This window comes from Bradyrhizobium sp. HKCCYLS3013 (assembly GCF_051167615.1).
Lineage (GTDB): Bacteria > Pseudomonadota > Alphaproteobacteria > Rhizobiales > Xanthobacteraceae > Bradyrhizobium.
In genome coordinates, this window is record NZ_JBNPTK010000025.1 from 1 (window position 1) to 56,367 (window position 56,367).

At 65.3% G+C, this 56,367-nt stretch carries 54 protein-coding genes (1 of these 54 only partly in view); 8 read left to right on the plus strand and 46 right to left on the minus strand.

The genetic code is table 11. From position 1 onward, the window contains the following. Positions 1-506: 506 nt before the first annotated feature. From ACQR1F_RS29920 to ACQR1F_RS29930, 3 genes are all read right to left on the minus strand, one after another. Positions 507-1,247, minus strand: a complete 741-nt coding sequence (locus tag ACQR1F_RS29920) for a metallophosphoesterase family protein (protein ID WP_434914388.1) — start codon at positions 1,245-1,247, stop codon at positions 507-509. A gap of 200 nt (positions 1,248-1,447) precedes the next feature. Beyond that, positions 1,448-2,107: a hypothetical protein gene (locus ACQR1F_RS29925; RefSeq protein ID WP_434889399.1), complete on the minus strand. Its 660-nt coding sequence runs from the start codon at positions 2,105-2,107 to the stop codon at positions 1,448-1,450. A 388-nt stretch (positions 2,108-2,495) separates the two neighbouring features. After that, positions 2,496-3,413: a LysR family transcriptional regulator gene (locus ACQR1F_RS29930; protein WP_434914389.1), complete on the minus strand. Its 918-nt coding sequence runs from the start codon at positions 3,411-3,413 to the stop codon at positions 2,496-2,498. Between the two features lie 96 nt (positions 3,414-3,509). Between ACQR1F_RS29930 and styA the strand changes: the two genes are divergently transcribed. Together styA and ACQR1F_RS29940 are read left to right on the plus strand one after the other, a co-directional pair. Further along, positions 3,510-4,757 carry a styrene monooxygenase subunit StyA gene (gene styA / locus ACQR1F_RS29935; protein WP_316236404.1) on the plus strand — a complete coding sequence of 416 codons (1,248 nt, stop codon included), beginning with the start codon at positions 3,510-3,512 and terminating at the stop codon, positions 4,755-4,757. Positions 4,758-4,773: 16 nt separating this feature from the next. Beyond that, positions 4,774-5,301, plus strand: a complete 528-nt coding sequence (locus ACQR1F_RS29940; protein ID WP_316236403.1) for a flavin reductase family protein — start codon at positions 4,774-4,776, stop codon at positions 5,299-5,301. Between the two features lie 325 nt (positions 5,302-5,626). Here ACQR1F_RS29940 and ACQR1F_RS29945 read toward each other — a convergent pair whose 3' ends face one another. Then, positions 5,627-6,649 (minus strand): aldo/keto reductase, encoded by a 1,023-nt coding sequence (locus ACQR1F_RS29945; protein ID WP_434914390.1) that lies wholly within the window; start codon positions 6,647-6,649, stop codon positions 5,627-5,629. Positions 6,650-6,825: 176 nt separating this feature from the next. Here ACQR1F_RS29945 and xth point away from each other — a divergent pair, with 176 nt between their 5' ends. Further along, positions 6,826-7,617 carry an exodeoxyribonuclease III gene (xth, locus tag ACQR1F_RS29950; protein WP_434839832.1) on the plus strand — a complete coding sequence of 264 codons (792 nt, stop codon included), beginning with the start codon at positions 6,826-6,828 and terminating at the stop codon, positions 7,615-7,617. A gap of 14 nt (positions 7,618-7,631) precedes the next feature. Continuing rightward, positions 7,632-8,501: a class A beta-lactamase gene (bla, locus tag ACQR1F_RS29955; RefSeq protein WP_434914391.1), complete on the plus strand. Its 870-nt coding sequence runs from the start codon at positions 7,632-7,634 to the stop codon at positions 8,499-8,501. Here the strand turns inward: bla and ACQR1F_RS29960 are convergent. From ACQR1F_RS29960 to pdhA, 26 genes are all read right to left on the minus strand, one after another. Next, complete coding sequence (locus tag ACQR1F_RS29960) at positions 8,456-9,301, minus strand: urease accessory protein UreD (protein ID WP_434914392.1); 846 nt, start codon at positions 9,299-9,301, stop codon at positions 8,456-8,458. The genes bla and ACQR1F_RS29960 overlap by 46 nt on opposite strands. Further along, a complete protein-coding gene (gene ureG / locus ACQR1F_RS29965; protein WP_434914393.1) occupies positions 9,298-9,942 on the minus strand; it encodes an urease accessory protein UreG in 645 nt (214 codons plus the stop codon). Before ureG ends, ACQR1F_RS29960 begins: the two co-directional genes overlap by 4 nt. Beyond that, on the minus strand, positions 9,939-11,645 hold the full coding sequence (gene ureC, locus ACQR1F_RS29970; protein ID WP_434914394.1) for an urease subunit alpha: 1,707 nt from the start codon (positions 11,643-11,645) through the stop codon (positions 9,939-9,941). Before ureC ends, ureG begins: the two co-directional genes overlap by 4 nt. Positions 11,646-11,648: 3 nt before the next feature. Beyond that, positions 11,649-12,347 (minus strand): urease subunit beta, encoded by a 699-nt coding sequence (ureB, locus tag ACQR1F_RS29975; RefSeq protein ID WP_434872870.1) that lies wholly within the window; start codon positions 12,345-12,347, stop codon positions 11,649-11,651. Positions 12,348-12,358: 11 nt separating this feature from the next. Then, on the minus strand, positions 12,359-13,036 hold the full coding sequence (locus ACQR1F_RS29980; RefSeq protein WP_434914395.1) for an urease accessory protein UreF: 678 nt from the start codon (positions 13,034-13,036) through the stop codon (positions 12,359-12,361). Then, positions 13,029-13,478, minus strand: a complete 450-nt coding sequence (gene ureE, locus ACQR1F_RS29985; RefSeq protein ID WP_434914396.1) for an urease accessory protein UreE — start codon at positions 13,476-13,478, stop codon at positions 13,029-13,031. Before ureE ends, ACQR1F_RS29980 begins: the two co-directional genes overlap by 8 nt. 265 nt (positions 13,479-13,743) lie before the next feature. After that, positions 13,744-14,046 carry a putative quinol monooxygenase gene (locus tag ACQR1F_RS29990; protein WP_434882978.1) on the minus strand — a complete coding sequence of 101 codons (303 nt, stop codon included), beginning with the start codon at positions 14,044-14,046 and terminating at the stop codon, positions 13,744-13,746. Continuing rightward, positions 14,046-15,560, minus strand: coding sequence for an amidase (locus ACQR1F_RS29995; RefSeq protein ID WP_434914397.1), 1,515 nt, complete (start codon positions 15,558-15,560; stop codon positions 14,046-14,048). Before ACQR1F_RS29995 ends, ACQR1F_RS29990 begins: the two co-directional genes overlap by 1 nt. Before the next feature lie 86 nt (positions 15,561-15,646). Next, positions 15,647-16,348 (minus strand): ABC transporter ATP-binding protein, encoded by a 702-nt coding sequence (locus ACQR1F_RS30000; RefSeq protein ID WP_316178519.1) that lies wholly within the window; start codon positions 16,346-16,348, stop codon positions 15,647-15,649. After that, positions 16,345-17,073, minus strand: coding sequence for an ATP-binding cassette domain-containing protein (locus tag ACQR1F_RS30005; RefSeq protein ID WP_315711676.1), 729 nt, complete (start codon positions 17,071-17,073; stop codon positions 16,345-16,347). Before ACQR1F_RS30005 ends, ACQR1F_RS30000 begins: the two co-directional genes overlap by 4 nt. Position 17,074: 1 nt before the next feature. After that, positions 17,075-18,130 carry a branched-chain amino acid ABC transporter permease gene (locus ACQR1F_RS30010; RefSeq protein ID WP_315799793.1) on the minus strand — a complete coding sequence of 352 codons (1,056 nt, stop codon included), beginning with the start codon at positions 18,128-18,130 and terminating at the stop codon, positions 17,075-17,077. Continuing rightward, positions 18,130-18,996, minus strand: coding sequence for a branched-chain amino acid ABC transporter permease (locus tag ACQR1F_RS30015; protein WP_315711674.1), 867 nt, complete (start codon positions 18,994-18,996; stop codon positions 18,130-18,132). Before ACQR1F_RS30015 ends, ACQR1F_RS30010 begins: the two co-directional genes overlap by 1 nt. A gap of 63 nt (positions 18,997-19,059) precedes the next feature. Next, the gene (locus ACQR1F_RS30020; protein ID WP_316236396.1) at positions 19,060-20,298 is read right to left on the minus strand and encodes an urea ABC transporter substrate-binding protein; all 1,239 of its coding nucleotides are present in this window, start codon (positions 20,296-20,298) and stop codon (positions 19,060-19,062) included. Between the two features lie 100 nt (positions 20,299-20,398). Next, positions 20,399-21,448, minus strand: coding sequence for a substrate-binding domain-containing protein (locus ACQR1F_RS30025; RefSeq protein ID WP_316236395.1), 1,050 nt, complete (start codon positions 21,446-21,448; stop codon positions 20,399-20,401). A 199-nt stretch (positions 21,449-21,647) separates the two neighbouring features. Beyond that, entirely contained in the window at positions 21,648-22,124 is a 477-nt protein-coding gene (locus ACQR1F_RS30030; protein ID WP_434872874.1) for a GNAT family N-acetyltransferase, read from the minus strand. Positions 22,125-22,171: 47 nt separating this feature from the next. After that, positions 22,172-22,888 carry a tetratricopeptide repeat protein gene (locus tag ACQR1F_RS30035; RefSeq protein WP_409977886.1) on the minus strand — a complete coding sequence of 239 codons (717 nt, stop codon included), beginning with the start codon at positions 22,886-22,888 and terminating at the stop codon, positions 22,172-22,174. A 103-nt stretch (positions 22,889-22,991) separates the two neighbouring features. Further along, complete coding sequence (gene ilvD / locus ACQR1F_RS30040; RefSeq protein ID WP_434914398.1) at positions 22,992-24,716, minus strand: dihydroxy-acid dehydratase; 1,725 nt, start codon at positions 24,714-24,716, stop codon at positions 22,992-22,994. Between the two features lie 236 nt (positions 24,717-24,952). Further along, positions 24,953-25,924 (minus strand): tripartite tricarboxylate transporter substrate binding protein BugD, encoded by a 972-nt coding sequence (locus tag ACQR1F_RS30045; RefSeq protein ID WP_316178512.1) that lies wholly within the window; start codon positions 25,922-25,924, stop codon positions 24,953-24,955. A 90-nt stretch (positions 25,925-26,014) separates the two neighbouring features. Beyond that, the gene (locus tag ACQR1F_RS30050) at positions 26,015-27,256 is read right to left on the minus strand and encodes a threonine synthase (RefSeq protein ID WP_316178511.1); all 1,242 of its coding nucleotides are present in this window, start codon (positions 27,254-27,256) and stop codon (positions 26,015-26,017) included. Positions 27,257-27,392: 136 nt separating this feature from the next. Continuing rightward, positions 27,393-28,814 carry a dihydrolipoyl dehydrogenase gene (gene lpdA / locus ACQR1F_RS30055; protein ID WP_316236391.1) on the minus strand — a complete coding sequence of 474 codons (1,422 nt, stop codon included), beginning with the start codon at positions 28,812-28,814 and terminating at the stop codon, positions 27,393-27,395. 32 nt (positions 28,815-28,846) lie between these two features. After that, positions 28,847-29,086, minus strand: coding sequence for a hypothetical protein (locus tag ACQR1F_RS30060; protein ID WP_315799785.1), 240 nt, complete (start codon positions 29,084-29,086; stop codon positions 28,847-28,849). 39 nt (positions 29,087-29,125) lie between these two features. After that, complete coding sequence (locus tag ACQR1F_RS30065) at positions 29,126-30,484, minus strand: pyruvate dehydrogenase complex dihydrolipoamide acetyltransferase (protein ID WP_315799784.1); 1,359 nt, start codon at positions 30,482-30,484, stop codon at positions 29,126-29,128. A gap of 2 nt (positions 30,485-30,486) precedes the next feature. Further along, positions 30,487-30,792 carry a DUF5076 domain-containing protein gene (locus ACQR1F_RS30070; RefSeq protein ID WP_015666657.1) on the minus strand — a complete coding sequence of 102 codons (306 nt, stop codon included), beginning with the start codon at positions 30,790-30,792 and terminating at the stop codon, positions 30,487-30,489. 81 nt (positions 30,793-30,873) lie between these two features. Continuing rightward, on the minus strand, positions 30,874-31,599 hold the full coding sequence (locus ACQR1F_RS30075) for a hypothetical protein (RefSeq protein WP_434914399.1): 726 nt from the start codon (positions 31,597-31,599) through the stop codon (positions 30,874-30,876). Between the two features lie 6 nt (positions 31,600-31,605). Beyond that, positions 31,606-33,003 (minus strand): pyruvate dehydrogenase complex E1 component subunit beta, encoded by a 1,398-nt coding sequence (locus tag ACQR1F_RS30080; RefSeq protein WP_434914400.1) that lies wholly within the window; start codon positions 33,001-33,003, stop codon positions 31,606-31,608. 33 nt (positions 33,004-33,036) lie between these two features. Next, positions 33,037-34,059: a pyruvate dehydrogenase (acetyl-transferring) E1 component subunit alpha gene (gene pdhA / locus ACQR1F_RS30085; RefSeq protein WP_434914401.1), complete on the minus strand. Its 1,023-nt coding sequence runs from the start codon at positions 34,057-34,059 to the stop codon at positions 33,037-33,039. Between the two features lie 479 nt (positions 34,060-34,538). On the opposite strand from pdhA, the gene ACQR1F_RS30090 reads away from it, so the two are divergent. Then, positions 34,539-36,218: a methyl-accepting chemotaxis protein gene (locus tag ACQR1F_RS30090; RefSeq protein ID WP_316178498.1), complete on the plus strand. Its 1,680-nt coding sequence runs from the start codon at positions 34,539-34,541 to the stop codon at positions 36,216-36,218. Between the two features lie 134 nt (positions 36,219-36,352). On the opposite strand, the gene ACQR1F_RS30095 is transcribed toward ACQR1F_RS30090, so the two are convergent. The 8 genes from ACQR1F_RS30095 to eno form a co-directional block, all read right to left on the minus strand. Continuing rightward, positions 36,353-36,670: an FtsB family cell division protein gene (locus ACQR1F_RS30095; RefSeq protein WP_315711657.1), complete on the minus strand. Its 318-nt coding sequence runs from the start codon at positions 36,668-36,670 to the stop codon at positions 36,353-36,355. 78 nt (positions 36,671-36,748) lie between these two features. Continuing rightward, positions 36,749-37,459: a GNAT family N-acetyltransferase gene (locus ACQR1F_RS30100; protein ID WP_434895054.1), complete on the minus strand. Its 711-nt coding sequence runs from the start codon at positions 37,457-37,459 to the stop codon at positions 36,749-36,751. A 26-nt stretch (positions 37,460-37,485) separates the two neighbouring features. Then, positions 37,486-38,277 (minus strand): aldolase, encoded by a 792-nt coding sequence (locus ACQR1F_RS30105; protein ID WP_316218755.1) that lies wholly within the window; start codon positions 38,275-38,277, stop codon positions 37,486-37,488. 134 nt (positions 38,278-38,411) lie between these two features. Further along, complete coding sequence (locus ACQR1F_RS30110; RefSeq protein WP_316178495.1) at positions 38,412-38,969, minus strand: NADPH-dependent FMN reductase; 558 nt, start codon at positions 38,967-38,969, stop codon at positions 38,412-38,414. A 144-nt stretch (positions 38,970-39,113) separates the two neighbouring features. Further along, entirely contained in the window at positions 39,114-40,283 is a 1,170-nt protein-coding gene (locus tag ACQR1F_RS30115; protein ID WP_434914402.1) for a serine hydrolase domain-containing protein, read from the minus strand. A 222-nt stretch (positions 40,284-40,505) separates the two neighbouring features. Continuing rightward, on the minus strand, positions 40,506-41,501 hold the full coding sequence (locus ACQR1F_RS30120; protein ID WP_434892033.1) for an MBL fold metallo-hydrolase: 996 nt from the start codon (positions 41,499-41,501) through the stop codon (positions 40,506-40,508). A 120-nt stretch (positions 41,502-41,621) separates the two neighbouring features. Continuing rightward, a complete protein-coding gene (locus ACQR1F_RS30125) occupies positions 41,622-42,761 on the minus strand; it encodes a zinc-binding dehydrogenase (RefSeq protein WP_434914403.1) in 1,140 nt (379 codons plus the stop codon). A gap of 32 nt (positions 42,762-42,793) precedes the next feature. Continuing rightward, positions 42,794-44,077: a phosphopyruvate hydratase gene (gene eno / locus ACQR1F_RS30130; protein ID WP_434914404.1), complete on the minus strand. Its 1,284-nt coding sequence runs from the start codon at positions 44,075-44,077 to the stop codon at positions 42,794-42,796. Positions 44,078-44,255: 178 nt separating this feature from the next. Here eno and queF point away from each other — a divergent pair, with 178 nt between their 5' ends. Beyond that, positions 44,256-44,732 (plus strand): preQ(1) synthase, encoded by a 477-nt coding sequence (gene queF / locus ACQR1F_RS30135; protein WP_434914405.1) that lies wholly within the window; start codon positions 44,256-44,258, stop codon positions 44,730-44,732. Between the two features lie 208 nt (positions 44,733-44,940). Here the strand turns inward: queF and ACQR1F_RS30140 are convergent, their stop codons facing one another. The 7 genes from ACQR1F_RS30140 to secG form a co-directional block, all read right to left on the minus strand. After that, entirely contained in the window at positions 44,941-46,647 is a 1,707-nt protein-coding gene (locus ACQR1F_RS30140) for a UvrD-helicase domain-containing protein (protein WP_434914414.1), read from the minus strand. After that, positions 46,644-48,515 carry an ATP-dependent nuclease gene (locus ACQR1F_RS30145; RefSeq protein ID WP_316218749.1) on the minus strand — a complete coding sequence of 624 codons (1,872 nt, stop codon included), beginning with the start codon at positions 48,513-48,515 and terminating at the stop codon, positions 46,644-46,646. Before ACQR1F_RS30145 ends, ACQR1F_RS30140 begins: the two co-directional genes overlap by 4 nt. 940 nt (positions 48,516-49,455) lie before the next feature. After that, entirely contained in the window at positions 49,456-50,667 is a 1,212-nt protein-coding gene (locus ACQR1F_RS30150; protein ID WP_434914406.1) for an MFS transporter, read from the minus strand. Continuing rightward, the gene (kdsA, locus tag ACQR1F_RS30155) at positions 50,667-51,530 is read right to left on the minus strand and encodes a 3-deoxy-8-phosphooctulonate synthase (protein WP_434914407.1); all 864 of its coding nucleotides are present in this window, start codon (positions 51,528-51,530) and stop codon (positions 50,667-50,669) included. The genes ACQR1F_RS30150 and kdsA overlap by 1 nt, the downstream gene beginning before the upstream one ends. Positions 51,531-51,647: 117 nt before the next feature. Continuing rightward, on the minus strand, positions 51,648-51,974 hold the full coding sequence (locus ACQR1F_RS30160) for an NIPSNAP family protein (protein ID WP_316183674.1): 327 nt from the start codon (positions 51,972-51,974) through the stop codon (positions 51,648-51,650). Between the two features lie 387 nt (positions 51,975-52,361). Then, entirely contained in the window at positions 52,362-53,993 is a 1,632-nt protein-coding gene (locus ACQR1F_RS30165) for a CTP synthase (RefSeq protein ID WP_315750932.1), read from the minus strand. Between the two features lie 167 nt (positions 53,994-54,160). Then, complete coding sequence (secG, locus tag ACQR1F_RS30170) at positions 54,161-54,544, minus strand: preprotein translocase subunit SecG (protein ID WP_315799765.1); 384 nt, start codon at positions 54,542-54,544, stop codon at positions 54,161-54,163. Positions 54,545-54,754: 210 nt separating this feature from the next. Between secG and ACQR1F_RS30175 the strand changes: the two genes are divergently transcribed. Together ACQR1F_RS30175 and ACQR1F_RS30180 are read left to right on the plus strand one after the other, a co-directional pair. Further along, entirely contained in the window at positions 54,755-55,321 is a 567-nt protein-coding gene (locus tag ACQR1F_RS30175) for a helix-turn-helix domain-containing protein (RefSeq protein WP_434914408.1), read from the plus strand. Positions 55,322-55,323: 2 nt separating this feature from the next. Continuing rightward, the gene (locus ACQR1F_RS30180) at positions 55,324-55,848 is read left to right on the plus strand and encodes a GNAT family N-acetyltransferase (RefSeq protein WP_315799763.1); all 525 of its coding nucleotides are present in this window, start codon (positions 55,324-55,326) and stop codon (positions 55,846-55,848) included. 37 nt (positions 55,849-55,885) lie between these two features. Here ACQR1F_RS30180 and tpiA read toward each other — a convergent pair whose 3' ends face one another. Further along, positions 55,886-56,367, minus strand: the 3' portion of a protein-coding gene (gene tpiA, locus ACQR1F_RS30185) for a triose-phosphate isomerase (protein ID WP_434914409.1). 274 nt of this gene lie beyond the right edge of the window; the window shows 482 of its 756 coding nt (coding positions 275-756); its start codon lies off the right edge, out of view; it ends in the stop codon at positions 55,886-55,888.

A 56,367-nucleotide genomic window follows, 5' to 3' on the forward strand; every position in this document is an offset into this window, starting at 1 on the left:
GCCAGCCTTGAGGCCGGCCGATCACCGGTCTACAAAAAAGACAGTTGCTCCCCGGGGACCGGCTGTCTTGCCCCCGTGACCGGCGGATCATCGTCCCACCGGCGTGGCCTCAGCGTCGGGAGGCCAGGACCATGCGATTTCGGCGTGCGCCAAGGCTGTTCGTCCGCACGGCATCCGCCATGCTGCAGCCCCAAGCGCCCATCGCATCCCACCCCGCGTGTCGTGACGATCGCGATACGCCCCTCGTGCCGGGGCGGGACGGCGGGATGAAAGCACGACTTCTGACAAAGCGAAACAAGAGAATTTTTCGCGGCGAGACTGGACAGGGCAAATCAGCTTGAAGGCGTTGGAGAAATGAATTTCTGCGCGCAGGCAGATTTAAAGCCGGTGTCGCCCGTTGCATCGCGCACAACAGCGATGAAGCGGCCTTGATTTGCCCGACGGGCATGGCCGATCGCATAGCGCCTCGCCAAGTACCTCGCCAAACACCGCGTCGTCGTACCCTGTCAGATCACCGCGCCCGAGGCGTAGGCGCCGGCCCAATGCGGAAAGCCGTTCTCGGCGGCGCGCGCCGCCGCGCGATCCCAGTCATAGGTCAGCGCCAGCAGCTCGGCCTGCCAATGCCCGCGGCGCTCCGTCAGCACGGCGTAGCGGGCGTGCGGCGAGCGATATTCGAGCTGGGCTGCGATCGGGATGTCGCCGAACACGGGACAGCCGACGCTGCCGGGATTGACCACCAGGGGTCCGCGCGGCACCTGCACCATCGCCTGCCGATGACTGTGGCCGCACAGCACGAGCGTGGCACCGCCGAGATTGACGAGGCGCGAGGCCAGCACGTCGCGTCGCGCCGGGACGTAGCGGCCGTCATCGAGCATCTCCTCGAGCAGAAGGGCGCAGTCGTCGTCGGGCGTGCCATGGACGGCGAGGATGCCCTGCTCCAGGGCGAGCCGTGGCGGAAGCGCATGCAACACCCGGCGCTGCTCGGCGGTCAGCGCCGCGCGAGCGAAGCGACCGGCGGGAGAGAGCTTCTCTTCCGGAAACTCCTCGATCCAGCGGTCATGATTGCCACGCACGGTCGGCAACTGCAGCGACTCCAGCAGGTCGAATGTCTCGCGCGGCCACAACGGGCTGGTCACGCAGTCGCCGAGATTGACAGTGGCATCGACCCCGCGTGTCTCGATGTCCGCGAGCACCGCCTCCAGCGCCGGCAGATTGCCATGCACATCGGAAATCACTGCCAGCCGCATCGTCGTCTCCTTCGTCACGCGGTTCGATCGGTCCGTTCAAGGCAAAGCCTTAGCATCTTCGCCATTGCGAGCGAAGCGAAGCAATCCAGGCCGCGCGTGGGACTCTGGATTGCTTCGCTCGCAATGACGGCGGAGAGGCCGGTGTCCGAAGCGACGCCAGCGGGCGGCGCGTGCCGACGATCCTCAACGAGGCGCGCGGATCACAACCTTGCAGGAACAACCGTCAACACCGGCGCGCGGCCTGCATAGCGCAGCAGCAGTCGGTGGGTCGGATAGAAGATCACGAGCGGCAGGCCGATCAGCAGCATCGCGAACCATGCCGGACCCGGCATGAAGCTCTGCGCCAGGGCATCGCTGAGGCCGAACACGTAGTTGATGTTGACCGGCAGGTCGCTGGTCGCGGGTGGCGGCGGCATCAGGAAGTAGCACACCGACAGCAGCGCCCAGGCGGCGACGGTCCAGACCGCGAAGGCGCGGCGATCATAGCCGAGCCGCCAGACCAGCCAGGCCAGCACGAACGGGAGCCAGAAATGGAAGAACGACAGGCTGCGGGTGAACAGCGGCAGCTTGGCGTCGAACATATAGGCCGTCATGCCCGTCAATGGCACGCCGGCAGCGGTGCCGAGGAAGTCGACGACCCACAACGCCTGCGGCAGGAGGATGCCGACCGCCGGCGCCGAGGCGAGCAGCGGGCTCTCCAGCCAGACCGCGGCCAGCGTGGTCAACAGCGCGACGTCGCAGAAATACAGGAAGTTGGTCGGGCCGTAGGCCATCAGATAGGTCGGCACCAGCACCGCGCAGAACGCGCTGTAGGCAAGCTTGAACCACAGCGGAATGCCCGGCTTCGCGGCCTCTTTCATCGATCCCCTGCCCCTGCAATATGACTGCTTGCGAAATCGCGCGGAGATTGCGGGCAGATGAGACGGCGCGTCAATCAGAGCGCCGGTGATGTTCATACTCAGCGTTAACAAGCGTTTGCGCTGACCGGATCTGCAGAGGAAATCGATGGCGCAGCAGCGTGCGCTGCCTGATACAGCGCCCTCTCCCCTTGCGGGAGAGGGCTGCACCGGCTTCTCGACGCACTCATTCGGGTCAGGGGTATCTCTCCGCGATCGCGGCTTGTGGAGACATCCCCTCACCCAACCGAGCTTGCCGCGCTGTCCTACAAGCCCTCTCCCGCAAGGGGAGAGGGCGCATTCACGGGCACCGCGCTCATTCTGACCTCACCTACAATGAGTTCTAACATCGCTATACTCTTGTGGCCATTGCCGCACCAATCGCGAACACGTCCGCGCGCTCGATGATCAGGTCGCGGAACAGCCGCGCGCGGTGCGACATCCATTGCGGGTCGGGATAGACGACGTGGAGCGGCAGCGACGGCACATCGTAGTCCGGCAGCAGGTGGACGAGCTTGCCGGAAGCGATGTGGCCCACCGCGCACCAGTCCGGCAGCACGGCGGCGCCGAGGCCCTCCAGTGCGGCCTGGGCCATGATGTCGGCGTCGTCGCAGGTCAGCGACGGCGTGATGCCGACGACATGTCGGCCGGTCTCGGACTCGAAGCTCCATTCGTTCTTCGGCGACAGCCGCGAATAGGTCACGCAGGGCAGCTGGCGCAGATCGTTGGGCAGGCGCGGCGGGCGGTGTCTCGCGAGCAGCGATGGCGCCGCGACCAGCAGCCGCTTGACCGTGCCGACGCGTCGCGCGACCAGCGAGCTGGAGCTGAGCACGCCGATGCGGACGGCGAGCTCGGTGCCGGTCTCGACGAGATCGACGAACTGCTCGGTGAAGCGGATGTCGAGCCGCACCTCGGGATAGCGGCGGCCGTATTCAGCAAAGATGTCGCGGAAGAAATAGCGGCCGAACGAGGTCGGCACCGTCATGCGCAGGGTGCCGGAGGGCGCGCCGACGCGCTTCGGCGATGGCACGCCGGCGCTCTCGAACAAGGTGACGATGTCCTTGGCGAGCTTGAGCACCCGGTCGGCCTCGGGCGTCGGCCGCAGCTTACGCGTGGTGCGTACGAACAGCCTGCAGCCGAACTGCTCCTCCAGGAGCGCGATGCGCTTGGTGATCGCCGGCTGTCCCAGGCCGAGATCGGCCGCAGCCTGGGTGAAGCTGCCGGCCTCCATGACGCGGATGAAGGTCTGCAGCGCGTCGATCCGGTCCATCCATTCCTCCCCGGAATGAGTTTTATTCTTGTCATTCCGTATACGGCATCCGGAGGACTGGTCTAGCCTCCAAAAAAATCAAACGGAGGGAGAGCCATGGAGAAGTCGATCGGCATCGTCGGCGCCGGCATCGGAGGGCTGCATCTGGCGCTGTATCTGCAGAAGCACGGCATCCAGGCGACCGTCCTGACGGATCGCGCGCCCGAGCAGTATGCTGCGACGCGGCTGATGAACACGGTGGCGCATCACGGCATCACGGTCGCGCGCGAGAACGAGCTCGGCGTGAACCACTGGGACGATCCCGGTGTCGTCTACCACCACCATGATCACTTCTTCAATTTTCCGGGCAGCCCCCTGCTCTTTCGCGGCGCATTCAAGCAGCCGAGCCGCGCGGTCGACTACCGGATCTACCTGCCGGCGCTGATGAAGGATTTCGAGGATCGCGGCGGCGCGATCGAATATGCCAGCATCCAGGACGACGACATTCCGGCGCTGGTGGCGCGCTTCGACCTGCTGGTGGTGTCCACCGGGAAGGGCGCGCTCGGGCGGATGTTCAGCCACCGGCCGGAGCTGTCGCCCTACAACCAGCCGCAGCGCCTGCTCTGCGTCGGGCTTTATGACGGTGTCGATCATGGCAGCCCCGATGGCGACGATCCGCGCGGCGTCACGCTGTCGGTCTCGCCGGGCCATGGCGAGATGATCGTGATCCCGACGCTGACTTTCGGCGGCATGAAGACGGCGCTGCTGATGGAGAACATTCCCGGCGGCGACATGGCCGAGCTGGTGTCGCTCAACTACGACGCCGATCCCTCAGCCTTCCGGCAGACGATGCTCGACAAGCTGGAGAAGCACCATCCGCACACCTACAACCGGATCGACACGCACCGCTTCGATCTGCAGCCGCTGGACCTCCTGCAGGGCGCCGTGGTGCCGACCGTGCGGCGCTCCTCGGTCAGCTTCGACGACGGCAAGATCGCGATCGCGCTCGGCGACGTGCACTCCGTGGTCGATCCGATGATGGGCCAGGGCGCCAACATGGCCTCCTATGCGGCGTTCGAGCTGGGCAAGGCGATCGTTGACGCCGTGGCGTTCGACGACCGCTTCGTCGAGACGGTCGATCGCGCCCGGGAGAACCGCGTGCTCGCCGCGGCGCGCTGGACCAATCTGATGCTGCAGCCGCCGTCGGAGGCGATGGGCCGGCTGATTGTCACCATGGCGCAGGATCGCGCGCTCTGCGACGAGTTCACCGACAATTTCAACTATCCGGAGCGGCAGTGGGACCGGCTGGCGAGCGACCGGCGCATTCATGCCTGGATCGATGACCGGGCAAGGCTCGCAGCGTGATGACGGAGAGAAGCCGATGAGCCATCATCCGGACCCGGCCAGCTTTCGCGCTGCCGCGTCGCGATTCTCGACAGGCGTGACTGTCGTGGCGAGCCGCGACGCCCAGGGCGCACCGGTCGGGATGACTGCGAACAGCTTCACCACGGTCTCGATGCAGCCGCCGACGGTGCTGGTCTCGCTGAAGCACGGCCGCACCTGGCAGGCGGTGAGCACCTCCGGCCGCTATGCAGTCAACGTGCTCGCGGCGGATGACGTCGCGGTCGGCCGGCATTTCGCCGGCGCACCGCTGGCGCAGGGCGCACCAAGCTTCGACGAACGCGATGGCTTCTTCCTATTGCCGCAGGCGATCGCGCAGTTCGGCTGCGAGGTCGTCAACGCGATCGAGATCGCCGACCATACGCTGTTCATCGGCGAGGTCCGCTGGTGCCGCCACCAGGAGGGCCTGCCCCTGGCCTTCTACGCCAGCCGGTTTCGCAATGGACTGGGCGCGGAGATACTGCCAAGCGACGGGCTGGCGTATCCGACGGAGGGGTGGACGATCTGATCGTTATGTGCGCGGTGGTCACGGCGCTGCGCGCCTTTGCCCACCCTCCACGTCGGCAAGAAATCTGATGCGGTTCGCCGGGACGACTTAGTGAGCCAAACATCGTCACATTGAAGACTGCGGGTCCGGCACAGTCGTGAGGCTCAACCGCCGATCGGTCCGGGGTCGATGCCCCCCGTTGTGGCGGCTCCAGAATGACCGGAGCGCGGCCACGTGACGATCGAAGCAAGATTCTACTGCCGTCCGGGCGACGTCGTCAAATGCATCGCCGCCGCAGGCACGAGGTCTGCGGCTGATGATCCACAGCAGTTCCGCCGGCCCGAGATCAGCGCCGCTCGTTCAGCATCGGGAAGCCGCGCTGATGCCAGACCGGATAGGCGGCGGGAATGTCGCTGGCCGCATCGAGCGTCGCCACCTGCTCCGTCGTCAGGCTCCAGCCGACCGCGCCGATGTTCTCCATGAGCTGGCTTTCGTTGCGGGCGCCGACGATGATGGTCGCGACCGTCGGGCGCTGCAGCAGCCAGTTCAGCGCCACCTGCGGAATGGTCTTGCCGGTCTCCTTGGCGACGCCGTCGAGCGCATCGACGACGCGATACAGCCGCTCCTCCTCGTAATGCGGTCCCGTGCCGGCGATGTCGTGGGCGCGGGTGCCGGGCTTGGCCGGCTGTCCGCGGCGGATCTTGCCGGTCAGCTTGCCCCATCCGAGCGGGCTCCAGATCACGGCGCCGACGCCCTGGTCGCGGCCCAGCGGCATCAGCTCCCACTCATAGTCGCGGTTGAGCAGCGAGTAGTAGGCCTGATGCGCGACATAGCGCGGATAGCCGTAGCGGTCGGAGGCGGCCAGCGACTTCATCAGGTGCCAGCCGGAGAAGTTGGAGCAGCCGATGTAGCGGATCTTGCCGGCGCGCACGAGCTGGTCGAGCGTGGACAGCGTCTCCTCCACCGGCGTGTTGTAGTCCTGGCCGTGCAGCTGGAACAGGTCGATGTGGTCGACGCCGAGCCGCGCGAGCGAGCCGTCGATCGCCTCGATCAGATGCTGGCGCGAGGAGCCATAGTCGTTCGGGCCACTGCCTTTCGGGAACGTCGCCTTGGTCGAGATCAGCAGGCGGTTGCGCTTGCCTTTGATGGCCTGGCCGAGAATGCTCTCGGCCAGGCCGTCCGAATAGACGTCGGCGCTGTCGAACATCGAGAGGCCATGATCGAGGCAGACGTCGATCAGCCGGGAGGCGCCGTCAGCGTCGGTCCCGCCCCAGGCCTTGAAGAAGTCGTTGCTGCCGCCAAAGGTCGCGGTGCCGAAGCTGAGCGCGGGCACGCGGAGGCCGGAATGGCCGAGACGTCGATGGTCCATCATGATCTCCCTGGGTGTTGGCCGCATGAATACGCGCAGCGCGCGCCCCCGACCATGCCGCACCGTGCATGGCATTGTTGCACCGCCTGTGATTCCGACGCCATTCGCCTTGACCGGAGTGGTCGCGGCTTGATCTAACCGGGGCCGTTTCTCTTTCCCCCCGGGAACCTCAGGCCATGCGTATCGCCACTTGGAACGTCAATTCGGTCCGGCAGCGGATCGATCACCTTCTGACCTGGCTCAAGGAATGCTCCCCGGACATCGTCTGCCTGCAGGAAATCAAGTGCACGGACGACGCATTCCCGCGGCTGGAGATCGAGGCGCTCGGCTACAACGTCGTGACCCACGGTCAGAAGACCTTCAACGGTGTCGCGCTGCTGTCGAAGCTGCCGTTCGATGAAACCAAATCGGGTCTGGATGGCGACGCCGAGGACGTGCATGCGCGCTTCCTGGAGGGCGTGGTCAGCCTCAAGAGCGGGGTGGTGCGCATCGCCTGCCTCTATCTGCCCAACGGCAACCCGCCGAACACGGAAAAATATCCCTACAAGCTCAAATGGATGTCGCGGCTTCGTGACTACGCGCGTGAACGGCTGAAGACCGAGGAGCCGCTGATCCTCGCAGGTGACTTCAACGTGATCCCCGCCGCCGACGACGTCTCCAACCCCGAGGCCTGGGTCGAGGACGCGCTATTCCGTCCCGAGACGCGGGAGAGCTTCCAGTCGCTGCTCGGCCTCGGGCTCACCGACGCGCTGCGCGCCGTCACCGACGCGCCGGGGCAGTACACGTTCTGGGACTATCAGGCCGGCGCCTGGCAGAAGAACATGGGGATCCGGATCGATCACCTGCTGCTGTCGCCGCAGGCCAGCGACCGGCTGGTCGAGGTCGGCGTCGACAGCTATGTCAGGGCCTGGGAGAAGCCGTCGGATCACGTGCCGGTGTGGGCCGATTTCGATCTCGAGACGGCGTAACTCGAGGACAGTCGATGACGATCTACACACGGCGGCAATTGTTTCCGCTCGCACTTGTGCCGCTGCTGGTGGCGAAGCCGGCGCTCGCCGCCGACCTTCAGGCGACGATCGCCGGCATCGAAGCCGACAGCGGCGGGCGGCTCGGCGTGGCCCTGCTGGACACCGCGAGCGGCGCGCTCGGCGGCCATCGGCTCGACGATCGATTCCCGATGTGCAGCACCTTCAAGGCGCTGCTGGCGGGCGCGATCCTCACCAAGGTCGATTCCGGCACCGAGCAGCTGGCACGCCGCATTCCGATCGCGCAAGGAGACATCCTGTCCTATGCGCCGGTCACCAAGGCCTATGTGGGGACGTCGGGCCTGTCGGTCGGCGAATTGTGCGAGGCGACCGTGACGCTCAGCGACAACACCGCGGCGAATCTGCTGCTGGCGACGCTCGGCGGCCCCGCCGGCTTGACCCGCGCCATCCGCGGCTTCGGCGACGCCATCACCCGGCTCGACCGCATCGAGCCCGCGCTCAATGAAAGCGTGCCCGGCGATCCGAGGGACACCACCACGCCCGCGGCGATGGCCCAGACCTTGGCGAAGCTGACCACCGGCACTGCGCTGTCGGCGGCGTCGCGCGATGTCCTGAATGGCTGGCTGATCGCCTGCAAGACCGGTGGCGCCAAGCTGCGCGCCGGCCTGCCCGGCGAATGGCGCATCGGCGACAAGACCGGCGCGGGCGAGCGCGGCAGCAGCAACGATGTCGCCGTGATCTGGCCGACAGGGCGCGCGCCGGTCCTCGTGAGCAGCTATCTTACCGAGACCAAGGCCAGCGACGACAAGCGCAACGCGGTTCACGCAGCGGTCGGCCGCGCCGTCGCCGCCGCGCTCGGGGCCTGAGCCGCCGCCTCGCGATAGATCGCGGCGATCGCGTCGAATCCGGTGCGCAGGTGGCGCATCTGGCGGCCCGCGAGGCGCACGCCGAGACCGGCGCGCTCCGGCAGCAGGCTTGCCGCGGCGTAGAGGCCGTCGATGCAGGACAGCGCATCGGCGAGACGCTGGCGGAGCGCGGCGAGATCGTTCGTCGGCGGCAGCATCAGAACGGCCGAGCCGAACGCGCGATGACCGTTGAAGACCGCGACATCAGGATCGCTCAGATGCATACGGTCGATGAGGAGCGGCTCCTCGCCCGTCCGGCGCACGACGAGCGCGGAGTCGAGCTCGCGGAACAAGCGTCCTTGCCCGTCCGGGTCATGCATCGTGAAGGCGTCGGTCACCAGCGCCGATGCATCGGCGGCGCAGTTCAGGTCGAGCACCTGGCACAGGGCCGCCCCGGGAAAGAGGATGCGCGGCTCCGGCCGATAGTCGAGCCTGGCGCCGGTCGCGACCCGGAGCAGAACCTGCTCCTTGGCACGTGCGCCCGGCTCGGCGCGATGTACTGAGGTGGCGCCCTGCGTGGCCACGCAAACGGCTGTACCCGCAGATAGCGTGAAGCGCTGCGTCAACCGGTCCTCGCCGTGCACGGCGCCACTGCCGGTCTGCAGGATCACGCTGAGGCAATCCGGCCGCGCGGCATCGGTGTGGAAGCTGCGCGTCAGCACGAACGGCCAGGCAAACAGCCGGCGATCGATCACGGTGCGGCCGCCGCGGCGGGCGAAGGAGAGATCGAGCCGCGGCGGCTCTGGGGCTGAAGCGCTCACGTGCGGAACAGCACCTCGCGCTCGAGCAGGTCGACGACCGCTTCAACGCCCTCACCGCGCCGGCAGTTGGTCAAGAGCACCGGCCGGCCGTCGCGCACAGCGGCGGCCTCGCGCTGCATGCGTGCGAGATCGACGCCGACATGAGGGGCGAGATCGACCTTGTTGATGACCAGGAGATCGGCGCGGATGACGCCAGGGCCGCGCTTGCGCGGGATGTCGTCGCCGCCGGCGACGTCGATCACGAACATCCAGAAATCGGTGAGGTCGCGCGAGAAGGTCGAGGCGAGATTGTCGCCGCCGCTCTCCAGCAGGATCAGCTCGACGCCGGGAAAGCGCCGCTCCAGTTCGTCGGCGGCCTCGATGTTGAGCGTCGGATCCTCGCGGATCACCGTGTGCGGACAGGCGCCGGCCTCCACCGCCGAGACCCGCTCGGGGTCGATCAGGCCGGAGCGCCGCACGCGCTCGGCATCTTCGGCGGTGACGAGATCGTTGGTGATGACGGCGATGTCGATGCCGCGCGCCTGCAGCGCCGGGATCAGCTGCTCGACCAACGCGGTCTTGCCGGAGCCGACGGGGCCGCCGATGCCAACGCGCGCGGCCGTCATCGGCGCATCGGCGCGGGTGAGAGCGAGACGGCTCATCGCAGCATGAACCTCCTCGCGAGCGGCACGGTTGTCGCGGGCGGGCACATCAAGAGCTTGCCGTCGGCGCGGACCTCGAAGGTCTGCGGATCGACCTCGACATGCGGCATCGCCGCGTTGCGGACCATGTCGGTCTTGCGCAGGCGGCGCACGTTCTTGATCTGCACCGTCTCGCGGCCGAGCCCGAGCCTGCCGCGGATGCCGGCGTCGACCGCGAGCTTCGACATGAAGTTGACGCCGAGCCGCTGTGGCGCCGCGCCCAGCGCGCCCCACATCCGCTTCTGGATCATCGGCTCCGACAGGCCGAGGCTGCCGTTGCCGTCGCCCATCGCGGCCCAGACCGGGAAGCCGTTCTTGATCACCATGTAGGGCTTCAAGCCGAACGAGGCGCGCGGCCACAGCACGAGATCGGCCATCTTGCCGACCTCGATGGAGCCGACGACATAATCGATGCCGACGGCAACAGCGGGGTTGATCGTCAGCTTGGCGATGTAGCGCTTGATGCGCTCATTGTCGGCGCGCGCGGTGGTCTCCTCCGGCAGGCGGCCAATGCGGTCCTTCATCACGCTGGCGAGCTGCCAGCATTTGGCGACGTTCTCGGCGAGCCGGCCCATGCCCTGCGTATCCGTGCCGAAGATCGAGATCGCGCCCATGTCGTGCAGGAAATCCTCCGCCGCCATCGACTGCGCGCGCACCCTGGACTCGCCGAACATGACGTCCTCGGGCGAATTGTAGTTGAGCTGATGACAGATCATCGTCATCGGCACGCCCTCCTCCATCCCATAGGAGGTGTAGGGATTGGTCGGGTTGGTCGAGGACGGGATGACGTTGGGCCAGGACACCACCTTGAGCAGGTCGGGCGCATGGCCGCCGCCGGCGCCCTCGACGTGGTACATGTGGATGGTGCGGCCATCGACCGCCGCCATCGTGTCCTCGCAGAAGCCGTATTCGTTGATCGAGTCGGTGTGCAGATGCACCGCGAAGTCGTGACGATCCGCCGCGATCAGGGTCTTGTCGATGACATCGGGCGACGCGCCAAAGTCCTCGTGGATCTTGACCGACATGCCGCCGGCCGCGACCGCCTCCTCGACCGCTGCGGGATTGGAGCCGCCGCGGCCGAACAGCGCGTAGTTCAGCGGCGAGAACTCGATCGACTTGAGGAAATGGCCGAAGTTCGGGCCCGAGCCTGAGCCGACGTCGAACACCGGCCCCGAGCCGTTGCCGACCATCGTGGTGGTGCCGCCGGCCAGCGCGTGATCCGACTGCTCCGGCGAGATCAGATGCGCGTGGCTCTCGATCGCGCCCGCGGTGACGATGAACGGGCCGCCGGCGATCGGCGCGGTGGTGTGACCGACCACCATGTCCGGATGCACGTCCGGCATGATGTCGGGATTGCCGGCCTTGCCGATGCCGACGATGCGGCCGTCGCGGATGCCGATGTCGGCCTTCACGATGCCGATCACGGCGTCGACGATGGTCGCGTTCTTGACGACGACGTCGAGGGCCTTGTGAGTGGACGTCCGGTGCGCCGCGACGGCCTCGCCGTCGCGGATGTTCTTGCCGGCACCGACCAGCAGCTCATGGCCGTAGGTCGTGTAGTCGTGCTCGATCTCGGCGAGCAGGCTGGTGTCGGCGAGCCGGACGAGATCGCCTTTCGTGGGACCGTAAAGCTCGGCATACGCTTGCCGTGTCAGTGTTGCCATGACCTAGGCTCCGAGATAGCCACGCGATTGCGCGAGCTTCAGCGCGGCGTCGCGCGCGCCGGGCGCATCAAGCGGACCATTGACCAGCCCGGCCTGGCCGCGCACGATCCGGTCGCCGGTGATCGGCACCAGCCGCACCGATTTGAAGATCCCCGGTTCGAAGCGCATGCCGAGCCCCGCGGGGCGATCGATCTTCATGCCCCAGGCGGCGGCGCGGTCGAAGCGCAGCGCGCGATTGACCTCGAAGAAGTGGGTGTGGCTGCGCACCTGGATGTCGCGGTCGCCGGTGTTGACGACGTCGATGGTGACCGCCGGCAGCTCCGTGAACATCGCGATGTCGTCGCCGCCGGCGATGATCTCGCCGGGTACGATCTCCTCGGCGGCTGCGCCTTCGGCCGGCTGGATCGGCTCGAACAGCGCCATCACCTTGGTCCCCTCGGCAAACATCAGCTCGACATAGAGCATCGGGATCATCTGCGCGACGCCGGGCTCGACGTCATCGGTGGTCAGCAACCGGCCGGCCATGTCGCGGATCTCGGCATAGGGCCGATTGCGCCGCGCCGCGGTCATCACCTCATCGGTGATGTAGGCGACCGCCTCGGGATGGCTCAGCTTGATGCCCAGCAAGCGATTGCGCCGCGCCATCTGCGCGGCGTTGAAGATCACGAGACGATCCAGCTCGGTCGGCGACAGGTTCATCATGGCGCGGCACCTCAGGTCGTGAACATGCGCACATGCCGCAACGGCCCGCGCGACACGGCGATTTCGATGAAGGGCGTGAAGCTCGACGGCATCGCGTCGTCGTCGGGTGTGCCGTTGAGCAGATCGCCGAGCCGTGCGCGGGCGCGCGCCAGGCTCTGCTGCGAGTCGATGTGGCCGATCAGGCCGAGCCGCACCGCGGCGCTGACGAGGCCAGTGATGAGGGTCCAGCCGGAGACGAGCTCGGCGGCATCGAGGCTCAGGCCGGCATCACGGCCGGCGATCGCCTGCACCACGGCGAGGTGTCCAAGTCTCGGATCGGCCGAGACGCGCGCGCGGTAGGACACGGACAAGGGGCCTGCAAGCTTGACCCAGACGCCGAGCAACGCCCTGCCCGCACGCCGCGAGCCCTCGCGCATCTCGGCCGACGGCGTCGTGGCCTCGGCGAGGCGATCCACGGCTACCATCGCCGCGGTATCGCCAGCGTGCCAGGCGCGCCGCAGCAGGATGCGATCCATCGTGGCCCAGCGCTGCGCAAGGTGATCGGCAATGACGCCGTCGAGATCGCTGCGGTCGGACAGCAGGCCATCGGCGGCGAGGCCTTCGATGCCCCAAGAGAAGGCAAAGCCGCCGGCGGGAAAGGCGCTGTCGCCGAGTTGCAGCAGGGCCAGCGTCTCGCCGCGGTCAAACATGCGCGCGCTCCACGACTTCGCCGGCGTCGAGCAGCGGCTTGATCCGCGCACGGTAGGTCTCGATCGGGGCGTCGAGCAGTACGACGAGGCTGTCGCCCTCGAAGCGGACGCGCCAGTGCAGATTGCCGGCATGCCAACCGAGCTTGAGCGCGCTGGCCTCGTCACGCGCCTTGAGGCGCAGCATATGCTGCTCGCCAAAACGTGCGATGATGGCGCGATCGGAGTCGAGATGCAGCAGCGCGCCGTCGACCAGCTCCTCGTCGCGATCCAGGCTGACGGCGCAGTCGGTGCCGCGATCGGTGGTCAGGCGGAAGCGCTTGCGGCCGGCATCCTCCGGCGGCACGAACAGCAACTCGATGCCACCGCGATGCTCCAGCGCGTGGATGCGGCCGGCATAAGCCTTGTCGCTCGCGCGTCCCAGGATGCCGTGCAGACGGAGCATCGGCGATGTTCCTCTTGTTGTTCTGCGCTCGTCGTTTGGGGCCTCATGGTTCGAGACGCCAGCCAAAGGACGGGCTTCTCACCATGAGGATCGAGATAGAGGGCGGGACTTGCATGCGGTGTGGCCGCAAGCCCCGTACGATTTTGCATGAGGCTCGCTTTGGCCGAAGACTTTCATCCGGCCAAACCCGAAGCCCTCGTCGAGAGGAGCCCGCCCTTGGCGGGCATCTCGAAGAACGGTTGGTGTGGTCATCTCTCGCCGCGCCCTACCGCATCGTCGCCGAGACCTCCTGCGAGGTCACGAGAATGACCTCGCCGTCGAGGATCGGCTTGGCGATGCCGAAGAAGGTCGCCACCGCGGCGGAGCCGTTGTGGCGGTCCATCGCGGCCTTGTCGGCGAAGCGCTCATAGGTGGTGAACAGACCGGGCTCGGTCTCGCTCTGCGAGATGAAGAACCCGATCGTCTCCAGTTCGTTGGCCGCGACATGGGCCGCGACGGCGACGAGGGCGTCGCGCATCGTGGCCTCTTGTCCCGCCTTGGCCCTGATGACCGCGGTGATGGTGATCATCAGAAGGTCTTCCAGTCGCCGTCGGCCTCGAACGCCGCCGCCGCCTGGTAGATCGTGGACTCGGCGTAGTCCTTGCCGATCAGCATCAGGCCGACCGGCAGGCCATCCGAGAGGCCGCACGGCACGGTCATCGCGGGATGACCGGTGACGTCGAACGGGCTCGTCGTCGCCGTCATCTCGAAGGCGCGCTGCACCACCTCGGCGAGCGGCGCGTCCTTGGCCGGGATCGGCGTGGCGACGCACGGCAGGGTCGGCATCAGCAAGAGGTCGTAGGAGCCGAACATCGCGTCATAGGCCGCCTTCGCCTGGATCGCGATGTTGCGCGACTTGGCGTAGTAGCGGCCGCGGTAGTGCTCGAGGCCCCACTGCCCGACCAGCATGGTCAGCTTCAACGTCACCGACAAATCGTCAGCGCGCGTGCGCCAGCCGGAATGCGCGTCGAGCAGGCCGACGTCGTAGAGGCCCTTCCAGTTGAAGCCCATGCCGTTGCCGAGCATCATCTGCACCAGGAAACCTTCCAGCGTGATCGGATTCCACGCCGCCAGCGCATGCATGTGCTCGGGGATCGAGACCTCCGACACCGACGCGCCCATCTTGGCGAAGCGCTCCGCGCCGGCCTTGACCTTGCTGACCACGCCCTCTTCCATGTTCGGCGCGCTGAAGCCTTCCTTGAGCACGCCGATCTTGAGGCCCTTGACGCCCTTGCCGAGCGCCTCGGTGTAGGCCGAGACCTTCGGCGCATATTGCCGCGGGTCGAGGCCGTCGGCGCCGGCCAGCACTTCGAGCAGCAGCGCGTTGTCGGCGACCGACTTGGTCATCGGCCCGGTGTGGTCGATCGTCGACTCGATCGGCATGACGCCGGTGTACGGAACGAGACCGTGCGTCGCCTTCATGCCGTAGATGCCGCAATAGGACGCGGGAATGCGGATCGAGCCGCCCTGGTCGCCGCCGATCGACATGTCGACCTCGCCGGCCGCCACCAGCGCAGCGCTGCCCGAGGACGAGCCGCCGGCCGAATAGCCCATCTTCCAGGGATTGTGCACCGGCGCCGGATCGGAGGTATGGCTGCCGCCGGACAGGCAGAAGTGCTCGCACACGGCCTTGCCGACGATGGTGCCGCCGGCATCGAGGATACGCGACACGATGGTGGCATCAGCCGCGGGAATGAAGCCTTCGAGCGTGGTCGATCCGTTCATCATGGGAACGCCGGCGAGCGCGACGTTGTCCTTCAGCACCACGGTGCGGCCGGCGAGCTTGCCGGAGCCTGCGCCCTTCACCTCGGTCTTGATCGCCCAGGCATTGTACTTGTTCTCTTTCGCCGGCGGCTTGGCGCCCGGCGTGCGCGGATATTTCACCGGCGGCAGCGGGTTCGGCAGCTCATCGATGATGTCGTACTGGTCGAACATGCCGCCCATCAGCGACAGATATTCGGCGGCCTCCTCGACCGTCATGTTCATGTGCAGGCTGGCGGCGAGATCGGCAACTTCCTCGGCATTCGGGCGTTTGATGGACATGAGTCATCCTTTCTTGTGAGGACAAGCTGGGCAGAGACAGCAAATTGTCAGTTCAATGGGCCGGCGCGCGCGCGCCGGTACGGGCTCTAGCTCGGGATCATCTGACCTTCCCGGGCCAGGAGAGTCTCACGGTCGAGTTCCTCGGTGATACGCCCCTTCTGGATGTGCAGGATGCGATCCGATAACGACGTGATGAATTCGAGGTTCTGCTCGACCACGATCAAAGACATCTTCCAGCGCGACTTCAACGCCAGCAGCGTCTCGATGATCTCCTCGATGATCGACGGCTGGATGCCTTCGGTCGGCTCATCCAGCAGGATCAGCTTGGGCTTTGTGCACAGGCAGCGCGCCAGTGCCAGCAATTGCTGCTCGCCGCCCGACAGCGCGCCGCCGCGACGGTCGAGCAGCCGCACCAGGCGCGGAAAATCCTGCAGCACGGCATCGATGACACTGCGGTCCTCCTTCGGCGCCGCAGCGAGCCCCATGCGCAGATTTTCCATGACCGACAGGTCCGGAAAGATCTCGCGGCCCTGCGGCACCAGGCCGATGCCGAGCCGAGAGCGCTCGTGCGGCTTCAGATGCGTGATGGCTCGGCCTGCGAACACCACCGAGCCGTCGGTGGTCGGCAGATGCCCCATCAAGGTGCGCAGCGCCGTGGTCTTGCCCATGCCGTTATGGCCGAGGATGCCGAGATATTCGCCGTCGGCCACCGTCAGGTCGACGCCGAACAGGATCGGAATCCGGCCATAGCCGGACTTGAGCCCCTTGACCTCGAGAAGCGCGCTCATGCCGCCACCTTCTTGCCGAGATAGACGTCGCGCACGCGCTGGTCGGCGAGCACCTTGTCGACGGTGTCCTCAACCAGCACGCGCCCCTGGTGGAATACGGTCACGCGCTTGGCAATCTGCTTGATGAACTCCATGTCGTGCTCGACGACGACGATGGCCCGGGTCTGGTTGATCTCGCGGATGATCGCGGCGGTGTGGAAGGTCTCCTCGTCGGTCATGCCGGCGGCGGGCTCGTCGAGCAGGATCAGCTCCGGCTCGGCGGCGAGCACCATGCCGATCTCGACCCATTGGCGCTGGCCGTGCGACAAGGTCGCGACGATACTGTCGGCGTAGTCGGTCAGCCGGATCATCTCCAGCACGGCATTGACCGCCGGCCCCTGCTGCCGCGGCGTTGCCTTGCGCCGTACCGCCATCCAGATGTTCTCACGCACCGAGAGGCCGTTGAACACGTTCGGGACCTGGGTCTTGATGCCGATGCCCATGCGCGCGATCTCGTGCGACAGCTTTCCCGCGATCGGCATGCCGCGGAACGCGATGCTGCCCGACGTCGGCACCAGTTGTCCGGTCAGCGTCTTGAAGAACGTGCTCTTGCCGGCGCCGTTTGGGCCGATCAGGCAGCGCAGCTCCATCTCCTGCAGGGTGAACGTGATGTCGTCATTGGCGACCACGCCGCCGAAGCGCATCGTCAGGTGCTCGGCCTTGAGCAGAGGAACGAGGTCGGCCATGTCACTCGGCTCCTGCAGGATGCGGCGCCGCCGCTGACGGGACCGGCGGACCATTGGTCTTCGGCTTCTTGTCCGGGATCAGCCGCATCACCAGATCACGCGCGGTCGGGAAGATGCCCTTCGGCAGGAGCAGCACGAACACCACGAGTACGCCGCCGAGAACGAGGTTGGAGTTCAGGAGCTGCTGCGAGCCGATATAGGCGACGATGTACTCGATCACGACGCAGCCGATGATCGGCCCGAGCAAGGTGCCGAGCCCGCCGACCGTGATCCAGATGATGATCTCGGCGGACAGCGACAGGCTGAAGATGGTCGGGCTGACGAAGGCGCCCCAGTTGACGTAGAGCGCGCCGGCAAGACCGGCGATGGCGCCGCCGAGGATGAAGGTCAGGCACTTCACCAGCCGCGGATCGTAGCCGAGCAGCGACGCCCGCACCTCGTTCTCGCGCACCGCGACGATGATGCGCCCGGCCGGCAGCGCCAGCAGCAGCCGCAGCAGCAGGAACACGCCGAGCAGCACGTAGGCGGTGGTCCACCACGACTGCTCGGGCGACAGCACGGTCGACGGATCGAACGGCATGTTGAAGGTCGGCACCGCCGGCATGCCGTTGAAGCCGCCGAGCAGCGCCTTGCCGATCTTGTAGGCGTCGCCCGAGGTCGAATTGACCGAGTTGAACAGGATCAAGGTGACGGTGAGCGTGATGACGCCGAGATAGACGTCGGAGATGCGGCCGAAGAAGATGAAGTAGCCGAGGATCGCCGCGAACAGCGCAGGCACGGCGATCGCCAGCAGGATCGCCGGCGTCGAGTCCTGGAAGTTGACGGCAGCGATCGCGTAGGCATAGCCGCCGAGGCCGAAGAAGGCGGTTTGGCCGAACGACAGGATGCCGCCATAGCCCCAGATGAAGGCGAGGCTCAGCGCCAGAACCGACATCGCGGCGAACAACGTCAGTTGCATCAGGCCGAACAACTCGATCACGCTCGGCATGATCGCGATCACGCCAATGGCGACGACGGTCCCCGCGGCCTGGAGAGCGAGGCGAAGGCGCTTGTCCATCACAGGTTCCCCTTGAAGAAGCGCCCGGAGATGCCCTGCGGCAGCAGACGGATGAGCACGATCGCGGTGGTGAAGACGATCACCTCGCCATAGACGGGCGTGGTGAAATAGGCACCGATCTGGTTGACCGAGCCGAACAGGCTCGCCGCCGAGAGCGTGCCCGACAGGATCGCCGCGCCGCCGCCAACCACCGTCATGAAGGCCTTGGCGACATAGGCGCCGCCCATCACCGGCGTGATGCCGGACACCGGCGCCAGCAGGCCGCCGGCGAGACCCGTCACGGCGGCCCCGAGCGCGAACGTGCTCATGTAGACGCGGGCCGGGTTGACGCCGAGCGTCGCCGCCATCGCCGGGTTCTGCATCGTGGCGCGGGCGACCAGGCCGAACCGGGTGTAGCGCATCACGCCGTAGATGATGGCCATCATGACGGCCGCCATCAGTGCAAGGAACAGCGTGTAGTAGCTCGACTGGTACGAGCCGATCGAGAAGCCGCCGAGCGGCGTCGGCACGCCCTGCTGGGTGTTGCCGTAGATCGTGGTGATGATGCCGATGATCAGGAGGCTGAGGCCCCAGGTCGCGAGCATGGAATCGACCAGGCGGCCGTAGAGAAACCGGATCAGGCAGCGCTCGATCACGAGGCCGACGATGCCGACGAACAGGGGCGCGATGATCAGCATCGCGATCCAGATGTTCACCCCGGCATTGGCCGAGATCACGGTGGCGTAGGCGCCGAGCATGATGAACTCGCCATGGGCGAGGTTGATGATCTTCATCATGCCGAAGATGATCGCCAGTCCCAGGCAGAGCAGGAACAGCGATGAGATTCCATTGAGGACGTCGAGCGCGAGGATGACGTAGATCGCCATGCGGGGTCTTTCAGGGCAGTCCAAGGAAACCGGGTCCCGCCGGATGGCGGGACCCGGCACGCGTCAGAGATTGATGATGTACTGCTTGACGTCGTTCGGGTTCTTGACGAGGTCACAGACGCTCGCGGTGTCCGCGGGCTTGGCGTCGGTGTAGGTCTCGAGCACCGACCATTTGCGGTCCTTCACCTCGGCCAGGAACGCGTTGCGGACGGTGTGATGGGTCTGCTTGTCCAGCGAGACCTTGCCGCTCGGGCCGTCGAACACGAGGCCGCTTTCGAGCGCCTCGATCACCTTCATGCGGTCGATGCTGCCGGCCTTCTTGACGCCTTCAGCCCAGAGCATGACGCCCTCATAGGTGCACGAGGCGAGCTCGCTGATGTAAGGCGAATCCGGATGCGCCTTCTTGATCTTCTCGACGAAGCTCTTGGAGGCCGGCGTGGTCAGCTCCTCGAAATAGCCGTAGGCCCCGATGACCCCATCGCTCTCCGCCGCATCCAATGTCGAGGGCTCGTTGACGAGGCCGAAAGTGGTCGAGGCGATCGGGATCTTCCCCTTCATGCCGGCCGCGGTCCACTGCCGGTAGAACGCGGTGTGGTTGCCGCCGACCAGCGCCGACAGGATGAGGTCGGGCTTGGCCGCCTGGATCTTCGAGATGGTCGAGCCGAAATTGGTGACGTCGAGCGGGAAGAAGTCGGTCGCCAGGATCTCGCCGCCATTGTCCTTGCAGTATTTGGTCATCCACTTCGCGGTGATCTGACCGTAATTGTAGTCGGCCGCGATGATGTAGGCCTTCTTGCCGGACTTCTTCATCGCGCTCGGCACAAGCTTCTCCACCGTCTGCGCCGGCGTCGTGCCGGTGCAGAAGGTGTTGCGGTCGCAGACGCCGCCTTCATACAGCGTGTTGTAGAAGTACAGCACCTTGAAGCGGTCGAAGGTCGGACGGATCGCCTCGCGCGAGGCCGAGGTGATGCCGCCGTGAACGACGTCGACCTTGTCCTTGACCGCCAGCTGCTGGGCGTATTGCGAGTACATCTGGATGTTGGACTGAGTGTCGTAGTGGATCACCTTCAAGGGACGCCCGAGCAGGCCGCCCGCGGCGTTGATCTCCTCAACGGCCAGCTGCAGCGCGTAGACCATCGGCGTGCCGGAGGTGCCGATGGGACCGGACTGGTCGTGCAGGCTGCCGACCGTGATCGGGTTCTCGGCCGCGAGCGCACCCGAGCGCAGCACGGCGGGTGCCGCGATCAATGTCGAGGTCGCGATGGCCGAGCGTTGCAGGAAACGACGTCGGGAGAGAGTCATAAAGGTCCCCATGGGTTGATGATGCTGGTTCATGATCCGCGAGAAGTTTAAAATTACAATATTTGAAAAGGCAAGTGTTTTTTGGAGCGCGCCCTGCGCCTCAGCGCGAGGCGACGACCGCGAAGTCGTAGCCATCCAGCTCGGCGAGATGGATCGGATGGCGCCCGCCAACCACCGGCTGCGCCTCGTTGCCGCGCGCCGTGCGCCGCTGCAGCGTGCGCCCGAAGACGCGCCTGAGATCGCGGGCGTCGAAGCTCTCGGCGCGCTCGATCAGCGCGGCGAGCGCGTGAATGCCTTCGTAGCAGGACTCGCCATAGCCGTTCGGCGGCGGCGGATTGTCGCCGAAGGCCGTGTAGTAGCGCTCGAGAAACGCGCCGTTGTTGCGCGACCGCAGCGAGGCGAAATAGCTGGAGGCGACATAGACATTCTCGGTCTCGCCGCTGTCGAGCCCGTAGACGATGGTCTCGTCGAAGGCGGACGAGAATCGCAGCACGTGACGGCTGAGACCGGCGGCGCAGAAGGCGCGGCTGAAGGCGATGCAGTCGAAGCCGAGAAAGACCGGCAGCACCACGTCGCTGCGCGTGGTCTTGATGCGGTCGAGCATCTCGTCGAAATCGTGGACGCCGACCGGCACGTAGCATTCGCCGGTCACGGTCCCGCCGAAGCGCGCGATCAAGCGCCTGGCGATGCCGAGCGACGAGCGCGGCCAGATGTAGTCGTTGCCGCACAGGAAGAAGCGCCGGGCGCGCTTGATCTCGGAGAGCCACTGCACCGCCGGCCCCAGTAATTCGCCGGCGGTCTCGCCCGTGGTCATCACATCGCTGTTCGCCGGCAGGCCCTCGAACTGGGGCGTGTAGACGAACGGCACGCGGCCGCGCGCGGCTTGCGCGACGGGATCGCGCGCGTAGCTCGGCAGCATGCCGACCAGGCCATCGACGGCGAGCTCGTCGACCGCCTCCACCGCAGCCCGGCCCGCGCTGGCGCCGGTCGCGCCGGCGTCGATGACGATCAGCTCGACCTGTCGGCGGCGGATGCCCGCGGCCTGGTTCAGCTCGGTCACGGCCAGCCGCCCACAGGCTTCCGCGGAGGGTGCCCACAACCCTGCCGAGCCGCGCCGAGGAATGATCAGGCCGATCCGAACGCTGCGCAAACGTGCCGCCTCTGCTGTTGCAGGGGACTTGCACTCACGAATCGTGCCAAGCGCGTTTTGGCGTCATCGCGGTCGTTCGTGTACCAAAGATCGCCGATTTTGGTTATGGAACCTGACGCTGATCAAAACATCGGCGCGCCGACGCCTATTCGTTAGGCATCCGCGGCCATGGCCTCGATGTCTCACCATGGCTCGCGACTCACGGCGCAGTGGCGAGGGTCTTGCTCATCGGATAGGAGGCCGCGGTGCCGAACTTGCCGGCGGGCACGCCGACATCCGCGTAGCCGCGGGCGAGATAGAATCGGTGCGCGGTCTCGGTGCTCAGCAGGGCCACGTCACGCGCGCCCAGTGCGGCCGCCCGCCGCTCCAGCTCCGCCAGCAGAGCCGAGCTGATGCCGCGAAAGCGTCCGCGCGGCGACACGTAGTTGAGCGTGATCTCGCCGGGGTGGGCGAGCCCGCCGACGGCGAGAATCACATCATCCTCGACCGCGACGAGCAACGATCGCCCTCGCCCGTCCGCCCAGGCCGCGACGTTCTGCGGTGTCTTGTTGGCGAGCCAGCGCGCCAGGATATCAGGGTTGCCGCGGTGATCCGCCAGGCACAATTCGGATATGGAGGCGCGCAGCACGGCGCAGGCCGCCTCGGCATCGTCAGCCGTCGCATCGCGGATGATCATCGCAGTCCCTCTGTCGAACGGAGGGAACGCGATGCATTCCGCTCCTGCTACTCGCGCTTGCCCTGCACCCAGCTCTCGAGCATCTGCAGCGCCGAGGCGCGGTCATCGTCCGAGGCCTTGGCGAAGGCGCGGTTGTAGCTCTCCTTGATCCAGGCTTCGTCCGGACCGGCGCTGTCGCGCGCCAGAGTGAGCCACATCAGTCCGCGCGCCGGCTGGCGCGGCAACCGGTCGCCGTTGAACAGCATCTGACCAAGCAGCGCCTGGGCCTGGTGCTGGCCCTTCTGTGCGGCGAGGCCGAGCCAGCGCGCGCCATAACGGAAGTCGTCGCGCGAGGCGTCTGCGGTCTTCAGGTACATCCGCGCCAGATCGTACTGGGCGTCGGCATTGCCGAAATAGGACGCCGCATAGGAGAACATCTCCCGCGCGCGATCCGGATCGGCCTTGACCTTCGTGTTCGGAATGCCGCTCAGGTAATAGCGGCCGAGCGCGACAAAGGCATTTGCGACGATCTGCGCCTGAGGCGCCGACGGACTGTCCTCCGCATGCGCGTTGGCGATGCGGCTGAAATAGTCGAAGGCGCGCATGTCGTCGCGCGCAACGCCATCGCCCGCCGCATACATGCGGCCGAGCTTGAACTGCGCAATCGGGTGACCTTCCTCCGCCGCGTATTGCAGCGCCGTCAGGGACTGCGTGGGCGAGGTCGAGGACGTCGTCGCGGGCAGCGCCTTGCGCAGCGCGCCGGCGCCAGCCTGCTGTCCAGCCACGGGGATCGCCGGCTCCTGGTTGACCGGAGCGCCATCGAACGCGAATGATGGCGTCGGCAACGCGAGCGGGGCAACCCCCAGCATCAATGCGAAAAGGATCCGATCAGATGTCCGCATAGCAATACTTCTCTTGCGCACCACCTGGATGGGTCACGGCGCCCGCCACGGCCGGCCCCACCTGCTGGGCATATTTCCAAAGTGCACCTGACGTGTGATGCGTCTCACGCGGCGTCCACTTGGTCTTGCGTGTCGCCAGCTCGGCATCGCTCAACTTCACGTTAAGGATGCCCGCCTCGGCGTCGATCTCGATGATGTCGCCATCCGCGACCAGCGCGATCGGTCCGCCGACCGCCGCCTCCGGTCCGATATGACCGATGCAGAAGCCCCGGGTCGCGCCCGAGAACCGGCCGTCGGTGATCAGCGCGATCTTGCCGCCCATGCCCTGCCCGGTCAGCGCCGCCGTGGTCTGCAGCATTTCCCGCATGCCCGGACCGCCGCGCGGCCCCTCGTAGCGAATGACGATCACGTCGCCTTCGCGATAGGTGCGCTTCTGGACGGCGTCAAAGGCGTCCTCTTCCCGATCAAAGCAGCGGGCCGGCCCAGAGAATTTCAAGTTCGACATGCCCGCGACTTTCACGATCGCGCCCTCCGGCGCGAGATTGCCTTTCAGACCGACCACACCTCCGGTTGCAGTGATCGGCTGGTCGGCCGGCCTCACCACGTCCTGGTGCGGATTCCACTTCACGCCTTTGAGGTTTTCGGCGATCGTCCGGCCGGTGACTGTGAGGCAGTCGCCGTTCAAATAGCCATGGTCGAGCAACGTCTTCATCAAGAGCGGAATGGCACCAGCCTCGAACATGTCTTTGGCGACATAGCGGCCACCCGGCTTCAAATCCGCGATATAAGGTGTCTTTTTGAAGATTTCGGCGACGTCGAATAAGTCGAACTTGATGCCGGCCTCGTGTGCAATCGCAGGTAGATGCAGCGCAGCATTGGTCGACCCGCCGGACGCCGCCACAACCGCAGCGGCATTTTCCAGGGATTTTCGCGTGACGATGTCGCGCGGCCGGATGTTGGCGGCGATCAGCTCCATGACCTTCTCGCCGGCGGTCATGCAGAAGGAATCACGGATCTCGTAAGGCGCGGGGGCGCCGGCCGAATAAGGCAGCGCCAGCCCGATCGCCTCGGACACCGTCGCCATCGTGTTGGCCGTGAACTGGGCGCCGCAGGCGCCGGCCGACGGACAGGCGACGCGCTCGAGCTCGTCGAGGTCGTCGTCCGACATCGCACCCACCGAATGCTTGCCGACAGCCTCGAACATGTCCTGCACCGTGACCTGCTGGCCGCGGAAATTGCCGGGCAGGATCGAGCCGCCATAGATGAAGATCGAGGGCACGTTGAGCCGGACCATCGCCATCATCATGCCCGGCAGCGATTTGTCGCAGCCGGCGAGGCCGACGAGCGCATCGTAGGAATGGCCGCGAATCGTGAGCTCGACCGAATCGGCGATCGCCTCGCGCGACGGCAGCGACGAGCGCATGCCGTCATGGCCCATTGCGATGCCGTCGGTCACGGTGATGGTGCAGAACTCGCGCGGCGTGCCGCCGGCGTGGGCGACGCCCTTTTTCACCGCCTGGGCCTGCCGCATCAGCGCGATGTTGCAGGGCGCAGCCTCGTTCCAGCACGAGGCGACGCCGACGAAGGGCTGATGGATCTGCGCCGTGGTGAGGCCCATGGCGTAGAGGTAGGACCGATGCGGCGCACGCTCGGGCCCTTCCGTCACATGACGGCTGGGCAGCCTGCGCTTGATGTCGGTCTTCGCGTCCATCGCTGTTTTGGCCTCCCGGTGCTGCGGAGAACGCTCAAAATCCGGCAAGTGGATTTTCGGCAGCCTCACACGCACTGGTTATGTTCTGATCAAAGTATTTCACGACCAGGTGTGGCTAAAAAGCGGCGCGTTTGCGGAGCGCCGGAGATTGTTACCAAAACTTCGCAAACTGTGGCGACATCGCAACATTCGTGGCCGATGCGCAACCATCCTTGGTTGGCAGGAACTGAGGGCGCCTACTCCGGCACCACCCCTGCGGCGCGGATCATCGGCCACCATTTGCGGATCTCGGCCCGCTGCAAAGTTCCAAGCGCGGCGGGGCCGCGCTGATCGGCCGCCGGCATCTGCAACCCCAGGTTTTTCAACTGGTTTTTCACATCCGGCTCGTCCAGCGCGGCCACCGCCGCCGCACTGAGCGTATCGACGATCTCCTTGCTGACGCCCTTCGGCAGCCAGAGGCCCGACCACAGGGTCATGTGGAAACCCGGCAGGCCGGCCTCGTCGGTGGTCGGAATCTCCGGCGCGGACTCGAGCCGCTTGGCGTCGGTGACGGCGTAGGCGCGGATCGTCCCGGCACGAACCTGGTTGATGGCGTTGGAGGTCTGGTCGACGATCAGGTCGATCTGGCCAGCGACCAGATCATTCATCGCCGGCCCCGTGCCGCGATACGGCACATATTGCAGCTTGAGGCCGGTGACCTGCTCGAAATAGAGCCCTGCGATGTGGCTGCCGGAGCCATTGCCGGCGGTGCCCGCCGATACGGGGTTCGGCTGCGATTTCACCCAGGCGAGAAACTCCGGCAGCGACTTGGCCGGGATGTTGTTCCTGCTGACGATGATCATCGGATTGCTCGGCAGCAGCACCACCGGCTCGAGATCGGCCTCGAGGTCATAGCCGAGCCGGTAGACGGCACCGTTCGCGACATGGGTGCCGAGATGGCCGAAGCTCACGGTGTAGCCGTCGGGCTTCGAGCGCACCGCGCGTCCCACGCCGATCGAACCGCCCGCCCCGGTCACGTTCTCGATCAGAATGGGCTGCCCGAGTGTCTGTCTCATGTGCTCGGCGAGGATGCGCATCATCGCATCCGACGGGCCGCCGGCGGCGAACGGCACGATCACGGTGATCGCGCGCGAGGGATAATTGTCGGCCCGCGCCGGCAACGTCAGCACGAGACATACAAACAGCACGGCGCAAAGAGCTCGTCGCATCACGTCCTCCCTTGTGTCGCACGCGCCGGTCACAGACGCTGATGCGTCTGCGCCGGAGCATGTGCCCGAGGCCGCGGTGCTGGTTGTTAGTTAGAACTGCCCGAAGTCGATCGGCTGGTGACGATCGAGCGTGCGGGTGACCGGCGGCAGCGGATATTTAAGTCCTGTCGCGCAATTGAACAGCATGACGCGATCGTTTTTCGTCACGCGTCCGTCGGCCAGGCTCTGCTTGTAGGCGGCATAGGTCGCCGCGCCCTCCGGGCACAACAGCAGCCCCTCCTCGCGCGCGACCTCGGTGAGCGCAGATGAAATCTTCTCGTCATCGACCGCGATGGCGAAACCTTTGCTCTCGCGCACGGCGCGCAGGATGAGGAAATCACCGACGGCCTGGGGCACGCGGATGCCGGACGCGATGGTGTGGGCGTCCTCCCAGCGCGTGGCGTGCTCGACGCCCTGCTCGAAGGCGCGCACCATCGGGGCGCAGCCGGAGGCCTGCACTGCCACCATGCGCGGGCGCTTGGCGCCGATGAACCCGATTTTCTCCAGCTCGTCGAACGCCTTCCACATGCCGATCAGGCCGGTGCCGCCGCCGGTCGGATAGAAGATCACGTCGGGCACGTCCCAGCCGAGCTGCTCGGCGAGTTCGAGGCCCATCGTCTTCTTGCCCTCGATGCGATAGGGCTCCTTCAAGGTCGAGGTGTCGAACCAACCGACCTTGGCCTTGCCCTCGCCGACGATCTTGCCGCAATCATCGATCAGGCCGTTGACGCGATACACGGTCGCGCCTTGCAGCTCGATCTCGCTGACATTCACCTCGGGGGTGTCTGCCGGACAGAAGATAGTGGTCTTGATGCCGCAGGACGTTGCATAGGCCGCGAGCGCAGCACCGGCATTGCCGTTGGTCGGCATCGCCATGTGCCTGATGCCGAGCGCCTTGCCCATCGACACCGCCATCACCAGGCCGCGCGCCTTGAACGAGCCGGTCGGCAGCCGGCCCTCGTCCTTGACGATGATCTCGCCGCCGCCGAGCTTCTTCGACAGCTTGGGCAGATTGATCAGCGGCGTCATCACCTCGCCGAGGCTCACGATGTCGGCGCATTTGCGCACCGGCAGCAGTTCGCGATAGCGCCACATGTCGGCCGGACGCTGCGCCAGCGCGTCCTTGGTCAGCGCCTGTTTCACCCCTGCGAGATCGTAGCGCACCAGCAGCGGCTTGCCGGCCTTGGAGAGGTTGTGGACCTGGTCCGCCGGATAATGATCGCCTTCCATCGCGCATTCGAGATGGGTGACGAAGGTCGGGCGCTCGGTGGTGAGATTGTCGCTGGATTTCACGGCGGAGCCTCTTGTTGTGCCCGTCTGGTCATCTCCGTCATTGCCGGGCTTGCCCCGGCAATCCATCCCCTTCGCAAGGATTGTCGAAGGGGATGGATGCACGGGTCAAGCCCGCGCATGACGGCCGGTGAGCGGATTACATATTCAGCACGCGGCCGTAGGCGTCGAGCACGGCTTCCTTCATCATCTCCGACAGGGTCGGATGCGGGAACACCGTGTGCATCAGCTCTTCCTCGGTCGTCTCGAGATTCATCGCCACGACATAGCCCTGGATCAGCTCGGTCACCTCGGCGCCGACCATGTGGGCGCCGATCAGCTGTCCGGTCTTCTTGTCGAAGATCACCTTGACCAGGCCCTGGTCCTCGCCGAGCGCGATCGCCTTGCCGTTGCCGACGAAGGGGAAGCGGCCGACGCGGATGTCACGCCCCTGCTCTTTCGCCTTGGCCTCGGTGAGACCGACGGAGGCGATCTGTGGATGGCAATAGGTGCAGCCCGGAATCAGGTTCTTGTCCATCGGGTGCGGATGCAGCCCCTTGATCGCCTCGATACAGACCACGCCTTCATGCTCGGCCTTGTGCGCGAGCATCGGGGGCCCCGCGACGTCGCCGATCGCGTAGAGGCCGGGCACGTTGGTCTTGCCGTAGCCGTCGATGACGATGCAGCCGCGGTCGGTCTTCACCCCGAGCTTCTCCAGACCGAGATTCTCGATGTTGCCGACCACGCCGACCGCCGAGATGACACGGTCGAACTCGACCGTCTCGGTCTTGCCCTTGCCGTCGTCGATCGTCGCCACCACGCTGTCGCTCTTCTTGTCGAGCTTGGTGACCTTGGCGCCGGTCATGATCTTGAGACCCTGCTTCTCCAGCTGCTTGCGCGCGATGCCGGCGATCTCGGCGTCCTCGACGGGGAGGATCTGCGGCAGCACCTCGACCACGGTGACCTCGGAGCCCATGGTGCGGAAGAACGACGCGAACTCGATGCCGATCGCGCCGGAGCCGACCACCAGCAGCGACTTCGGCATCCTGTCGGGCACCATCGCCTCGAAATAGGTCCAGACCAGCTTCTTGTCCGGCTCGAGGCCCGGCAGCACGCGCGGCCGCGCGCCGGTCGCGACGATGATGTGCTTGGCCTGATAGGTCCCCTCGCCGAGCGCACCCTTCGGCGCCTCGACATCGGACTTGGTCACGGTGACCTTGCCGGGCGCATCGATCGCGGCACGGCCCCAGATCACCTGGACCTTGTTCTTCTTCATCAGGAAGCCGACGCCGTCGTTCAGCCGCTTCGACACGCCGCGCGAGCGCTGCACCACCGCCTTCGGATCGTAGGAGATCTTTTCCGCCGACAGGCCGTATTCCTTGGCGTGCTGCATGTAGTGATAGATCTCAGCCGAGCGCAGCAGCGCCTTGGTCGGGATGCAGCCCCAGTTCAGGCAGATGCCGCCGAGGTAGGATTTCTCGATGATCGCGGTCTTGAAGCCGAGCTGCGCGGCACGGATCGCGGTGACGTAGCCGCCCGGGCCGGAGCCGATGATGATGACGTCGAAGGATGTGTCGGCCATTACGGCTCCCATTCAACTGAAGCAGTTGGAAATCAGATGGTCGTGGTGCTGCCGACGGAACGTCGCCAGATCAAGGCTCGAACTATTGCCTCCAGCAGCACCAGCACGGCGCAGATCGCAAATCCGGCAAGCACGATCGGCGCCCAGATGCCGCGCGACAGCGCCTCGCCGGAGTAGAAAGCAGAATGGATGACGTCGATCCCGAGCGGGTTGGCAAACAACGCGGCGCTCACCAGTGCCGTGATCCAGGGCCACCGCGTTCTGATGCGCATGCGCTGGCCCCGTCTGCCATCCCGCTCCGGAACGCAACGTCACACCATCATCATCACGGGATTCTCGATCAGCTGCTTGAACGCGCCGATCAGCTCGGCGCCGAGCGCGCCGTCGATGGCGCGGTGATCGCACGACAGGGTCACGCTCATCATGCTGGCGATCTCGATCTTGCCGTTGCGCACCACGGGGCGTTCTTCCGAGGTGCCAACCGCGAGGATGGTCGCATGCGGCGGATTGATCACGGCGGTGAAGTGGTTGATGCCGTACATGCCAAGGTTGGACACGGCCGTGGTGCCGCCCTGATATTCCTCCGGCTTCAGCTTGCGCGAGCGGGCGCGCGCGGCGAAGTCCTTCATCTCGCCCGAGATCGCCGACAGCGTCTTGGTCTCGGCCTTACGGATGATCGGCGTGATCAGTCCGCCCGGCATCGCCACCGCGACGCCGACGTCCGAATGCTTGTGCTTGACCATGCCGCCTTCGGTCCAGCTCACGTTGCAGTTCGGAATCTTCTGCAGCGCGACCGCCATCGCCTTGATGACGAAGTCGTTCACCGAGAGCTTGTAGAGCGGCTTCTTCTCCTTGTCCTTTGGAGCTGCCGCATTGATCTCCTCGCGGGCGGCGAGCAACTTGCCGATGTCGCAGTCGATCGTGAGATAGAAGTGCGGGACGTTCTGCACCGACGCGGTCAGGCGCTGCGCGATGGTGCGGCGCATGCCGTCATGCGGGATGACCTCGTAGGAGCCCGGCTCGAACAGCGCCAGGATCTGCTTGTCCGACATCGACGGCGCCAGCGCCGGCGCGCCTGCCGCGGCAGGTGCCGCCGACGGCGCAGCCTTCAGGCCCTTGCCGGACTTTGCGTCCTCAACGTCGCGCGCGACGACGCGGCCGTGCGGGCCGGTGCCGGTGATGCGGCCGAGATCAATGCCGGCATCCTTGGCGAGACGACGTGCCAATGGCGACGAGAAGATGCGCGCGTGACCGTTGACCTGCGGCGCAGCCGCGGGAGCGGCCGGCGCAGGAGCCGCGGCCGGCTTCGGCGCGGGCGCGGCGGAAGGTGCAGGTGTGGCGGCGGGCGCCGCCGCGGACACCGTCGGCTTCGCCTCGGGCTTGGGAGCCGCCGCCGCCGGCGCGCTGCCGGCCGCCTTGACGTCCTCGCCCTCGCCGGCGAGCACCGCGATCACGTCGTTGACCGGCACGTCCTGCGTGCCTTCCGGCACCAGGATCTTGGCGAGCGTGCCCTCATCGACCGCCTCGACTTCCATCGTGGCCTTGTCGGTCTCGATCTCGGCGATGACCTCGCCGGACTTGACCTGGTCGCCTTCCTTCTTGAGCCAACGAGCGAGGTTGCCCTTCTCCATCGTCGGCGACAGCGCGGGCATCAGAATGTTGATCGGCATGATCAGTGACCTTGTTTCGACCTGGGGCTGGTGGTGCCCGTGTCAGTCGGCCGAGCCAGCTCGGCTTCGAACATCTCGACGATGCGCTGCAGCGCCTCGTCTTCGGAATAGTCGCTCTCGCGCGCATAGGCGCGCGCAGCATGTCGGGCGACGTCGACCAGGAGCAGCCCCCACACGTCGGGCTCCTCGAAGGCGCGCTGGAATGCGATCGAGAGCCCGCCATCGAGCACGAAGGCGCGCAACACTTCGGTGGCGTCCTCGCGGCCGATGACGTCGGGCGGCAGCGGCTGCTCCTTGGGTCCGGCCATGGCTCTACCTAAAACAGAGGAGATCAGTCGATTGGATCATCACGTTCTTTCACCGATAGCTAACAAGCAACATGATCGATCCTACTCAAACTCAGATTCGGGGGGCGCCAGCTGAAGAACCTCATCACCGGGCGGCAAGCTGACCCCTTCCTGCCTCGCTCGTGATCTCGAGACGATTCGCAAGACCTCTTTCACCTCATGCAACAATGGCTTCGCTTTCTTGGTAACATCTCCAAGAACGAAACCAACATCACCAGCGAACGCAAAGAATCTATCAGTTCGCGTGCCGTGCGCATCGACCTCACGGGCGAGAGCGTTAATCCTCTCGAAAAGAGCATTCTTTTTACGGTCGGAAACTCCACTTTCGTCGATAATCGTTCGAATTTTTTGGAGGTGAGCGTGGGCTTTCCGTTTTTCCTCTTCATTTAGTTTTGCGAGTCCGAACGACTCTCCTGGTAAGGAACTCTCGTACTGCGAAAGAAGATCCTCGATATCGGCTTCAGCCTTGCTATCTTCAAGATCAACTTGAACCTTCCGCAGCCTTTCTACGTGAGCTTGCAGCCAAGCATAGGCGCCATCGATATCATCGAGCTCTTTGCTGCCGGAAGAGATGTTACCGAACGTCTCGGTCAACTTAAACCGTTCGCAAAACCTACGAACAAACTTTGCGATCGCCCGATATTCGGCAGCATCACAGACGTGCTCGCCCGGAGTGAGAACATTCTCTTCTATCCGGCCAATAAGTTCGGCGACTGCCTCCGATGGCTTAGTCGGAAGACCACCTGTGATTTTCTCGAGCATGCCCATTGCAGCTTACCGGTAGCAGACGGACTTGGCGGCCTGCACGACCTCCGCCGCCGACGGCAGCGCAAGCTTCTCGAGGTTCGCGGCATACGGCATCGGCACGTCCTTGCCCGAGACGCGCGTCACCGGCGCATCGAGATAGTCGAAGGCATGCTCCATGATGCGCGCGGCGATCTCGGCACCGACGCCGCTCTGCGCCCAGCCCTCTTCCACCGTGACCGCACGCCCGGTCTTCTTGACCGAGGCGATGATGGTCTCGGTGTCCATCGGACGCAGCGTGCGCAGGTCGATCACCTCGGCCTCGATGCCCTCCTTGGCGAGCTCATCGGCGGCCTTGAGCGCGTAGGTCATGCCGTTCGACCAGGAGATGATCGTGACGTCCTTGCCCGAACGCGCGATGCGCGCCTTGCCGATCGGGATGATGTAGTCGTCGAGCTTGGGCACCTCGCCGGAGTGACCGTACAGCACCTCGTTCTCGAGGAAGATCACCGGGTTGGGATCACGGATCGCAGCCTTCAACAGGCCCTTGGCATCGGCGGCCGAATACGGCGCGACGACCTTGAGGCCAGGGATGTGCGAGTACCAGGACGAGTAGTCCTGGCTGTGCTGCGCGGCGACGCGGGCGGCGGCGCCATTGGGGCCGCGGAACACGATCGAGCAGCCCATCTGGCCGCCGGACATGTACAAGGTCTTGGCCGCGGAGTTGATGATCTGGTCGATCGCCTGCATGGCGAAGTTGAAGGTCATGAACTCGACGATCGGCTTCAGGCCGGCCATCGCTGCGCCGACGCCGATGCCGGCAAAGCCGTGCTCGGTGATCGGGGTGTCCATCACGCGACGCGCGCCGAACTCCTGCAACAGGCCCTGGGTGACCTTGTAGGCGCCCTGATATTCGGCGACCTCCTCGCCCATGATGAAGACGTCGCCGTCGCGACGCATCTCCTCGGCCATCGCGTCGCGCAGCGCCTCGCGGATGGTCTGCGTCACCATCTCGGTGCCGGCGGGCACTTCCGGATCGGGCTCGGCGACGCTCTGCGGCGCGGCCACGCCAGTCGGCGCGGGCGAGGCCTGCACGGAGACGCCAGCGTCCGCCGGCGGCGCCGATTGCGCGGCCTTCATCTCGGCGGCGGGCGCCGAGGCCTTGCCGAGATCGGCCGCGGTCTCGCCATCGGCGAGGATGGTCGCAATCGGCGTGTTGACAGCAACGTCGGCGGTGCCCTCGGGGATCAGGATCTTGCCGAGCGTGCCCTCGTCGGTCGCCTCGACCTCCATCGTCGCCTTGTCGGTCTCGATCTCGGCGATCACGTCACCCGACTTGATCGCCTCGCCTTCCTTCTTCAGCCATTTGGCGAGGTTGCCCTTCTCCATCGTGGGCGACAGCGCAGGCATCAAAACTTGAATAGGCATATCAGCTCCAGAGAAATCAGCTTGCGCGCGCGATTAGCGATAGACGTCGGTGTAGAGCTCGGCGGCATCCGGCTCGGGATCGGCCTGCGCGAAATCGGCGGCCTCATTGACGATCTTGCGCACGTCGGCGTCGATCGCCTTGAGATCCTGCTCGCTGACCTTGGCCGCCAGCAGGCGGTTGCGCACCTGCTCGATCGGATCCTGGTCGTGACGGACCTTCTCGACCTCCTCGCGGGTGCGATACTTCGCCGGGTCCGACATCGAGTGGCCGCGATAGCGGTAGGTCTGCATTTCCAGGATGTAGGGGCCCTTGCCCTCACGGCACCAGGCGACAGCCTTCTCGGCCGCAGCCTTCACGGCGCGGACGTCCATGCCGTCGACCTGCTCGCCCGGAATGTTGAAGGAGAGGCCGCGCTTGGAGAAGTCGGTCTGCGCCGAAGCGCGCGACACCGCGGTGCCCATGGCGTAGCGGTTGTTCTCGATGACGTAGATCACCGGCAGTTTCCAGAGCTCCGCCATGTTGAAGCTCTCATAGACCTGCCCCTGGTTGGCCGCGCCGTCGCCGAAATAGGCGACGCTGACCGAGTCGTTGCCGCGGTAGCGGTTGGCGAGCGCAAGGCCGGTGCCGAGCGAGACCTGGGCGCCGACGATGCCGTGGCCGCCGAAGAAATTCTTCTCCACGCTGAACATGTGCATGGAGCCGCCCTTGCCCTTGGAATAGCCGCCGCGGCGTCCCGTGAGCTCGGCCATGACGCCCTTGGCATCCATGCCGGTGGCCAGCATGTGGCCGTGATCGCGATAGCCGGTGATGACCTGGTCGCCCGGCTTCAGCGCCATCTGCATGCCGACGACGACCGCTTCCTGGCCGATGTAAAGATGGCAGAAGCCGCCGATCGCACCCATGCCATAAAGCTGACCCGCCTTTTCCTCAAAGCGGCGGATCAGCAGCATGTCGCGCAGCGCAGCCAATTCCTGTTCTCTGGTGAATTCCGGCGGCGGGCCGTTATCTCTGTCCTGCCCTTGTTCCTTTGCGGCGGTCTTCTTCGGTGCGGCCATGGCAATTCCGGATGAGAGAAAAAGTAGCTCTCTCTAGCTCAACTCCAGGAGACGTAAAAGGACCGCGTGGCACGTCCGAAGGCTTTGGCGTGCCGCACTGCAATGCACACGAAATATTGCAAATACAATTCCACCATTTTTGGAATCCGACCGCAGGCCGCTACAAAAAAGAGCAGTCATCTCAGCGGATGGGACGCGTCAGGCCAAGCCGACGACGCCCTCCGCGACACCCTCATCGGTGGATCTCGACGACGCCATCGGCGACCAAAAAACCCGACATATCGAACATCGGCATAACGGATATTCCGACCGAGCAGCGGCAGAGAGTCTCCGTGTTTCTACGGGCGTTCGAATCAATCAATTCTAAACCTTCCGCAATGCACAATTTTTCCGAATTCATCAACGAAATCAAATAACTCAACGGAAATCCCTGGCTGCCTGAACTGTCCGGCTGCCTCGTCCCCCTGACAGGAACGAACATGGTTCTCACCATCCCTCGCCGCTTTGCGGTTCTGGTCGCGTTATCCATCGGCGTCTGTATCGTCGCCGTCGTCAGCCAGCTGCTGGCCACCCGCACAGCCCTGGTCGAAGAGCGTAAGGCCGCGGTCGTCGGACAGGTGCAATCTGCCGTGTCGATCGTGAAGGGCTTTGCCGATGCGGCGGCGAAGGGCGCCCTGACCGCGGACGAGGCGCAGAACCGCGCCAAGGCCGTGCTCCGCGGCATCCGGTTCGGCAAGAACGACTACATCTTCGTCTACCAGCCGGACGGCGTGAACCTCGTGCTTGGCCCGAAGCCGGATTGGGAGGGCAAGGGCCTGCTCAACGAGAAGGACGCCAACGGTCTGCCTTTCGTACGCGAGTTGATCGCGGCTTCGACCCAGCCTGGTGGCGGCTTCGTCAGCTATATGTTCGCGCGCGCCGGCAGCAGCGTCCCGGTGGCGAAGCTCGGCTACACCTTGAAGGCCGATCCGTGGAACTGGGTCGTCGGCACGGGCGTGTATGTCGACGATCTCGACGAGGCGTTCTACGCCTCCGTCAAGGTGACGCTGATGTGGGCCGTCGGATTGATCGCCCTGCTGTGCGTTGCGACCCTGATGATCGCGCGCGGCCTGGTCCGGCCGCTGCAAGCGATCACCCGGACGATGACCGAGCTTGCGAACGGGAATCTCGCTGTGCAGATACCGAGCTCGGAACGGCGCGACGAGGTCGGCGAGATGGCCCGTGCCGTCGAGGTGTTCAAGGTCAATGCCGTCGCCCGCCAGCGGCTCGAAGCCGAGCAGAACGAGCTGGAGGCGCGCCAGGCCGAGCAGCGCAAGATCGATACGATGCGCCTTGCGAACGATTTCGAGACCGCGGTCGGCCAGATCATCGAGACCGTGTCGTCGGCAGCGACCGATCTGGAGTCATCGGCCCAGTCGCTCAGCGCGACTGCCGAACGCTCGAAGGGTCTCGCCACCGTCGTAGCCGGCGCCTCAGGCGCCGCCTCCAACAACGTCCAGTCGGTCGCCGCCGCCACCGAGGAAATGTCCTCCTCCGTGAACGAGATCAGCCGGCAGGTGCAGCAGTCTTCGGCGATCGCCAGTGAAGCCGTCGAGCAGGCCCGCAAGACCAATGAACGCGTGGGCGAATTGTCGCAAGCGGCGGCTCGCATCGGCGACGTGGTGGAGCTCATCAACACCATCGCCGGCCAGACCAACCTGCTGGCCTTGAACGCCACCATCGAGGCGGCGCGGGCGGGTGAAGCCGGCCGCGGCTTCGCCGTTGTCGCCTCGGAGGTCAAGGCGCTCGCCGAGCAGACCGCCAAGGCGACCGGAGAGATCAGCCAGCAGATCGGCGCCATCCAGACCGCCACCCAGCATTCGGTCACCGCCATCAAGGAAATCGGCGACACGATCGGCCGGATGTCGGAAATCGCCGCCACCATCGCAGCCGCTGTCGAAGAACAGGGCGCCGCAACCCAGGAAATCTCGCGCAACATCCAGCAAGCCGCCAGCGGCACGAAAGAGGTTTCCGCGAATGTTGCCGACGTCCAGCGCGAAGCAACCGAGACAGGGACGGCTTCGTCCCAGGTGCTCAACGCTGTGCAGTCACTGTCCCAGGACAGCAACCGCCTGAAGGCCGAGGTCCACAGGTTCCTCGCCACCGTGCGGGCCGCATAAGGAGCAGCGCATCAGCGATCGTCGAAGACCCGCGCGCAGCGCGGGTCTTCCTCGTCATGGGCTTGTCGTGCACGCGTTCGTTACGCAGACGCGAGGCCAGTCTCCCAACGGATGCCTCGCGGAGACCGGCTCGCTCAGTTTGGCCGATTGATCCGGATCAGATCACGCGGATTGGCGTAGCCGAGCTGGAAGCGGGCGCGCTCATCGAGCATGTCGGGATCGACCCGGTCGGAGCGCAGCAGCGACACGCGCTTCTCACCCTCCGCCCGCTCCTGCTTCAGCCGGGCGAGCTCGGAGGTCAGCGCAATGATCTCCTGGTCGAGCTCCTGGCGCGCGGTCAGGCCGTAGCGGCCGGTATAGGCGTTGATGCCGAAATAGCCGATGATGGCGGCCGCCATCGTGTAGAGGGCGAGCCCGGTCAGGAACGATTTGAGCCGCGCGCGGGAGACCATGGCCGGAAGATGGGGCGCCTTGGTTAAGGATCTGCTAATCCGCCCCGCGAGGCTTCTTTACGAAGGTCGCATCACCCGTCACGGGCTGACGGATTGCCGAAGCACCGTGAAACACAAGGTGGCTCGCGACACGAAGCCGAGACGCTCATACAGCGCGATCGCGGCATGATTGTCCTCTATGACGTGGAGAAACGGCGTCTCGCCCCTGCCCCTGATGGCCGTCATCAGGGCCGTCACGAGCCTCTGGGCATAGCCACGGCCGCGATAGTCCGGATGGACACAGACCGCGCTGATTTCCGTGAACCCGTCGAGGCGCATGCGCTCCCCGGCCGTCGCAGCCAGGCGCTGCCCGTCGCGGATGCCGATATAGCGGCCCAGCTCGTGGGTCCTGGCCAGGAACGGGCCGGGCTTGGTCAGCGCCGTCAGCTCCAGCATCGCCGGAATGTCACGCTGGTCGAGCGTTTCGATCACGGCATCCCCAACAGGGGCCTCGGCCTCGACCGCAACCATCTGGCGGACGCTGGCGCTGAACCAGGCGGCAAGGCCGTGCAGGTCGCCCGGAGGAGCGGGAGTCACGATCGCAACCACGTCCTTCTTGGCGAAGTCGGCGAGCTCCGACCATGCGGCCTCGCTGTCGTCCGACATGGCGGCAAATGGTGCAATCGCCGCAGGATAGCGACGGGCATGCGCGGCGCCCTCGGCAAGCGCCCGGTGCCCGGTGGTCAGGGCTGACCAGACGGGACGATCCAGCGCTGCGCGCTGCTCGGCAGAAAGCTCCAATCTGGACATCGCACCAGCCTCCAGACGATCAGTCCTCAGCTCCGGTAGACCGGCTCCTCGAGATCGAGCATGCGTTTGACGGCCTCGAGGTGCAACCGAGCCGATTCCGCATCTCCTTCGCGCATCTGGCGAGAGGCGGCTTCCGCGATTGCCGGCGCGACGGCGGTGACCTTGCGGCCGGTCGACAGCGCCAGGCACTGCACCTGGCAGGCGCGCTCGAGATAATAGAGATCGTCCCAGGCTTCAGCGATGGTCGGCGCCAGCACCATGACGCCGTGATGCTTCATGAAGACGATGTCGGCGTTGCCGACAGCCCCGGCGATGCGGTCGCCCTCCCGCGCGTCGAGCGCCAGCCCATTGTAGTTCGCGTCGACCGCGGTTCGTCCGTAGAATTTCAGCGCCGTCTGCCCGGCGAAGATCAGCGGGTCGCCTTCGGTCATCGACAGCGCGGTGGCGTAGGGCATGTGGGTGTGGAACGCGACCTTGGCCCGCGGCAACGCCTTGTGGATGCGGGCATGGATGTAGAAGGCAGTCGCTTCCGGGCGGCCATCGCCGGCAATGACGTTGCCGTCGAAATCGCACACCAGCAGCTTCGAGGCCGTCAGCTCACGAAAGGCATAGCCGTAGGGATTGACGATGAAGAGGTCGTCATAGCCAGGCACCAGCGCCGAGAAGTGGTTGCAGATGCCCTCTTCGAGCCCGTGCCGCGCCGCCATCCGGAAGCACGCCGCGAGGTCGATCCGCGCCTGCCAGACGGCCTCCGAGTCGAGATCCGGCTGGTTCTGGCCGGGCCTCGACGACGACGCGGGTGTGAACGAATGGGCCATCATGCTTCCTTGGCAATGCGCATCCTTGCGCTGGTCCGGCATGGCCTTGAAACGGATCGGGCAAGGCGCGTCAACGCCCTGCCCGCATCATACCCGTCATGCAGTTGGCGACCGCCGCACGGCGACGACCAAGGTCAGCCGTTCTGCTTGGCCACGAAGGCGGCGAAGGCATCCAGATATTGCTGCAACACCGTCTTGAGCGAATCCTTGACCAGCTCGCCCTGGGCGTCGAACGCGTCGCCGACGCCGTTCAGGTAGATTTCCGGCTGTCCCATGATCGGGCCCGAGATGCCCGGCATGATGTTCTGCAGGTGCTTGGCCGCCGCCACGCCGCCGAGCGGGCCCGGCGAATTGGAGATGAGGCCGACCGGCTTGCCCAGGAACGAGCTCTGCCCATAGGGGCGCGAAGCGATGTCGATCGCGTTCTTCAGCACGCCGGGGATCGAGCGGTTGTATTCCGGCGTCAGGATGAGGACGCCGTTCGAGGCCTTCAGCTTGTCGCGCAGGGCGAGCCAGTCGGCCGGCGGATTGGCTTCGAGATCCTGGTTGAAGAACGACAGGCCGTTGAGCGTGGTCACGTCGATCTTCAGGCTGGCCGGCGCCAGCTTGGCGAGCGCATTGGCGATCTTCAGGGTGAAGCTCTCCTTGCGGAGACTGCCGACGAGGGCGACGATGGCGTACGGAGCAGGCATAGGGCATCCTTTGCAGGGGAACGTGAGGGGTGCACTTAAGACACATGGGCAAGACCATGCAAGTGCATGAAAACAGCGTGTCGCGAAACTCAGCGTTTCATCGCGAGCAGGGCTCCAATGTTCCAGACCTTCGCCGCGGCGAGCTCAAGCCGTGGCTTTGAGGCTGCGGGCAAATTCAGCCACCGCCTGATGCGTCAGCCAGATCGCCTGCCCGTCGACCGGCTGAGCCCAGCTCGACAGCTTGGCGATCACGATGCCGTTGGCGGCATCGACGAACAGGTTCTGGCCGTGAATGCCCATCGCGAACATCAGCTGCGGCTGATCATTGATGACGTACCAGCCGCTGCGATAGTGCATGTTGCGGCTGATCGCGGCAAAGCTGTCGCGCCACTGGCCGTCGCGCCAAGCCTGCACATCGCCATTGTGCCTGATGTCGTCGAGCCAAGCCTCGGGGATGATCGCGTGCGAGCCCCGCCGCCCACCTGACAGCACGAGCTGGCCAAGGCGCGCGAAATCGCGCAAGGTGGCGCAGAAGCCGCCGGTGCAGCGCGGCGCGCCCTTGCGGTCGAGGGTGATGAAGGCCTCGCCGCTGGCCCCCATCGGCTGCCACAGCAGCGTGCTGACGAGGCTTGCGAAGCTGCGGCCGGTGGCGCGCTCGATCGCCCAGCCCAGCAGATCGGTGTTGGAGGAGACGTAGCTGAAGGCGCCGCCATGCGGCGCCGACTGGGCGCGCATCGTCGCGAAGAAATCGTGCAGGTTCGGCGTCGTGCCCGGCGCGGCCGGCTCCCAGCCGCTGGCGTCGGCATAGGCCTGCAAGCCGGCGCCATCGAAGACGATGCCGGCGCGCATGTCGATGAGCTGCCGGATCGTGGCGCCGCGATAGGCCGTGGCGGCCACCTCCGGCACGTAGCGCGTGACCTCGGCGTCGATGTCGAGCTCGCCGCGGCCAGCCAGGATGCCGACCATGAGGCCGGTGATCGACTTGGTCGCCGACATCAGGATGTGCGGCGTGTCGCGGTCGGTGCCGCCGTCATAGCGCTCGAAGACGATGCGGCCGTCATGCAGGATCAGCAGCCCGTCGGTCGCCGTCGCCTTCAGGAAACCGTCGAGATCGAGCGTGCCGCCCTTGGGCAGCCGCACGCTGAAATCCTCGAACGCAACCGGGCTCGCCGGCAGCGGCCAGGCGCTGCCGGGCGCGCTCTCGATGTCGGCGGCCGGCAGGATCGCGCGGATGTTGTGAAAGGCCCAGCGGCTGAACGGCGCAGTGCGCCAGTTGGAGAGATCGGCGGTGGTGGGAGAGAGGTCGATCGACATGCAAGGCCCTGCGGAGTCCCGGGAACGCCTGACATAGGCGTTCGCCGGAGCGGCGGGAAGCCCGGCATTTCGCATATGCAAAACAAGCAGGCCGCATCGAAAGACGGCCTGGCACACTCCATCCCCGTCATTGCGAGGAGCGAAGCGACGACGCAATCCAGAGTCCCGACCGAGCCCCTGGATTGCGTCGCTTCGCTCGCAATGACGCCGGTTAAAGCGAGATCAGATCACCGGATTCCACGGCGCCGGGATCAGCCGGTACTTGGCGCCGTCCTTCTCGACATAGCCCACCGAGGGGAACGAGAAGTGGAAGCCGATCACCTTGGCCTTCTCGACGGCGGCCATGTCGTAGAACTTGTGCCGCGTCTCCTGCGCCATCGCGGCATCGGTGTCGAACATCACGTGCCAATCCGGATTGCGCAGGAACAGCTCGGGGACGTTGGTGACGTCGGCCTGGATCAGCACCCTGGCATTGCCGGAAGCGACCGCGAACGAGGTGTGTCCCGGCGTGTGACCGGGCGTGCCGAGCGCGGTGATGCCGGGCGCGACCTCCTTGTCCCACTCGTACTGAGTGACCTTGCTTTCGAGCCCGCCGAACACCTTCTTGAAGTTGGCGAAGTTGCCCTTCATCAAGTCGGTCTGCGCCTTGGCGGCGTTCTCGTCGCTATTCCAGAACGCCCACTCCTTGGCCGGCACCTTCAGCTCGGCGTTCGGAAATGCCAGCGAGCCGTCCGCGAGCTTGAGGCCGTTGATGTGGTCGCCATGCATGTGGGAAAGCACGACGACGTCGATGCTCTTCGGATCGACGCCGGCGGCAGCGAGGTTCTGCAGCGTGCGGCCGACCGCGCCCTTGCTGGCCTCGAAGGCCCCGGCCCCATTGCCGGTGTCGATCAGGACCAGCTTGGAGCCGGTGTTGATCAGCTGCGGATTGAAGGGGATCGTGATCATGCCCTTGGGCATGTAGGCCGCATCCGCTGCCGCCAGCGCTTCGTCCTTGGAGGTGTTGACGACGAACGTGTCGGGCATCGGGAAGGTGCGCGCGCCGTCATTGACGGAGGTGCACTCGTAGTCGCCGACCTTGTAGCGGTAGAAGCCGGGGGCCTGCGCGCCGGCGGGCGCAACCGCCGCGCGTGCCTGTCCGGCCAGCGGCGGCAAGGCGGTTGCAGCTCCGGCGAGGGCCGCACCGGCCAGAAATCGACGGCGATCCAATCGGGTCATGACAAATCTCTCCTCAGTGCTTCATGCGGCTGACGCCGCCCCCCAGACAAACGGGGCGGATTGTCTCCGCATGCGGGCCAAACGCAAGCCCGTCAGCAACGTCCGAGGAGCGACGTTAGGTCACTTATCTTTGTTGGGGTCGATGAGGAATTTTTCGCCGGTGGCCCGTTTGGCGTACACGGCGAGGTTGGCCGGATCGAGCGCCTCGGACAAGGAAACGACCTTGGTGTAGTGGCTGGCAAAGGTCGTCTTCAGCTCGTCGACGACGCGCTGGCGCAGCCGCTCGGTATCCGCCTTGCCGATCTTCATCAGGAACGGAAACAGCAGCCAGCCGCCCACGCTCCAGGTCATGCCGAAGCCGCGCGTGATCTCGGTCGGCCTGACGTCGAGGCTGCCGTAGATGTAGACCTGCTTGTGCACGTTCGAGCCGTATCGGCTGTAGGGGTGCTTGCCGGACTTGTTGATCGCGGCTTCCATCGCGTTGAGGATCTGGCCGGCGAGCTTGCCGCCGCCGATCGCATCGAACGCGATGGTCGCGCCGGTCTCGACCAGCGCCGCGACCAGGTCGTCCATGAAGGTGGGCGAGGTCGAATCCACGACGTACTTGGCGCCGAGGCCGCGCAGGATCTCCGCCTGTGCCGCACTGCGCACGATGTTGACCAGCGGGATGCCGTCCTTGAGGCAGATCTTGTTGAGCATCTGCCCGAGGTTGGAGGCGGCCGCGGTGTGCACGAGCGCGGTATGGCCCTCGCGCCGCATCGTCTCGGTCATGCCGAGCGAGGTCAGCGGATTGACGAAGCAGGAGGCACCCTCGGCGGGCGTGGTGCCCGCCGGCAGCGGCAGGCATTCGGAGAGCTTCAGGCAGCGATACTGGCTGTACATCGCCCCGCCGATCGCCGCGACCGTGCGGCCCATCAGCGCCTTGGCGGCGTCGGAGGATCCGGTCTTGACCACGACGCCCGCCCCCTCGTTGCCAACAGGCATGGACTCGTCGACCCGGGCGGCCATCGCCCGCATCCCGGTTTCCGGCACCTTCGCGATGATGACCGGACGGTCCTTGGTGCCGGACGCCTGCATGGTCGTGAGGTCGGCAGCGCCAACGAGCAGGCCGAGATCGGACGGGTTGATCGGCGCCGCCTCGATCCGCACCACGACCTCGTCCGGCCCAGGCTCAGGGGTCGGCACGTCGACCAGCGAGAGCTCGAGCTCGCCGCTGCGCTTGATCAGCGTCCGCAGTTGCAGGCCTGTCTCGACACCCATGCGCGCCTCCCTCTTCCGTGTTGCGTTCCGGATCAGGCCAGCGCCTTCAGCGCCGCCCTGCCCGCATATTTGGCCTGCGCATCCAGCTCCTGCTCGATCCGCAGCAGCTGGTTGTACTTGGCGGTGCGGTCGGCGCGCGCCAGCGAGCCGGTCTTGATCTGCCCGCAATTGGTGGCGACCGCGAGATCGGCGATGGTGGAATCCTCAGTCTCGCCGGAGCGGTGCGACATCACGGCGGTGTAGCCGGCCTTGTAGGCCATCTCGACCGCGGCGAGCGTCTCGGTCAGCGTGCCGATCTGGTTGACCTTGATCAGGATCGAGTTGGCGCGGCCGTTACGGATGCCGTCCTCCAGACGGTTCACGTTGGTCACGAACAGGTCGTCGCCGACGAGCTGGCACTTGTGGCCGATCAGATCGGTCAGCTCCTTCCAGCCGTCCATGTCGTCCTCCGACATGCCGTCCTCGATCGAGGCGATCGGATAGCGCGCGACGAGGTCGGCGAGATATTTGGCCTGCTCCGAGCGCGAGCGCGACTTGTTCTCGCCCTCGTAGACGTACTTGCCGTCCTTGAAGAACTCGGTCGCGGCGCAGTCGAGCGCCAGCATGACGTCCTCGCCCGCGGTGTAGCCGGCCTTGCCGATCGCGCTCATGACGAAGTCCAGCGCTGCGTCCGCCGACGGCAGGTTCGGCGCGAAGCCACCCTCGTCGCCGACATTGGTGTTGTGACCGGCCTTCTTCAGCTCGGCCTTCAGCGTATGGAAGATCTCCGAGCCGCAGCGCAGCGCCTCCGCAAAGGTCGGCGCGCCCACCGGCATGATCATGAATTCCTGGAAGTCGATCGGGTTGTCGGCGTGGACGCCGCCATTGACGATGTTCATCATCGGCACCGGCAGGGTGCGCGCCGAGGTGCCGCCGACATAACGATACAGCGGCATGTCGTAGGAGATTGCCGCCGCCTTGGCGCAGGCGAGCGAGACGCCGAGAATGGCGTTGGCGCCGATCCGGCTCTTGTTCTCGGTGCCGTCGAGCTCGATCAGGATCTGGTCGATCTGGACCTGGTCCTGCACCGACATGTCGCTGAGCGCCTCATAGACCTCGTCGTTGATGGCTTCGACGGCCTTGAGCACGCCCTTGCCGAGATAGCGGTGCTTGTCGCCGTCGCGCAGCTCGACCGCCTCGTGGGCGCCGGTGGAGGCGCCGGACGGCACGGCAGCGCGGCCGACCGAGCCGTCCTCCAGCACGACGTCGACCTCGACCGTGGGATTGCCGCGGCTGTCCAGGATTTCGCGGCCGATGATGTCGACGATGGCGGTCATGGGGTCCTCTTACGGGCTTCTGGTGGGCGTTGCTGCGCCGCTTCTACCGCAAGCCCGGGGGGCCGAAAAGGCCAAGTCTGGGACAAGAGCGGCAGAAGTGACGCCGAAATGACGAACCGGATGACGCATGGCCGGAGATTGGCTAAAGCGGCGCCAATTGCGACGGATGACACAAAACATGGCGAAGAAATCCACCCCAGCCCTGACATCGGCCGGCCTTCAGCTCGGCCGCGAAGTGGCGGCCCCGGACAGTCCGGAGGCGGCCCGGCTCGACCGCGTCCCCAACCCGCAGAAGGACACGGATTACCTGGCCCGCTTCACGGTGCCGGAGTTCACCTCGCTATGCCCGGTGACGGGACAACCGGACTTCGCCCATCTGGTGATCGATTACGCCCCCGGCCCCTGGCTGGTCGAATCCAAGTCGCTGAAACTCTACCTCGCCAGCTTCCGCAACCATGGCGCCTTCCACGAGGACTGCACGGTCGCCATCGGCAAGCGCCTCGCCGCCGAGATCAAGCCCAAATGGCTGCGCATCGGCGGCTACTGGTACCCCCGCGGCGGCATCCCGATCGACGTGTTCTGGCAGACCGGGAAGCTGCCGAAGGGATTGTGGGTGCCGGAGCAAGGCGTGGCGCCGTATCGTGGGCGGGGTTAGCGGGCGGGATCGCGAAAGACGACTCGAGCTTGAGCTCAGCTGCGTCCACGCCATCATGGCCGGGCTACGGTCCGGCCATCCACGTCATTCGGCATGCCAGGCTGGAGGTGGGTGCCGGAACGAGCGCCAGCATGGGAGATTCCGGCGACCAGCGCCCTAGTTTGTGATCTGCCGACCCGTTGAGAGCACCGCAATCCCGATCGTACGGTCAAGGGCCGCAGAGAGGCGCCGAGTTCTTCGGCCTGACGATGGCAACCCGCGTGCGCGCGCGAGTAATCGCCACGCGAAGCAATCGTCGGCTCTGCACAAACGGCGGCTTTTCTCCGCGATCGAAGAAGAGCGACTTGAATGCTCCCTCCACAAGAATGACCCCGTCGAACTCTTTCCCTTTGGACTTGTGAATGTTCATCACCAGCACCCCTTGGGGGTCCTGTTCGGCGGAGATCAGGCGCTCCTGATCAAGCACCTTCTTCACTAGCACCGTCGCGCCAGAGTAGCCGCCCGTAGCAACCCAGGACTCCGCGAGGCCTTGGCCCAAGGCATCGGTGGCGCGAAAAAGGCGTACAAGTCTGACTTGGCGCTGTATCTCAGAAAGTGCCGTCGTCTGCCCGAGAATCCGGCTCGCGGCTCGCCAGTCGGCAACAGGATCGCCGACTAGTTGCACGCCCGCCTCGACTGCAGCTACGATCTCCATTGCCTTCTTTGTCTTCAGCTTACCACCGCTCTGTACTACGACGGCGGCCTCAGCGAACTGGCGCGCAAGATCCTTGGCCGTCTGAGTCCCGTCCGTCGCTGCCTTGAGCCGGTAATAGGCGGAGACGAGCCGCAGCGTTTGTGCCTGAGCGTCTCGTACGTTCTGACGCGGCCACTCCAGTATCGAGGCGAGTACCACAGCAGCCGCAGCCGACAACTCCGCATCCCAGATCACCTCGTGCGAGATCGGCTTAAGTGTCTTATTCTTGTAGGTGTGCTCCTGACCCAGAATGGTCGAAATGTCCGAAACAAGTTGGTTGCTGCGGGTCAGCAACGCGATCGTAGGGCTTGCGATCTTTGCCTTTGCCAATTGGCTGAACATCCAGATCACGGCAGCATGAACTGTGGCCTCAAACCCACGTGGTGGGTAGCCGTGCTGGGTGACCTCGGCACAGGGAGACGGAAGCGTCGTGTTCTTCATCACCGCATCAGCGAACGCCAAAATTCCCCCATGGGGGCTTCGATGATTGTCGCCGGCCAAATCGAAGAGCTTGGAATTTAGTAACGTCTGTGCCTTTTTCAGGCGCAGCGGATCGACCTTTGGGTCATACTGAAAAATGCTCTGTTCCGGGTCCGCCAGGCAGAAGATCGTTGTGACCGAAGACAGCGCTGCGATGATCCGCCATTGATCGTCGTCGGTATCCTGAAACTCATCGACGATTATAAGAGGGTATTTGCGACCTAGCAGGGCGCGAACAGCGGCGCAGCCCTCAATAATATCAGCCATCGCGCCAGCAAACTGATCAAAGGCGAAAATTCCCTCGACCTTAGCACGGCGCACCAACTCCTGAGGCCAATCGCCGTCAAACTCGGCACGTTCGATCCTCTCTGCATCTGGAAACGCGATTCGTGCCTGATGTCCGTTTAGCAGACGCCCGTGCGATCGAAGGCCTTCCAGGCAGAAGGAGTGATAGGTCTGCACTTCGATAGCACGGCGCTCATCTTGGCTGAGTATTGCCTTGCACCGTGTCAGCACTTGGCGCACAGCAGCGCGCGAGAAGCTCAGGAAGAGGATTTCCTGGGCAGGCATCAAAGTCGAAATAACCTTTTTTGCCTTGAGCAGCGCGATCGTCGTCTTTCCTGACCCGGGGCCACCGGTCACGAGCACGTGTCCGGGCTCCGCGAGAATGTCGAGCCGCTTCTGGTCGAGGTCGATCTTCAGAGCAGATCTCCAAGAAGATCGGAGCCTCCGTCAGGCGGCGGAGGCTTCATCACCGCATGAATCTCTAGCAATATTTTCTTGATGGTGACGGGGAGTTCGTCAGCAGAACGACACTGGCGAATGAATAGTGCGGTGTAGCCGTACGCGTCACCCTTTCGTGCCTTCAGAACATTTAATGCTAACGCGCGCGCGGTGGCGTCATCGTCTAGTACGGAATCGTAAGCACCGCAGTGGCTCGGATAGTCATCGCGTGTGCTCGCGGCATCGAGAAACCGATGGTGGACTGTTGGCGAAGTCTCCGAAACGAGCAGGACTTCAATTCCTTTGGTTGGCGACTGCCAATGCGCAACATACTCATCGAGCTTGGCAACCGCTTCTGCGGTATGCGCCTTGTTCGGCTTGTCGTAAAAGGCGAAGGCGGTCTTGCTGAGCGCCTTAAAGACTGGGCCGTACTTTGGCACGGCCGTTTCGCTATCGGCCGTGAACAGACTGACGCCCGCGAAATCGAGGTGCATGTAGACATCGGATCCGAGGTCGCGCTCAAGGACAGTTGAGGCCTCTGGAAATAAAGCGGTCTCTGATGCGCCTTCGACGACCAGCACGCCGCGTCCCAGGATCGCCTCTGCGAATTGTCGACGCTCAGTTTTGAAGCTTTTGGTCTTGAATTCCCCAAGTTCGATCGGCGCACCTTCGAGGACGCCGTCGGCTCGCCGAGAGAGGATTACAATGTCCTGCGGCTCGAACTGCTCGATCACGTAAGGGGAATGCGAGGTGACGATCGCTTGCCCCATCTCTGTGAGCACGAAACGACTTACGCGCCGCTGTGTGTGGGGTGGCAGCGCGATCTCCGGCTCTTCCATCGCAAAGATCACCGACTGCTTTTCCTTGAGTTCGGCGATCACCGTTAGCAAGGCAAATACGAGAAGGTTAATCGACCCGGTCCCGAGCCTCGCAAACGGTACGCTATGGCCGACCGGTTCGGCGGCGATGAACAGCCTCACGACCTCGCGCAGATTCTCGCGGGTCAAGTCGGAAGCGAAAAAGGCCGTCGCATCATCGCCGTTTGCGAGCGAAACGAAACGCCCCATGCGCTCTCTAATATCTCTGCGGATCTGTTTAAGCTGGGGTACATCTCCGATGGGCGGAGTGAGCCCCTGCAGCCGATCGAGCGTGTCCTGCCACATGTCCGCCAACCCCGTTCCGCCGAGCCGAAGCACGGTGTCGAGTAACGATCCACGCTGAAGGCTTAGCGCCCGGGCTCCAGTGCGTAGAGTGCGCAGAAACACAAATCCGCATAACCGCTTGTGCTCCCGTCCAAAAAATTTCCGGCCGGCCCCTAACGCCAATTCGGGCGCCTCCTCGCCTTCAGGCGGCTCGATCGGATGATCGAAGAAGGTGTTGCCAACGAAGTCATCCTCGGCCTTGTCGTAACGGCCAAAGAAGACGACGGGCAGCGCCCATCGCTTCTGCGTCCCATCGCCATCCCCCGGGCCGCCCGTCCCTTGATCGGCGAAATCACGCGTAACGTCGTCCCACCGTCGAAGATGACGATGGAAGCGAAGCTCGGCTTCCTGCGGAAGATCAGTCAGGACCGCCTCAATGCGGACCTCTACCGGCTCTTTGTCGTTGTCAAGATATCGACCACAATAGAAGTCGTGCTCGTCAATGACAGGCCGTCGATAGAGCCGCTCAGGACCTAGAACAAGGTCGAGAGCCTCGCAAACCGTCGATTTACCAATATTGTTTCCGCCGACTAGGAGTGTATGTCCTGCTAAATGGACAACACCATGGGCCACGCCTCGGAAATTCGAGATAGTCAGGCGTTTTACTTTCACGTCGCCATGTCCCCAGCGGAGCTGGTGTCTCATGTGACACCGATTCTGGTGACATACCGCAAGATCGGGTTAGTGACACGCAAAGATTGAGTAACGGAAGCTCATCTCGGTTTTTTAGTGGATAGCCTACCCACCGGGCCTACTAGGTTCCACCAGCCAGACTTCTGCGCATTCTTCTGGTCCCGCAGCGGCTAACGCGGCCTAGACCGCACGATCGACGTCCGACCAAATGTCGGATTTTGACGCGAGACCAGAGACATCATCTCACCAAGCCCTTCCGTCCGAAATTTTCTCTTTCTTTTTTTCAGAAAGTGTGTTTTCTTACGTCCGTCCCGTCTCGATCAGAGGGGCGCTTCGCGGTCGTCACGGACGTTGAGGCGGGATGCGGTGGGCGTGTCGGGTCGCAGCGTGATCATTTGCGCGGACGAACGAGCCTGATGCGCCGGCGAAGTCGTATGGTCCTGGCCTCCCGACGCTGAGGCACCGCTGGCGGTGATGATGATCCGCCGGTCACGGGGGCAAGACAGCCCGGTCCCCGGGGAGAGTACGTATAAGCCGCCCAACCATCGCGCGGGGAATGCCGGGAAGTCTCGGCTGAACCTGTGGTACCTGCCGCCTGCATTTTTTTCCGCAGGCGGGCCATGGGGGCGGCCAGCTCCCGGCATTCCCCGTGCCCTCTTCTCGGAAAGAGGGCATGTCCAAAGGCAAAGCTCGGACGCAGATGCGCCGCGAGATGGTGGCGGTGTGCGCCCAGGGCTAAAGCAGCAAACGATGGGCCTTTATGCGCTCGCCTGTCTCCACGTCGTCATGCCCGGGCTTGTCCCGGGCATCCACGTCCTTCTCGGCGTGCCGGACGACGTGGATGGCCGGGACAAGCCCGGCCATGACGGAGCTACAAATGAGCAGGCGTTCCTGCGGCTATGGCTCGGTGTCTTCAGATGCAATGAGCATGCACCTGTGCCCGACAGGGCGGTCAGCTCGCCGCCGCATCCGCCGGCGGCCGCTGCCGCAGCAGCGCGGCGCAGGCGAAGCCGAGCGCGACCATCAGGACAGCGGCGGCGAGCAGCGTCGGCTGCTTGCCGCCATGGACCACGCCAAAACCGTAGGCGATGGGGCCGACGGTCTGGCCGAGGAAGAAGAAGAACGAGTGCAGCGACATCGCAGTGGCGCGGGCGCCGATCGACAGCTCGCTGGCAAACACCTGCAGGCAGCCATGGATCATGTAGAAGCCCCAGCCCATCATCAGCATGCAGGCGAACTGCAGCTTCCAGCCGGGGCCGAAGGCGAGCGCAGCGAGTTGCAGGCCGACCAGTCCCGCGCCCACGATCATCATGCCGTTGACGCCGAGCCGCGGCAGGAAGCTCGACACCGTGAAGGTGTAGAACAGGCCGCCGACCGCAAAACCCGCGATGACGATGCCGGCGATCGACAGCGAGGTTTCGCCGAGGTCGAACAGGAACGAGGCGATGAACGGAAACAGCCCGAATACGCAGCAGCCTTCGACGAACACCGCCGGAAAGCAGAAGCGCGCATTCGGGTTGGTGAAGATGGTGCGGTAGCCCTTCCTCAGCGCGGCGAGATCCGTGGTCGGCACGTGGGTGACCTTGGCGCCGCGGAAACCGGCCGCCACCGCGAGCGAGGCGATCAGTCCGAGCGCGCCGAGGATCGCGAGCACGCCGCGCCAGCCGATGAAGTCGCCGATGATGCCGGAGGCCGTGGCGCCGAGCAGGTTGCCGGCCATCGATCCCGCCAGCGTCCGGCCGATCGCAACCTGGCGCTTGTCGGGCGCGACGAGATCGCTGGTCAATCCGAGCGCGACCGGGAACACGCCGCCCGAGGCAACGCCAGCGAGAATGCGCGAGGCGAACAGCAGCGGAAACGAGGTGGCGAGCGCGCCAAGGATGCTGGCGACGCCGAGCAGCGCGAGGCACAGCGTCATCAGCCGCGCCTTGCCGAACAGATCGGCGGCGGCGCCGATCGCCGGCTGGATCAGCGCGTAGATCAGCGCATAGCCGGCGGCGATGCCGGCCGCCGTCGCGATGCTGATCGAAAAATCCTCGGCGACATGCGGCAGCACCGGATCGAGCGCCCGCGTCGACAGCGCCGCCGAGAAGCCCGCCAGCGCGATGATGTTCACGGCCGGCGGAAACTTGTTGTCTGCGGGCTTGGCGACGGGCTGGTGCATCAGCTGATGGCGTCTGTCGTCTGCGCCTTGGCCAGCCGGTCGAAGTCCATCAGCGTCTTCAACAAGGCCTCGAACTGGGCGAGCGGCACCATGTTCGGCCCATCGGAGGGCGCATGATCCGGATCGGGATGGGTCTCGATGAACACGCCGGCGACGCCGACCGCGACCGCGGCGCGCGCCAGCACCGGTACGAATTCGCGCTGGCCGCCCGACGAGGTGCCCTGCCCGCCCGGCTGCTGCACCGAATGCGTGGCGTCGAAGATGACCGGCGCCCCGGTCGTGCGCGCCATGATCGGCAGCGACCGCATGTCCGAGACCAGCGTGTTGTAGCCGAACGAGACGCCGCGCTCGGTCGCCAGCACGTTCGGATTGCCGGCGCCGGTGATCTTGGCAACGACGTTCGCCATATCCCACGGTGCCAGGAACTGGCCCTTCTTGACGTTGATCACCTTGCCGGTCGCGGCGGCCGCGAGCAGCAGGTCGGTCTGGCGGCATAGGAAGGCGGGGATCTGCAGGATGTCGACGGCCTGCGCCACCTCGGCGCACTGGCTCGCGTCATGGACATCGGTCAGCACGGGAAGGCCGAGCGAGGCGCGGATCTCCGCGAAGATCGGCAGCGACTGCTGGAGGCCAAGCCCGCGCGCGGCGGAGCCAGAGGTGCGGTTGGCCTTGTCGAACGAGGTCTTGTAGACGAGGCCGATGTTCAGGCGCGTCGCGATCTCCTTCAGCGCCGAGGCGACCTCGAGCGCGTGGGCGCGGCTCTCGAGCTGGCACGGCCCGGCGATGACAGCGAGCGGCAGCTGATTGCCAAACTTGACGGAGCCGAGGCTGACGACCGGCGCGGCGGAGATCGGAGCGTTCACAACTTCATCCTCTTCGTGCGCGCGACCATGACCCGGCGCAGGCCGCCGGATCAACCCGGCGCGGCCCCGCGAATAGCAGGGTTGCGGGGATCGGTCATCCCCGCCCCTCCCCGGCCTCTACTTCAGCGCCGAGAACGCGGTCGGCACCAGGAACTGGCTGGTGATGTTGGCGACGATCTGGCCGTCCTCCTCGCTCTTGGCGCGCGCCGCGATCCAGTCCGGATTGGTCATGAACGCGGTCCATTTGGTCTCGCGCTCGGCGAGCGACTCCCAGGCGAGGAAATAGGTCAGGTCCTGGTTGGACTCGCCGATCAGGGTGGTGAAGAAGCCGACCGGGCGGATGCCGTGCTTTTCCCACAGCTTCAGCGTCGTGTTTTCGAAACGCTTGAGCAGCGCCGGCAGGCGGCCGGGAATGCAGCGATAGATGCGGCTCTCATAGATCATGTGATCCTCCCTGATCTGTTCTTGCTTCGCGTGAACAGGGAGCGTTGTCGCAACAATCACTGCTGCCGTCAAAGGCGGAGTGACCGCTGTGGCCGCAGGGTTGGAGATGGCTCAACGCGTCTCCTGCCGCTGCGCTTTGGCGACGGGCCGTTTGCTCGTGGAGAGAGATTTGCGCCACTTGGAACGTTGTTCGACCCTCACCCTGAGGAGACCGCCGCAGGCGGTCGTCTCGAAGGGCGAGGCCCGTACTGTGGCCTCATGGTTCGAGACGCGTCGCAGAGGGCGACGCTCCTCACCATGAGGGTCCGGCTCCGAAATCGGCGCTGCACATTGGCCATGAGCAGCGTGCTCATGGAGAGGGGTGATCGCTCGCCCCTCGCGTCTGGCTCAGACCAGCCGGCTCTGCACGACCGCCGCCTGGATGAAGGACGCGAACAGCGGATGCGGCTCGAACGGGCGCGACTTCAGCTCGGGGTGGAACTGGACGCCGATGAACCACGGATGGTCCTCGTACTCGACGATCTCCGGCAGCACGCCGTCCGGCGACAGGCCGGAGAACTTCAGGCCATGCTGCTCGAGCCGGTCCTTGTAGGCGGTGTTGACCTCGTAGCGGTGGCGATGGCGCTCGGAGATCTCGGTCGCGCCGCCATAGACCTCGGACACGCGGCTGCCGCGCTTGAGCGCCGCAGGATAGGCGCCGAGCCGCATCGTGCCGCCGAGATCGCCGCTCTTGGAGCGCTTCTCCAGCTCGTTGCCGCGCAGCCACTCGGTCATCAGGCCGACCAGCGGCTCCTTCGTCGGACCGAACTCGGTCGAGTTGGCCTCGGTGATCCCGACCAGATTGCGCGCGGCCTCGATCACCGCCATCTGCATGCCGAAGCAGATGCCGAAATACGGCACGTCGCGCTCCCGCGCGAACTGCGCCGCGCGGATCTTGCCCTCGGCGCCGCGCTGGCCGAAGCCGCCGGGCACCAGGATGCCGTTGACGTGCTCGAGGAACGGCGCGGGGTCCTCGTTCTCGAACACCTCGCTCTCGATCCAGTCGAGCTTGACGCGGACCTTGTTGGCGATGCCGCCATGCGACAGCGCCTCGATCAGCGACTTGTAGGCATCCTTCATGCCCGTGTACTTGCCGACGATCGCGATCGTCACGTCGCCTTCCGGGTTGCGGACGCGCTCGTTGATCGTGTGCCAGCTCGACAGCGCCGGCGGCACCCGCGGCTCGATGCCGAACGCGGCCAGCACCTCGTCGTCCAGACCGGCGGCGTGATACGCCTCGGGCACGGCATAGATGTTGTCGACGTCGCGCGCCTCGATGACGGCGCTTTCGCGCACGTTGCAGAACAGGCCGAGCTTGCGCCGTTCCTCTTTCGGGATCGGGCGGTCGGTGCGGCACAGCAGGATGTCCGGCTGGATGCCGATCGAGCGCAGCTCCTTGACCGAATGCTGCGTCGGCTTGGTCTTCAACTCGCCGGCGCTCGGGATGTACGGGAGCAGCGTGAGATGGATGTAGATCGCGTGATGGCGCGGCAGCTCGTTGCCGAGCTGGCGGATCGCCTCGAAGAACGGCAGGCCCTCGATGTCGCCGACGGTGCCGCCGATCTCGACCAGCACGAAATCGTACTCGTCATTCCCGGACAGGACGAAATCCTTGATCGCATTCGTCACGTGCGGGACGACCTGGATGGTCGCGCCGAGATAGTCGCCACGGCGCTCCTTCGTCAGGATGTCCTGGTAGATCCGCCCTGTGGTGATGTTGTCGGCCTTGGTCGCGGGCCGCCCGGTGAAGCGTTCGTAATGGCCGAGATCGAGATCGGTCTCGGCGCCGTCGTCGGTCACGAACACTTCGCCGTGCTGATACGGCGACATCGTGCCTGGATCGAGGTTGAGATAGGGGTCGAGCTTGCGAAGCCGGACCTTGTAGCCGCGGGCCTGCAGCAGCGCGCCTAACGCGGCTGAAGCCAGACCCTTTCCGAGCGAGGAAACCACGCCGCCGGTGATGAAGATGTACCGCGCCATGGGACCCTACCTTTAATGCCGCTGATGCGATTCGCCAAAACGAATCGTGGTCGGCCCGCAACGTCGTCGCGGGCCTGTGGGTGACGTCAAAATATGAATGGCCTCAGGGACTTGAGACCGCCTCATGATGCAGGACGCCAACTGCGTTCCTGCATGGCTTGCCCGCTTTATTGCGACTGCGGGGCCTGCGGCGCGCTCGGTGCCGCGGGGGCCTGCTGCTCGTCGGCCTTCTTGAGCTGGTCGAGCACGCCACCGCTGGTCGGCGCCACCGGGGTCGCCCCGCCCGATTGGGTCTGCCCAGGCACGGTGCCGAGGATCGAGGCCGGCTTGCGATCGTATCCTGCCAGCCAGGTCAGGGCCAGGCTGGTGAGGAAGAAGCCGACCGCCAGGATCGCCGTGGTGCGCGTCAGCAGGTTCGCCGTGCCGCGGCTCGACATGAAGCCGGCGCCGCCGCCCATGCCGAGGCCGCCGCCTTCGGACTTCTGCAACAGCACCGCGCCGATCAGGACGGCGACGATCATGAGGTGAATGACGATCAAGACAGTCTGCATGGTGACCTTCCGTCACAAGCCCTCGCAGGCCCCGGCCGGAGGCCGGGATCGCGAGAGCTTCGCGGGCTATTCGGAAATTTGCGCGGTGTTACACGATCGTGTCGAGCAACGCCACCCCGCAGATAATCGCAAGCACGCTTCACACAAGCGCCGATGTAGCCCTCGGGGTCGCCCCTTGCCGTCCGCCTCGATATCCATTATCAGAGACGAATGGATCAAATAATGGACGATTTCAGCCAGCGGCTCGCGCGCCGCCTGCTGCTGGAACGCGACGCCCGCGGGTGGTCGCTGTCCGACCTCGCCGAACGCTCCGGCGTGTCGAAGGCAACCATCAGCAAGATCGAGCGTGCCGAGGTCAGCCCGACCGCGGTCATCCTGGTGAAGCTCGCAAGCGCGTTCGACCTCACGCTGGCCGGCCTGATGCTCCGCGCCGAAGCCCAGTCGGAGCGCCTGTCCAAGGCGGCCGAGCAGCCGGTCTGGCGCGATCCGGAGACGGGCTATGTCAGGCGCCAGGTCTTTCTCAGGCCGGATCATCCGATCGAGTTGGTGACGGTCGAGATGCCGGCGCACCGCAGCGTGACCTTGCCGGCCTCTTCATACATCCACATCCGCCAGCTTCTCTGGGTGCAGAGCGGACAATTGACCATCACGGAAGGCGCGGACCGCCACGTCCTCGGCCCCGGCGACTGCCTCGGCTTCGGCCCACCGATCGACACCACCTTTGCCAACGAATCGGACGCACCCTGCGTCTACGTCGTGGCGCTTGCCCGGAGTTGAGCATGTTACCGCGAATCGCAGCCTTGTCCGACACGCCGGCCATTCGCGCGGCGCTGAGCGCGATGCTGATCGAAACAGTGGCCCATGGCGGGTCCGTCAGCTTCATGCACCCGCTCAGCTCCGGCGATGCCGATGCTTTCTGGCAGGACTCGCTCGCGGCCGCGGAGCGCGGCGAACGAATCGTGCTGGGGGCCTTTGACGGGCAGGACCTGATCGGGACGGTGACGCTGCAGCTGAAGCTGCCGCCGAACCAGCCACATCGCGCCGAGATCGCCAAGATGATGACCCGCGTGAGCCATCGTAAGCGCGGCGTCGCACGTGCTCTGCTGGATGCGGCAGAAACCCTCGCGCGCGGGCACGGCCGCACGATGCTCGTGCTCGACACCGCCGAAGATGGCGGCGCCTCATCACTCTATGAAGGCGTCGGCTTCCAGCTGAGCGGCATCATTCCAGACTATGCCGTGAAGCCGCATGGCGGCCTCACCGGCACGATGATCTATTGGAAGCGGATTGGAGAAGCGGCATGAGGCGCGGGGTATCAGAGCGCCCGGCTCAGCTCGGCTCTCAACAGCCCTTCGCAATTGCGAGAAAATCAGCCGCTTTCAGGCTAGCGCCGCCGACAAGCGCCCCGTTGACGTTGGCGACCGCCATCAGCTCGGCGGCATTGGAGGGCTTGACCGAGCCACCATAGAGGATACGCATGCGCGCCCCCTGCTCCTTGAAGCGGTCGATCAGCAATTGCCGAATAAAGGCATGAATCTGCTCGACATCCTTGGCGGTCGGCGTGAGGCCGGTGCCGATCGCCCAAACCGGCTCATAGGCCACGACCAGGTTGTCGGCCCGTGAGTCCTGCGGCAGGCTGAGGTTGAGCTGGCCGCGCAGGATGTCGAGCGTCTGTCCGGCATCGCGCTGCTGCTGGGTTTCGCCCACGCAAACGACCGCGACCAGCCCCGCGCGCCACACCGCCTCGGTCTTCTGGTGCACCACAACATCGCTTTCGCCATGATCGGCACGGCGCTCGGAATGGCCGACGATGATGGCGCTGG

Excerpts from the sequence above, each read along its gene's own strand:
- ACQR1F_RS29920 (WP_434914388.1), bottom strand. The coding sequence starts at position 1,247 with ATGCGGCTGGCAGTGATTTCCGATGTGCATGGCAATCTGCCGGCGCTG.
- ACQR1F_RS29925 (WP_434889399.1), bottom strand. The coding sequence starts at position 2,107 with ATGAAAGAGGCCGCGAAGCCGGGCATTCCGCTGTGGTTCAAGCTTGCC.
- ACQR1F_RS29930 (WP_434914389.1), bottom strand. The coding sequence starts at position 3,413 with ATGGACCGGATCGACGCGCTGCAGACCTTCATCCGCGTCATGGAGGCC.
- styA (WP_316236404.1), top strand. The coding sequence starts at position 3,510 with ATGGAGAAGTCGATCGGCATCGTCGGCGCCGGCATCGGAGGGCTGCAT.
- ACQR1F_RS29940 (WP_316236403.1), top strand. The coding sequence starts at position 4,774 with ATGAGCCATCATCCGGACCCGGCCAGCTTTCGCGCTGCCGCGTCGCGA.
- ACQR1F_RS29945 (WP_434914390.1), bottom strand. The coding sequence starts at position 6,649 with ATGGACCATCGACGTCTCGGCCATTCCGGCCTCCGCGTGCCCGCGCTC.
- xth (WP_434839832.1), top strand. The coding sequence starts at position 6,826 with ATGCGTATCGCCACTTGGAACGTCAATTCGGTCCGGCAGCGGATCGAT.
- bla (WP_434914391.1), top strand. The coding sequence starts at position 7,632 with ATGACGATCTACACACGGCGGCAATTGTTTCCGCTCGCACTTGTGCCG.
- ureG (WP_434914393.1), bottom strand. The coding sequence starts at position 9,942 with ATGAGCCGTCTCGCTCTCACCCGCGCCGATGCGCCGATGACGGCCGCG.
- ureC (WP_434914394.1), bottom strand. The coding sequence starts at position 11,645 with ATGGCAACACTGACACGGCAAGCGTATGCCGAGCTTTACGGTCCCACG.
- ureB (WP_434872870.1), bottom strand. The coding sequence starts at position 12,347 with ATGATGAACCTGTCGCCGACCGAGCTGGATCGTCTCGTGATCTTCAAC.
- ACQR1F_RS29980 (WP_434914395.1), bottom strand. The coding sequence starts at position 13,036 with ATGTTTGACCGCGGCGAGACGCTGGCCCTGCTGCAACTCGGCGACAGC.
- ureE (WP_434914396.1), bottom strand. The coding sequence starts at position 13,478 with ATGCTCCGTCTGCACGGCATCCTGGGACGCGCGAGCGACAAGGCTTAT.
- ACQR1F_RS29990 (WP_434882978.1), bottom strand. The coding sequence starts at position 14,046 with ATGATCACCATCACCGCGGTCATCAGGGCCAAGGCGGGACAAGAGGCC.
- ACQR1F_RS29995 (WP_434914397.1), bottom strand. The coding sequence starts at position 15,560 with ATGTCCATCAAACGCCCGAATGCCGAGGAAGTTGCCGATCTCGCCGCC.
- ACQR1F_RS30000 (WP_316178519.1), bottom strand. The coding sequence starts at position 16,348 with ATGAGCGCGCTTCTCGAGGTCAAGGGGCTCAAGTCCGGCTATGGCCGG.
- ACQR1F_RS30005 (WP_315711676.1), bottom strand. The coding sequence starts at position 17,073 with ATGGCCGACCTCGTTCCTCTGCTCAAGGCCGAGCACCTGACGATGCGC.
- ACQR1F_RS30010 (WP_315799793.1), bottom strand. The coding sequence starts at position 18,130 with ATGGACAAGCGCCTTCGCCTCGCTCTCCAGGCCGCGGGGACCGTCGTC.
- ACQR1F_RS30015 (WP_315711674.1), bottom strand. The coding sequence starts at position 18,996 with ATGGCGATCTACGTCATCCTCGCGCTCGACGTCCTCAATGGAATCTCA.
- ACQR1F_RS30020 (WP_316236396.1), bottom strand. The coding sequence starts at position 20,298 with ATGACTCTCTCCCGACGTCGTTTCCTGCAACGCTCGGCCATCGCGACC.
- ACQR1F_RS30030 (WP_434872874.1), bottom strand. The coding sequence starts at position 22,124 with ATGATCATCCGCGATGCGACGGCTGACGATGCCGAGGCGGCCTGCGCC.
- ilvD (WP_434914398.1), bottom strand. The coding sequence starts at position 24,716 with ATGGACGCGAAGACCGACATCAAGCGCAGGCTGCCCAGCCGTCATGTG.
- ACQR1F_RS30045 (WP_316178512.1), bottom strand. The coding sequence starts at position 25,924 with ATGCGACGAGCTCTTTGCGCCGTGCTGTTTGTATGTCTCGTGCTGACG.
- lpdA (WP_316236391.1), bottom strand. The coding sequence starts at position 28,814 with ATGGCCGACACATCCTTCGACGTCATCATCATCGGCTCCGGCCCGGGC.
- ACQR1F_RS30060 (WP_315799785.1), bottom strand. The coding sequence starts at position 29,086 with ATGCGCATCAGAACGCGGTGGCCCTGGATCACGGCACTGGTGAGCGCC.
- ACQR1F_RS30065 (WP_315799784.1), bottom strand. The coding sequence starts at position 30,484 with ATGCCGATCAACATTCTGATGCCCGCGCTGTCGCCGACGATGGAGAAG.
- ACQR1F_RS30070 (WP_015666657.1), bottom strand. The coding sequence starts at position 30,792 with ATGGCCGGACCCAAGGAGCAGCCGCTGCCGCCCGACGTCATCGGCCGC.
- ACQR1F_RS30075 (WP_434914399.1), bottom strand. The coding sequence starts at position 31,599 with ATGGGCATGCTCGAGAAAATCACAGGTGGTCTTCCGACTAAGCCATCG.
- ACQR1F_RS30080 (WP_434914400.1), bottom strand. The coding sequence starts at position 33,003 with ATGCCTATTCAAGTTTTGATGCCTGCGCTGTCGCCCACGATGGAGAAG.
- pdhA (WP_434914401.1), bottom strand. The coding sequence starts at position 34,059 with ATGGCCGCACCGAAGAAGACCGCCGCAAAGGAACAAGGGCAGGACAGA.
- ACQR1F_RS30090 (WP_316178498.1), top strand. The coding sequence starts at position 34,539 with ATGGTTCTCACCATCCCTCGCCGCTTTGCGGTTCTGGTCGCGTTATCC.
- ACQR1F_RS30095 (WP_315711657.1), bottom strand. The coding sequence starts at position 36,670 with ATGGTCTCCCGCGCGCGGCTCAAATCGTTCCTGACCGGGCTCGCCCTC.
- ACQR1F_RS30100 (WP_434895054.1), bottom strand. The coding sequence starts at position 37,459 with ATGTCCAGATTGGAGCTTTCTGCCGAGCAGCGCGCAGCGCTGGATCGT.
- ACQR1F_RS30105 (WP_316218755.1), bottom strand. The coding sequence starts at position 38,277 with ATGGCCCATTCGTTCACACCCGCGTCGTCGTCGAGGCCCGGCCAGAAC.
- ACQR1F_RS30110 (WP_316178495.1), bottom strand. The coding sequence starts at position 38,969 with ATGCCTGCTCCGTACGCCATCGTCGCCCTCGTCGGCAGTCTCCGCAAG.
- ACQR1F_RS30115 (WP_434914402.1), bottom strand. The coding sequence starts at position 40,283 with ATGTCGATCGACCTCTCTCCCACCACCGCCGATCTCTCCAACTGGCGC.
- ACQR1F_RS30120 (WP_434892033.1), bottom strand. The coding sequence starts at position 41,501 with ATGACCCGATTGGATCGCCGTCGATTTCTGGCCGGTGCGGCCCTCGCC.
- ACQR1F_RS30125 (WP_434914403.1), bottom strand. The coding sequence starts at position 42,761 with ATGGGTGTCGAGACAGGCCTGCAACTGCGGACGCTGATCAAGCGCAGC.
- eno (WP_434914404.1), bottom strand. The coding sequence starts at position 44,077 with ATGACCGCCATCGTCGACATCATCGGCCGCGAAATCCTGGACAGCCGC.
- queF (WP_434914405.1), top strand. The coding sequence starts at position 44,256 with ATGGCGAAGAAATCCACCCCAGCCCTGACATCGGCCGGCCTTCAGCTC.
- ACQR1F_RS30145 (WP_316218749.1), bottom strand. The coding sequence starts at position 48,515 with ATGAGACACCAGCTCCGCTGGGGACATGGCGACGTGAAAGTAAAACGC.
- ACQR1F_RS30150 (WP_434914406.1), bottom strand. The coding sequence starts at position 50,667 with ATGCACCAGCCCGTCGCCAAGCCCGCAGACAACAAGTTTCCGCCGGCC.
- ACQR1F_RS30160 (WP_316183674.1), bottom strand. The coding sequence starts at position 51,974 with ATGATCTATGAGAGCCGCATCTATCGCTGCATTCCCGGCCGCCTGCCG.
- ACQR1F_RS30165 (WP_315750932.1), bottom strand. The coding sequence starts at position 53,993 with ATGGCGCGGTACATCTTCATCACCGGCGGCGTGGTTTCCTCGCTCGGA.
- secG (WP_315799765.1), bottom strand. The coding sequence starts at position 54,544 with ATGCAGACTGTCTTGATCGTCATTCACCTCATGATCGTCGCCGTCCTG.
- ACQR1F_RS30175 (WP_434914408.1), top strand. The coding sequence starts at position 54,755 with ATGGATCAAATAATGGACGATTTCAGCCAGCGGCTCGCGCGCCGCCTG.
- ACQR1F_RS30180 (WP_315799763.1), top strand. The coding sequence starts at position 55,324 with ATGTTACCGCGAATCGCAGCCTTGTCCGACACGCCGGCCATTCGCGCG.